The organism is Microbispora rosea (assembly GCF_900156315.1).
Classification (GTDB): Bacteria; Actinomycetota; Actinomycetes; order Streptosporangiales; family Streptosporangiaceae; genus Microbispora; species Microbispora rosea.
In genome coordinates, this window is sequence record NZ_FTNI01000023.1 from 1 (window position 1) to 57,043 (window position 57,043).

The 57,043-nt window shown below is 71.0% G+C and carries 53 protein-coding genes and 2 pseudogenes (1 of these 55 cut by a window edge); 26 read left to right on the forward strand and 29 right to left on the reverse strand.

Annotated elements, in window-relative coordinates:
- Together BXA11_RS44880 and BXA11_RS28015 are read right to left on the reverse strand one after the other, a co-directional pair.
- Positions 1–985 (reverse strand): non-reducing end alpha-L-arabinofuranosidase family hydrolase (locus BXA11_RS44880; RefSeq protein WP_244303594.1); only part of this gene is annotated, 985 nt, incomplete at its 3' end.
- 776 nt (positions 986–1,761) lie between these two features.
- Positions 1,762–2,406 carry a response regulator gene (locus BXA11_RS28015; protein ID WP_076439346.1) on the reverse strand — a complete coding sequence of 215 codons (645 nt, stop codon included), beginning with the start codon at positions 2,404–2,406 and terminating at the stop codon, positions 1,762–1,764.
- Positions 2,407–2,912: 506 nt separating this feature from the next.
- Here BXA11_RS28015 and BXA11_RS28020 point away from each other — a divergent pair.
- The 3 genes from BXA11_RS28020 (at position 2,913) to BXA11_RS28030 (ending at position 6,595) form a co-directional block, all read left to right on the forward strand.
- The gene (locus BXA11_RS28020; RefSeq protein ID WP_076439348.1) at positions 2,913–3,962 is read left to right on the forward strand and encodes a hypothetical protein; all 1,050 of its coding nucleotides are present in this window, start codon (positions 2,913–2,915) and stop codon (positions 3,960–3,962) included.
- Between the two features lie 199 nt (positions 3,963–4,161).
- The gene (locus BXA11_RS28025; protein ID WP_143734560.1) at positions 4,162–5,508 is read left to right on the forward strand and encodes an MATE family efflux transporter; all 1,347 of its coding nucleotides are present in this window, start codon (positions 4,162–4,164) and stop codon (positions 5,506–5,508) included.
- A 103-nt stretch (positions 5,509–5,611) separates the two neighbouring features.
- A complete protein-coding gene (locus BXA11_RS28030; protein WP_076439352.1) occupies positions 5,612–6,595 on the forward strand; it encodes a DUF2804 domain-containing protein in 984 nt (327 codons plus the stop codon).
- Positions 6,596–6,707: 112 nt separating this feature from the next.
- Here the strand turns inward: BXA11_RS28030 and BXA11_RS28035 are convergent, their stop codons facing one another.
- The 8 genes from BXA11_RS28035 to BXA11_RS28070 form a co-directional block, all read right to left on the reverse strand.
- The gene (locus BXA11_RS28035; protein WP_076439354.1) at positions 6,708–7,034 is read right to left on the reverse strand and encodes a hypothetical protein; all 327 of its coding nucleotides are present in this window, start codon (positions 7,032–7,034) and stop codon (positions 6,708–6,710) included.
- Positions 7,035–7,231: 197 nt separating this feature from the next.
- A complete protein-coding gene (locus BXA11_RS28040) occupies positions 7,232–8,776 on the reverse strand; it encodes an extracellular solute-binding protein (protein ID WP_143734561.1) in 1,545 nt (514 codons plus the stop codon).
- Positions 8,776–10,794 (reverse strand): hypothetical protein, encoded by a 2,019-nt coding sequence (locus BXA11_RS28045; protein ID WP_076439358.1) that lies wholly within the window; start codon positions 10,792–10,794, stop codon positions 8,776–8,778. Before BXA11_RS28045 ends, BXA11_RS28040 begins: the two co-directional genes overlap by 1 nt.
- 282 nt (positions 10,795–11,076) lie before the next feature.
- Positions 11,077–11,994, reverse strand: coding sequence for a TIGR03619 family F420-dependent LLM class oxidoreductase (locus tag BXA11_RS28050; RefSeq protein WP_076439360.1), 918 nt, complete (start codon positions 11,992–11,994; stop codon positions 11,077–11,079).
- Between the two features lie 449 nt (positions 11,995–12,443).
- Positions 12,444–12,893, reverse strand: a complete 450-nt coding sequence (locus tag BXA11_RS28055) for an Lsr2 dimerization domain-containing protein (protein WP_239105176.1) — start codon at positions 12,891–12,893, stop codon at positions 12,444–12,446.
- Complete coding sequence (locus tag BXA11_RS28060; protein ID WP_030509092.1) at positions 12,880–13,191, reverse strand: hypothetical protein; 312 nt, start codon at positions 13,189–13,191, stop codon at positions 12,880–12,882. The genes BXA11_RS28055 and BXA11_RS28060 overlap by 14 nt, the downstream gene beginning before the upstream one ends.
- Before the next feature lie 47 nt (positions 13,192–13,238).
- Positions 13,239–13,595 (reverse strand): nuclear transport factor 2 family protein, encoded by a 357-nt coding sequence (locus tag BXA11_RS28065; RefSeq protein ID WP_076439364.1) that lies wholly within the window; start codon positions 13,593–13,595, stop codon positions 13,239–13,241.
- 27 nt (positions 13,596–13,622) lie between these two features.
- Positions 13,623–15,629 (reverse strand): hypothetical protein, encoded by a 2,007-nt coding sequence (locus tag BXA11_RS28070; RefSeq protein WP_076439366.1) that lies wholly within the window; start codon positions 15,627–15,629, stop codon positions 13,623–13,625.
- Positions 15,630–16,002: 373 nt separating this feature from the next.
- Between BXA11_RS28070 and BXA11_RS28075 the strand changes: the two genes are divergently transcribed.
- Complete coding sequence (locus BXA11_RS28075) at positions 16,003–16,782, forward strand: DNA-formamidopyrimidine glycosylase family protein (protein ID WP_076439368.1); 780 nt, start codon at positions 16,003–16,005, stop codon at positions 16,780–16,782.
- Positions 16,783–16,820: 38 nt separating this feature from the next.
- The gene (locus BXA11_RS28080) at positions 16,821–17,888 is read left to right on the forward strand and encodes a spore photoproduct lyase family protein (protein WP_204053906.1); all 1,068 of its coding nucleotides are present in this window, start codon (positions 16,821–16,823) and stop codon (positions 17,886–17,888) included.
- A 35-nt stretch (positions 17,889–17,923) separates the two neighbouring features.
- On the opposite strand, the gene BXA11_RS28085 is transcribed toward BXA11_RS28080, so the two are convergent.
- The gene (locus BXA11_RS28085; protein WP_076439372.1) at positions 17,924–18,724 is read right to left on the reverse strand and encodes a class I SAM-dependent methyltransferase; all 801 of its coding nucleotides are present in this window, start codon (positions 18,722–18,724) and stop codon (positions 17,924–17,926) included.
- 75 nt (positions 18,725–18,799) lie between these two features.
- Between BXA11_RS28085 and BXA11_RS28090 the strand changes: the two genes are divergently transcribed.
- Both BXA11_RS28090 and BXA11_RS28095 read left to right on the forward strand, forming a co-directional pair.
- Positions 18,800–19,399, forward strand: coding sequence for a TetR/AcrR family transcriptional regulator (locus BXA11_RS28090; protein ID WP_076439374.1), 600 nt, complete (start codon positions 18,800–18,802; stop codon positions 19,397–19,399).
- A 104-nt stretch (positions 19,400–19,503) separates the two neighbouring features.
- Complete coding sequence (locus tag BXA11_RS28095) at positions 19,504–20,163, forward strand: HAD family hydrolase (RefSeq protein WP_083744638.1); 660 nt, start codon at positions 19,504–19,506, stop codon at positions 20,161–20,163.
- Positions 20,164–20,261: 98 nt separating this feature from the next.
- Here BXA11_RS28095 and BXA11_RS28100 read toward each other — a convergent pair whose 3' ends face one another.
- A complete protein-coding gene (locus BXA11_RS28100; RefSeq protein ID WP_076439376.1) occupies positions 20,262–20,879 on the reverse strand; it encodes an HAD family hydrolase in 618 nt (205 codons plus the stop codon).
- Between the two features lie 49 nt (positions 20,880–20,928).
- Between BXA11_RS28100 and BXA11_RS28105 the strand changes: the two genes are divergently transcribed.
- Positions 20,929–22,215: a hypothetical protein gene (locus BXA11_RS28105; RefSeq protein ID WP_076439378.1), complete on the forward strand. Its 1,287-nt coding sequence runs from the start codon at positions 20,929–20,931 to the stop codon at positions 22,213–22,215.
- Positions 22,216–22,284: 69 nt separating this feature from the next.
- Here the strand turns inward: BXA11_RS28105 and BXA11_RS28110 are convergent, their stop codons facing one another.
- Positions 22,285–23,238, reverse strand: coding sequence for a Gfo/Idh/MocA family protein (locus tag BXA11_RS28110; RefSeq protein ID WP_076439380.1), 954 nt, complete (start codon positions 23,236–23,238; stop codon positions 22,285–22,287).
- Positions 23,239–23,422: 184 nt separating this feature from the next.
- Here BXA11_RS28110 and BXA11_RS28115 point away from each other — a divergent pair, with 184 nt between their 5' ends.
- Positions 23,423–24,031: an Ohr family peroxiredoxin gene (locus BXA11_RS28115; RefSeq protein WP_204053907.1), complete on the forward strand. Its 609-nt coding sequence runs from the start codon at positions 23,423–23,425 to the stop codon at positions 24,029–24,031.
- 148 nt (positions 24,032–24,179) lie between these two features.
- On the opposite strand, the pseudogene BXA11_RS45940 reads toward BXA11_RS28115, so the two are convergent.
- Positions 24,180–24,305 (reverse strand): annotated as a pseudogene (locus BXA11_RS45940) (carbohydrate-binding protein); the annotation flags it as partial.
- Between the two features lie 132 nt (positions 24,306–24,437).
- Positions 24,438–24,911, reverse strand: a pseudogene (locus BXA11_RS45945) (lytic polysaccharide monooxygenase auxiliary activity family 9 protein); the annotation flags it as partial.
- Positions 24,912–25,130: 219 nt separating this feature from the next.
- On the opposite strand from BXA11_RS45945, the gene BXA11_RS28125 reads away from it, so the two are divergent.
- The 9 genes from BXA11_RS28125 (at position 25,131) to BXA11_RS28165 (ending at position 34,256) form a co-directional block, all read left to right on the forward strand.
- Positions 25,131–26,291 (forward strand): sensor histidine kinase, encoded by a 1,161-nt coding sequence (locus tag BXA11_RS28125; protein ID WP_076439384.1) that lies wholly within the window; start codon positions 25,131–25,133, stop codon positions 26,289–26,291.
- 150 nt (positions 26,292–26,441) lie between these two features.
- The gene (locus tag BXA11_RS28130; RefSeq protein WP_239105177.1) at positions 26,442–26,849 is read left to right on the forward strand and encodes an ArsR/SmtB family transcription factor; all 408 of its coding nucleotides are present in this window, start codon (positions 26,442–26,444) and stop codon (positions 26,847–26,849) included.
- Positions 26,842–28,047, forward strand: coding sequence for a cation diffusion facilitator family transporter (locus BXA11_RS28135; RefSeq protein WP_083744643.1), 1,206 nt, complete (start codon positions 26,842–26,844; stop codon positions 28,045–28,047). Before BXA11_RS28130 ends, BXA11_RS28135 begins: the two co-directional genes overlap by 8 nt.
- Positions 28,048–28,199: 152 nt before the next feature.
- Positions 28,200–29,033, forward strand: a complete 834-nt coding sequence (locus tag BXA11_RS28140) for a glycosyltransferase (protein WP_076439388.1) — start codon at positions 28,200–28,202, stop codon at positions 29,031–29,033.
- Positions 29,021–30,082, forward strand: coding sequence for a glycosyltransferase family 9 protein (locus BXA11_RS28145; protein WP_076439391.1), 1,062 nt, complete (start codon positions 29,021–29,023; stop codon positions 30,080–30,082). Before BXA11_RS28140 ends, BXA11_RS28145 begins: the two co-directional genes overlap by 13 nt.
- Before the next feature lie 100 nt (positions 30,083–30,182).
- Entirely contained in the window at positions 30,183–30,632 is a 450-nt protein-coding gene (locus BXA11_RS28150) for a hypothetical protein (protein ID WP_076439393.1), read from the forward strand.
- Between the two features lie 249 nt (positions 30,633–30,881).
- A complete protein-coding gene (locus BXA11_RS28155; protein ID WP_076439396.1) occupies positions 30,882–31,337 on the forward strand; it encodes a DUF6220 domain-containing protein in 456 nt (151 codons plus the stop codon).
- Positions 31,334–33,385, forward strand: coding sequence for a multicopper oxidase family protein (locus BXA11_RS28160; protein ID WP_076439398.1), 2,052 nt, complete (start codon positions 31,334–31,336; stop codon positions 33,383–33,385). Before BXA11_RS28155 ends, BXA11_RS28160 begins: the two co-directional genes overlap by 4 nt.
- 157 nt (positions 33,386–33,542) lie before the next feature.
- Positions 33,543–34,256, forward strand: coding sequence for an SH3 domain-containing protein (locus BXA11_RS28165; RefSeq protein WP_143734562.1), 714 nt, complete (start codon positions 33,543–33,545; stop codon positions 34,254–34,256).
- A 111-nt stretch (positions 34,257–34,367) separates the two neighbouring features.
- Here BXA11_RS28165 and BXA11_RS28170 read toward each other — a convergent pair whose 3' ends face one another.
- From BXA11_RS28170 to BXA11_RS28220, 11 genes are all read right to left on the reverse strand, one after another.
- Positions 34,368–35,192, reverse strand: coding sequence for a GNAT family N-acetyltransferase (locus BXA11_RS28170; RefSeq protein ID WP_076439403.1), 825 nt, complete (start codon positions 35,190–35,192; stop codon positions 34,368–34,370).
- A gap of 96 nt (positions 35,193–35,288) precedes the next feature.
- Positions 35,289–36,146 carry a carbohydrate ABC transporter permease gene (locus BXA11_RS28175; RefSeq protein ID WP_030509118.1) on the reverse strand — a complete coding sequence of 286 codons (858 nt, stop codon included), beginning with the start codon at positions 36,144–36,146 and terminating at the stop codon, positions 35,289–35,291.
- Positions 36,143–37,069 carry a carbohydrate ABC transporter permease gene (locus BXA11_RS28180; protein ID WP_030509119.1) on the reverse strand — a complete coding sequence of 309 codons (927 nt, stop codon included), beginning with the start codon at positions 37,067–37,069 and terminating at the stop codon, positions 36,143–36,145. The genes BXA11_RS28175 and BXA11_RS28180 overlap by 4 nt, the downstream gene beginning before the upstream one ends.
- Before the next feature lie 7 nt (positions 37,070–37,076).
- On the reverse strand, positions 37,077–38,249 hold the full coding sequence (locus BXA11_RS28185) for an extracellular solute-binding protein (protein ID WP_239105178.1): 1,173 nt from the start codon (positions 38,247–38,249) through the stop codon (positions 37,077–37,079).
- Between the two features lie 475 nt (positions 38,250–38,724).
- A complete protein-coding gene (locus BXA11_RS28190; RefSeq protein WP_030509121.1) occupies positions 38,725–39,324 on the reverse strand; it encodes a GTP-binding protein in 600 nt (199 codons plus the stop codon).
- Entirely contained in the window at positions 39,305–39,679 is a 375-nt protein-coding gene (locus BXA11_RS28195) for a DUF742 domain-containing protein (protein WP_030509122.1), read from the reverse strand. The genes BXA11_RS28190 and BXA11_RS28195 overlap by 20 nt, the downstream gene beginning before the upstream one ends.
- Entirely contained in the window at positions 39,676–40,110 is a 435-nt protein-coding gene (locus tag BXA11_RS28200; RefSeq protein WP_076439407.1) for a roadblock/LC7 domain-containing protein, read from the reverse strand. The genes BXA11_RS28195 and BXA11_RS28200 overlap by 4 nt, the downstream gene beginning before the upstream one ends.
- Positions 40,107–42,410, reverse strand: a complete 2,304-nt coding sequence (locus BXA11_RS28205) for a sensor histidine kinase (RefSeq protein ID WP_076439410.1) — start codon at positions 42,408–42,410, stop codon at positions 40,107–40,109. The genes BXA11_RS28200 and BXA11_RS28205 overlap by 4 nt, the downstream gene beginning before the upstream one ends.
- A 203-nt stretch (positions 42,411–42,613) precedes the next feature.
- Entirely contained in the window at positions 42,614–44,185 is a 1,572-nt protein-coding gene (locus BXA11_RS28210; RefSeq protein WP_167769280.1) for a prenyltransferase/squalene oxidase repeat-containing protein, read from the reverse strand.
- On the reverse strand, positions 44,182–45,078 hold the full coding sequence (locus BXA11_RS44885; protein WP_076439412.1) for a terpene synthase family protein: 897 nt from the start codon (positions 45,076–45,078) through the stop codon (positions 44,182–44,184). Before BXA11_RS44885 ends, BXA11_RS28210 begins: the two co-directional genes overlap by 4 nt.
- Positions 45,075–46,457, reverse strand: a complete 1,383-nt coding sequence (locus BXA11_RS28220) for a cytochrome P450 (RefSeq protein WP_076439533.1) — start codon at positions 46,455–46,457, stop codon at positions 45,075–45,077. The genes BXA11_RS44885 and BXA11_RS28220 overlap by 4 nt, the downstream gene beginning before the upstream one ends.
- Before the next feature lie 638 nt (positions 46,458–47,095).
- Between BXA11_RS28220 and BXA11_RS28225 the strand changes: the two genes are divergently transcribed.
- Positions 47,096–48,199, forward strand: coding sequence for a cellulose binding domain-containing protein (locus tag BXA11_RS28225; RefSeq protein ID WP_076439415.1), 1,104 nt, complete (start codon positions 47,096–47,098; stop codon positions 48,197–48,199).
- A gap of 111 nt (positions 48,200–48,310) precedes the next feature.
- Here BXA11_RS28225 and BXA11_RS28230 read toward each other — a convergent pair whose 3' ends face one another.
- Positions 48,311–49,225 (reverse strand): SDR family oxidoreductase, encoded by a 915-nt coding sequence (locus BXA11_RS28230; protein WP_030509129.1) that lies wholly within the window; start codon positions 49,223–49,225, stop codon positions 48,311–48,313.
- A 118-nt stretch (positions 49,226–49,343) separates the two neighbouring features.
- Between BXA11_RS28230 and BXA11_RS28235 the strand changes: the two genes are divergently transcribed.
- Both BXA11_RS28235 and BXA11_RS28240 read left to right on the forward strand, forming a co-directional pair.
- On the forward strand, positions 49,344–49,556 hold the full coding sequence (locus tag BXA11_RS28235; RefSeq protein WP_143734564.1) for an EF-hand domain-containing protein: 213 nt from the start codon (positions 49,344–49,346) through the stop codon (positions 49,554–49,556).
- A gap of 100 nt (positions 49,557–49,656) precedes the next feature.
- Positions 49,657–50,814 (forward strand): PucR family transcriptional regulator, encoded by a 1,158-nt coding sequence (locus tag BXA11_RS28240; protein WP_076439417.1) that lies wholly within the window; start codon positions 49,657–49,659, stop codon positions 50,812–50,814.
- An 8-nt stretch (positions 50,815–50,822) separates the two neighbouring features.
- Here the strand turns inward: BXA11_RS28240 and BXA11_RS28245 are convergent, their stop codons facing one another.
- A complete protein-coding gene (locus BXA11_RS28245) occupies positions 50,823–51,947 on the reverse strand; it encodes an NAD(P)/FAD-dependent oxidoreductase (protein ID WP_076439419.1) in 1,125 nt (374 codons plus the stop codon).
- Positions 51,948–52,047: 100 nt separating this feature from the next.
- On the opposite strand from BXA11_RS28245, the gene BXA11_RS28250 reads away from it, so the two are divergent.
- The gene (locus BXA11_RS28250; RefSeq protein ID WP_239105179.1) at positions 52,048–52,701 is read left to right on the forward strand and encodes a helix-turn-helix domain-containing protein; all 654 of its coding nucleotides are present in this window, start codon (positions 52,048–52,050) and stop codon (positions 52,699–52,701) included.
- A gap of 348 nt (positions 52,702–53,049) precedes the next feature.
- On the opposite strand, the gene BXA11_RS28255 is transcribed toward BXA11_RS28250, so the two are convergent.
- Positions 53,050–53,343, reverse strand: coding sequence for a hypothetical protein (locus BXA11_RS28255; RefSeq protein WP_143734565.1), 294 nt, complete (start codon positions 53,341–53,343; stop codon positions 53,050–53,052).
- A gap of 330 nt (positions 53,344–53,673) precedes the next feature.
- Here BXA11_RS28255 and BXA11_RS28260 point away from each other — a divergent pair, with 330 nt between their 5' ends.
- From BXA11_RS28260 to BXA11_RS28275, 4 genes are all read left to right on the forward strand, one after another.
- Positions 53,674–54,177 carry a helix-turn-helix domain-containing protein gene (locus BXA11_RS28260; protein WP_076439423.1) on the forward strand — a complete coding sequence of 168 codons (504 nt, stop codon included), beginning with the start codon at positions 53,674–53,676 and terminating at the stop codon, positions 54,175–54,177.
- Between the two features lie 429 nt (positions 54,178–54,606).
- Complete coding sequence (locus tag BXA11_RS28265) at positions 54,607–55,773, forward strand: homogentisate 1,2-dioxygenase (protein ID WP_076439425.1); 1,167 nt, start codon at positions 54,607–54,609, stop codon at positions 55,771–55,773.
- Positions 55,770–56,861: a fumarylacetoacetase gene (gene fahA, locus BXA11_RS28270; RefSeq protein WP_076439537.1), complete on the forward strand. Its 1,092-nt coding sequence runs from the start codon at positions 55,770–55,772 to the stop codon at positions 56,859–56,861. The genes BXA11_RS28265 and fahA overlap by 4 nt, the downstream gene beginning before the upstream one ends.
- A gap of 38 nt (positions 56,862–56,899) precedes the next feature.
- Positions 56,900–57,043, forward strand: the start of a protein-coding gene (locus tag BXA11_RS28275) for a L,D-transpeptidase (protein WP_239105180.1). 1,038 nt of this gene lie beyond the right edge of the window; 144 of the gene's 1,182 nt are visible here — the first part of the coding sequence; its start codon is at positions 56,900–56,902; its stop codon lies beyond the right edge, outside the window.

The following is a 57,043-nucleotide window of genomic DNA, read 5'->3' on the forward strand; positions in this document are numbered from 1 at the left end:
CGTCACCGATGAGGGTCTGGTCGATGGGGCCCGTGCCGGAGCCGGAGATGCTCGCCGTGGACAGGGTCTGCTGCGCCGACCAGCCGTTCGGGTTGCTGGGGTCGCTGGAGGTCCGGTAGGAGAAGGCGGTCCCGCCCCACTGGTAGGCCAGCACCCAGATGTTCTTGGGCGCGAAGTAGAACAGCGTCGGCGCGACGGCGGAGAAGTTCATCGTGTTCTGGCTGGCCGAGGCCATGTCCGACCAGTTCGTGAACAGGCCGAAGTTCATCGAACCCCAGCTCGATCCGTTGTCGTGCGTCGTCGCGTAGACCAGGTGCTTGCCGTTGTAGACGACGTTGGTGAAGTCCTTGAGCGAAACCCATCCGGACTTCGGAGTCGCCAGCGCGCCCGTCGAGCTCCAGCGGTACGACGACGGGAGGTCACACGTGCCGCCGGTCGGCGTCACCGTCGGGGACGGCGTCGTGCTCGGGCCGCCGCCTCCGCGGATCGTCCACTTCTGGTTGTCGCCGCCCCAGCAGCTGTAGAGCTGGACCTGGCTGCCGTTGCTGGTGCCGGCGCCGACGACGTCCAGGCACAGCCCGGACTGGACGCCCGCGATGGTGCCGTCGGCGTTCTGGCGCCACTTCTGGTTGTTCTGGCCGTTGCAGGACCAGATCACGACCTTGGTGCCGTTCGTGGTGCCCATGTTGTAGGCGTCCAGGCACCGGGTGCCGTTGAAGGTACGCAGCTCACCGGAGGAGGTGAACTCGAAGGCCTGGTTCGCCTGCCCGTTGCAGTCCCAGATCTGCAGCGCGGTGCCCAGCGCGTCGGTGTTGCCCGACACGTCCAGGCATCGTCCCGACGCCACGCTCACCAACGGCGCCGCCGCCGCCGACGCCGGCGCCGACCACGCCACAACGGACGCCAGCACGGTCGTCAGCACCGTGGCCAGGACCGCCACGAGGCGCATGCGGCCGCTCGTCACTCGGATGGGGGGTGAATCCATTGTTTCGTTCTCCTTGGGGGTGAAAGCGTGGCGAAGCGGGCCACGCAGGGCAAACCGCAGTGGTCTCGCGGACCCGGGCGGGGTCGGTCAGCCGATCGGGACGGATCCGTGAGCTCTGTGGCCAGGAGGTCGACAGGCTCCCGAACTCCGAGACCGGCACCTGCAGAGGCGCTGGAAGGGTCGATGGTGGCCGCGGCCGGCAGGCCCGCTCCGGGTCTCCCCGGCACGCCGTCGGCACGGATCACACCGCACCGGGGCGAGTGCGTGGTTCCGCGGATCGTCGACTGCACCGCAGCGGCCTCCATCGGACCTGTTAGCGCTAACATTTCATCGGCGAATCCGGGCTCCTCTCGACTGCCTGGAGTGGTGGTGCGCGTACGAGCGGACGAGGGCCCGTTAGGCGTGGGCTTCCTCTCTGTGCCGGCCACACCCGGGACGCTGCGGGGTGGCGCGCAGCTGCGGATCGCCTCCGATCATGGAGACCCCTCCTTCCCCGAGCCGTGGGGCGTGTTAGCGCTCACATATCGTGCGGTGCGAGATGTCGGTCCCGCGGGTGTCGATTACAGCGATATTGGCGGAGCAAACTAGGACTCACCGGGTCACGTCAAGAGGAAGATCGAAAGCTCCGGCGGCACCTCGGCCCCTCGAACGCGTTCACCTGGCAATTCCGGCCCGGGCTCACCGTCTGCCCGGCGGCTCGTGATGAAACATTCAACGGAACGGCCGCGGTGACAGCCGTGGAGCCGCCCGGCGGCGACGCGGCGGACCGCGGCGCTTCAGGAGCCGAGGTAGCGCAGGACGGCCAGGACCCGGCGACTGTAGCCGGTCGTGTGCGACAGGGCGAGCTTGTCGAACAGGGCGTTGACGTGCTTTTCCACCGCACTCTGCGACACGTGCAGGGTGTGGGCGATCGAGGCGTTGGTCAGGCCCTGGGCCATGAGCTCGAGCACCTGGCGCTCGCGGGCGGTGAGCTGGGCCAGCGGGTCGGCGTGGCTGGTGCGCGCGAGAAGCTGGCGCACCACCTCCGGGTCGAACGCCGTGCCGCCCGCGCCCACCCGCTCCAGCGCGTCCAGGAAGTCGCCGACCTGGGCCACGCGGTCCTTGAGAAGGTAGCCGACCCCGTCGATGCTGCCGCTCATCAGCTCGGTGGCGTACTTCTTCTCGACGTACTGCGACAGCACCAGCACCTTGACCTCAGGCCGGCGCCGCCGGATCTCCAGCGCGGCGCGCAGGCCCTCGTCGGTGTGGGTGGGCGGCATCCGTACGTCGACCACCACCGCGTCGGGGCTCTGGCCGTCCATCGCCTCAAGGAGCGCGTCGGCGTCGCCCACCGCGGCCAGGACGTCGTGACCCTCCTCCTTGAGCAGCCGCACCAGGCCCTCGCGCAACAGCGCCGAGTCCTCGGCCAGCATCACACGCACGGCGACCCCGCCTCGATCACGCCCGGTCCTGCGCCGAGGGCATCGGCTCCGCCCATGCCGTCATCCTCCATTCGCACGATGACCATGCTAGGGATGACCGGGGTGGAGCCACCATGAGGCCTGTGGCCGTCCGGGGGTGCGGGAGACCACACCCGCCGCCGATCGCGTGACCGCCACAGATGATGTCCGAATCTCAAATCGGTTCATCCCTTGTGACCTGCCGAAAAACACCCAGGCCGCCTCGTGCCCGCGAATTCGCCCGCATGGATTCGACGGATACGGGGAAGGTCTCCCCAATCCATCGGAAGTGACACGGTTTGGCAACAAATCTGCCGGTTACTTCAGTCGGGTATCGGAGCAACCGCTCCGGCACTACCGCCGTCCCGATCGGCGGAGACCAATGGATCGAACGATACGGAGGACCGGTGATGCCGACCAACCCCCACCGCCTGAAAAAAGGACTGATGTCCGGACCAGGCGGGCCACGCCGGCGCATCTCCCAACCCATGCTCCTCGCGACCGCGTTCGTGCTGACGGCGTCCGGCGGCATCGGAGCGACGGCGGCCTACGCCGCCCCGGTCACGCCGCCGGCCGAGACATCGGATCCCGTCGTCACGGCCACCGTGACGATCACGCCGACGGCCGGCCCGGCCGAGATCCCCAACGACGCCCCAACGGCGACACCCACCCCCGAAGTGCCCATGGTGGGCCCGTTCCTCGGCGCGCTGCACGGTGAGGTGGTCGTGCCGGCCAAGGACGGGTGCGGCACCGTCACGGTGTTCACCCAGACCGGGCAGGCCGTCTCCGTGGCGGACGACTCGGTCACCGTACGCAGCCAGGACGGCTTCGAGCGGTCGTACGCGATCGGCGACGCCACTCGGGTGCTCACCGCCCGCAAGGGCGGCGAGATCCGGCAGAACGCCTGGATCTCGGTGGTCGCAACCATCCAGCCCGGCACACCGACGCCCACCCCGCCCACCCCGCCGCCGGTTCCGCCCACCCCGCCGAGCCCGGCGCCGATTCCGTCCGCACCACCGTCGGCCCCCGAAACCACACCGACGGTTCCCGATGCCTCGCCGGCGGTTCCCGAGGCCTCGCCGACGCTTTCCGAGGGCGCACCGGCGCCCTCCGAGGGCACGCCGACGCCTGGGGACAACACTCCCCTTCCTCCGGCCGAGACCGCGACGGCTCCCACTCCCCCTGGCGAGACGAGCTCCGCTCCCCCGCAGACCGAGGAGACGACACCCGCCGCCCCTCAGGGGGAGACGGCGGCGGCCGCCTACGTCTTCGACCTCTCGCGGCCGAGCAAGCGGCTGTGGTACCTCGGCAAGAGCTCGCCGTACTCGCTGAAGTGGCACTCGGGGAAGCCCGCCTGGCGCACCCCTGAGCCCTGTCCGACGCCGACAACCATCCCCACCGAACCGCCGGCCACGACGCCCGGCCCGGCCACGACCCCCACGGAAACCACGACTCCCACAGAAGCAGCTACTCCCACCGAGACCGCGGCACCCACCTCCGAGCCCACGGACACACCGACCCCCGCTCCCACGTCCTGACCGACGGCGAGGCCGGTCCCCGTCTTCCGGCGGGGGCCGGCCCGTCGCCGTTCCGGGCGTACGGTGACGCGCACGCGGCCCGCCTCGTCACGTCCGGCGACGACATGACCGGCGACGACATGACCGGCGCGGTCGGCCTCATCCCGCCGGGCGCTTGTTTCCCGCCAGGCTCTTGTTGCGAACTATTTGCAATAGCAAGATGATTGCGTTCCTGTCGGCCTTCCCGGAGGAACGCATGCGTGAGCACGTGGGCCCGGCCCCGCTGCGTCAGATACTCGCGCTCGCCACGCCCGCGCTCGGGGTCCTGGCCGCCGAGCCGCTCTATCTGCTCGTCAACACGGCCATGGTCGGTCATCTCGGCGCGGTGCCGCTCGCGGGGCTGTCGGTCGGCGGGATCGTGCTGGCGCAGATCGCCTCGCAGATGACGTTCCTGTCCTTCGGCACGACCGCCCGCGCGGCCCGGCTGCACGGCGCGGGCCGCCGGGCCGACGCCGTGGCCGAGGGGGTGCAGGCGACCTGGCTCGCGGCGGTCGCGGGGCTGGTGATCACCGTGGCGGGGCAGCTGCTCGCCGGGCCGGTCGCCCATCTCCTCACCGGTGACGGCCGGGTCGCCGACGCCGCGGCGAGCTGGCTCAGGATCGCCCTGCTCGGCGCTCCGCTGATCCTTATCACCATGGCCGGGAACGGCTGGATGCGCGGCGTGCAGGACATGCGGCGCCCACTGCGCTACGTGCTCGCGGGCAACCTGATCTCCACCGTGCTGTGCCCGGCGCTGGTGTACGGGCTCGACTGGGGGATCGACGGCTCGGCGGTCGCCAACGTGGCCGGTCAGGCGGTCTCCGCGATCCTGTTCGTGCGGACGCTGCGGGCCGAGGGCGTGCCGCTCGCTCCGGTTCCGGCCGCGATGCGCGCCCAGCTCGGCCTGGCACGCGACCTGGTGCTGCTCGGCCTGGCCTTCCAGGCGTGCTGGGTGTCGGCGACCGCGGTCGCCGCCCACACCTCGGCCGCGACGGCCGGCGCACACCAGGTGGTGTTCCAGCTGTGGATGTTCCTGGCCTTCGTCCTCGACGCGCTGGCCATCGCCGCACAGGCGCTGGTCGGGGCCGCGCTCGGCGCGCGCGACGCGGAGCGGGCGCGCCGCCTGGCCTGGCAGGTCACCGGCTGCGGGCTGGTCTTCGGCACCCTGCTCGGCGTGGTGTTCGCGGCGCTGGCCGGCGTCCTCCCCCACGTGTTCACCACCGACGCGACGGTGCTGGCCGAGATGCCCGGCGCATGGTGGTTCTTCGTCGCGCTGCAGCCGATCGGCGGCGTCGTGTTCACGCTGGACGGCGTGCTGCTCGGCGCCGGGGACGCGGCATACCTGCGCACCGCGACGGCGAGCGGGGCGCTGCTGGGGTTCCTGCCGGTGGTGTGGGCGTCACTGAAATTCGGCTGGGGGCTGGTGGGGATCTGGTCGGGGTTGTCGGCCTTCCTGCTGATTCGAATGATCACGGTGCTGGCCAGGTTGCGGTCCGGCCGGTGGGCGGTGCTCGGCGCCGTACGGTGATCGGTGCGCGAACAGCCGGGTCTCGCGGTGGGCGTGCCAGGGCTGCCTGCCGGGTGCTCCCCGAGGATCTCGTACGCTCGATCCCGGAAAGGCGCGCATTCGCATGACGACGCACGAGCGGGAGATCACCGAGCCGGTCGACCTGTGCCTGCCGGACGGGCGGCTCAACCCCGGCGCGGTGGGCTGGACCCGCCGCCCGCTGCACCGCTCCAACCTGCGCGGCTGGGGCCGGCGCAAGCGCTGGGAGTACTGGGGGATCGTCACCCCTCGCCACATCGTCGGCCTGGTCGCGTCGTCGCTGGACTACGCCGCGGTCAACGGGGTGTACGTGCTCGACCGGGACACCCGCGTGGAGGTCGCCAGAGACGTCGTGGTGCCGCTGGCCCGCGGCGCCGTCTTCCCCGACCGCGGCGGCGCCGGCGTGGCGTCCGTACGCGGCGGCGGTGTGACGATCGACATCGGGCAGGATGCTTCCGGCACCGCGATCCGCGCCGTGGCGCCCGGTGTCGAGCTCGACCTGGAGGTGCCGCTACCGGAGGGCCACGAGTCGCTCGGCGTGGTGGTGCCGTGGGGGCCGAACCGGTTCCAGTACACGGTGAAGGACGTCGGCCGTCCGGTGCGCGGGCGGCTGTGGCTGGAATCGGCCGAGTTCGCCGTCGACGAGGCGGACTCGTTCGCCGTGCTCGACCACGGTCGCGGGAAGTGGCCCTACTCGGTCACCTGGAACTGGGCGGCGGGCAGCGGACCCGGCCGGGCGATCCAGCTCGGCGGCAGGTGGACCGACGGCACCGGTTCGACGGAGAACGCCCTGTTCGTCGGCGGGCGCCTGCACAAGATCGGCGACGAATTGGAGTGGTCGTACGATCGCGCCGACTGGCTGCGCCCGTGGCGGATCACCGGTCCGCGGCTGGAGGTGGAGTTTCACCCGTTCCACGAGAAGGCGGCCCGCACCGAGCTCGGCCTTGTGGGCAACGAGACGCACCAGTGCTTCGGCCACTTCTCCGGACGGGCCAGGGCCGACGACGGCGCCTGGGTGGACCTCGACGGCCTCACCGGCTGGGCCGAGGAGGCCCGCAACCGCTGGTGATCCTCGCCGCCCTCGGGCCGGGGACGACCTGCGCGCCCCTCCACGCACGTCGCACACGCGTACGCGTAGTCGTGGAGGGGCGGGTCGTTCCGCAGGCCGTCAGACCGATCTCCTAATTGTCACAGCCGAACAGCCCGGGGAGGGCGTTCGAGCAGTGGCCGGCGACGCAGACGTCCCAAAGGATGTCGTCGAGGTCCGAACTGGAGCAGTTCCGGGAGCAGCCGTTCGAGAAGGAGTCGGTCAGGAAGGGCGCCGTCTGGAAAGCGCTGTTTTCGAAGGTGTTGTTGAACCCGGCATCGAACTCGTTGGACGGGTTGCTCCAGCCCCAGCCGGTCGGGGCGGTCGTGGCGCTCGCCGCCGTGGCGCCCAGGGCGAGGGCACCACCGCCGAGCGCGGTGGAAAGTGCGAGTCCGGCGATGACCTTCTTGAGCTTGGGCATTTCGTCCCCCTCTAAAGGATCAACTGCCTAATATGTGCGCCATTCCTAAATGAACAGGAATGTCGCCTAATGACCGTTAAGGTGGTCATTGCCCCGCGCCGTCATTGTTTCCGGGCGGAACGAGCCACAAACGGTGATCTACGGTATTTAATGCCTATTGTCCCAGTTAGGGCCTTCGCGGCGCACTTATGCCGCCTTTATCCCCTAATGTCCGATTTCAACGCTGCCTGCGCGGGAGGATGGCAGGCGTCGTCCGACCGCCGTCTGCCGTTCAGAGCGTCCCTGAGGGCGTCGGAGAAGTAGTGGAAGTCGGGAGCCGCGCCGGACGCGGTCGTCGCCACGGGAAGCAGGCAGGATCGGAACACCTGGCTGAACGTGGCGTAGTAGGCGGACTTGGGACGCGGCCTCGCGTGGTCCACCGCCTCGTGGACCTCACCGGCGAACCGCACGAGCTGATCTCCCGTGATCTCGGTGTCCCGCTCGGCGGGGCGGCCCGCGCCGTCCGCCCCGTCAGCCGCGAGATCTCCGCACGTCCGCGCGGTCCCCGATCTCTCGTATCGCTCGTACAGAGCCGCGACCACCGGCGGATAGCCGGCACAGGCGAACAACCTCTCCTGGACGTCCTGGGAGATCAGGTAGTAGATGAGCTCCCTGGCCTCCTCCTTGTGCGGCGAGTCCTTGGCGATGGCGAGGTCGACGCCTCCCAGCACTCCGGTTCCCGGGAACGAGAGCACCTGGAACTTCAGGGACCCGTCGTCGTCGCGCATCAGCGGGTCGGCGGCCAGCCGGTTGAAGGCGAACGGCCAGTTGCGCATGTAGCCCACCAGGCCCGTACGGAAGGCCTGGAGGCTGCTCTCCTCCCGCAGCGCGCTCTCGCCCGGCGGCGGGCGCGTGTCGTCCCTGTTTCCCGCGAACAGGGCCTCGCGCCAGGCCCGCAGCGCGTCCATCACCTTCTCGCCGTTGTCATCCTGGTCGAGGACGACGTCTCCCCTGTCGTCGAAGACGAGGTCGTCGGCCTGTGTCTTCCGATCCTCCGCCTTCTGGCTCCCGGCCGAGAAGATCGCTTCGAGCAGGTTGACGGTGCCGCCCTCGTAATCGTCGAACTGCGCCGCATAGCCGTGTTCCCTGGCCAGTTCGAGGAACTTCTTGGTGTCCTGCGGCGGCGGAGCCGGTGCGTCGGTTCGCCGATACAGGAGCGGAGCGTCGGCGGCGAACGGCACCGCGAACTGCTCTCCGTCGACCCGGCCGGTCTCCAGCGACTTCCGCAGGAAGTATCGCTCCGGGAGGCCGCCCAGCTTCCCGGGATCCAGCTCGAACTTCTCGAGATAGTGGTTCCTGGCGAACTCGGTGATGTAGGCGACGTCGAGGAGGAGCACGTCGTAGGCGCAGCGCTTCGACTGCGCCGCCGCGGCCAGTTCGGAACGCTGCTCGTCGGAGGACTCGGAGATCTCGACCAGCGTCGCCTTCAGCGGCTTCTTCTTGAGTTCGCGCTGTTCGTCGTTCCACGCCTTGATCACGTCGTGCCGTACGCCGCCGGCGCCGATCTCCGCCCCCGTCCCGATGACGAGGTCGTCCGGGCGTCCGGGGCAGGCGGTCTGCGAGGACGGCGACCCGGAATGCTGGCTCACCGCGATCACGAACACCGCGCCCGCCAGGAAGCAGGCCGCCGCGAGCCTGAGGTGGAACCTCGTGAAGCGTTCGTACCATCGGCTCCAGAACGCCCCGGAGGGGCCCGCCGCCATCACGACCACTCCCTGAACTGGAAGATCATGCGTCCGAGCGCTCCCGCGACATCCGTACCGGCCGTGTCGTCGCACACGACGTGTTCGGCGACAGGCCCGGAGGACCCGGGCCTCCCGTCGGACGGCGACGCGGACACCGACGGCCGCACGGAACGAGGGGCCTCCAGCCCGTCAGGGCACCTCCCGCCGAACGTGAGGATGTAGAGGTTCGACACGTCTGCGGCTCTTCGCACTGCGCGCCTGATGGACTGTCCCGCGTTCCCGGGGCCGGGTTCGTCGTTGAACGGGCCTCCGTCGGTGATGACGGCGATCGAGTTCGCCGGATGGCTCAACCCGCCGATCGCCCTGGAGATCGGCTCGTCGAAACCCGACTGCCTGTCGTCCGCGATCCAGCGGAGGACCTCGCCGTAACCTCCCGGGCCTTCTTCGCCGCCCCCGTCGCCCTCCCGCGCCATGGGCGCCTTCGCGGTCCCCCTGTCGTCGGTGAAGAACTTGCCCGCCGAGACCTGGTCGGTGTCCGTCAGGATCTGCCTGACCTCGGCCAGGGCGTCGTGCAGGGCGGAGGCGGACGCGGTGGGAGACCGGGCCATGGATCCCGAGCCGTCGATCATGATCTGGAGATCCACCCGGTGACCCGGCCGGGCGGCGTCCGCGGATATCCGGGCCGCAGACGACGGCTGTGGTCCCTCTCCGGTGGGCTCGAACAGCTTGTTGTCCGCGAGCCACGTGGCGAAGCCGTCCAGCGCCGCCCGGCGGGCCGGATCCTGCGACCAGTCGATCTCCACGAACGGATAGTCGAGCGTGGGCAGATCGACGGAGGAGACCGGGGTCAGCGCCGCTCTTCCCGCGAGCGGATCGTGCGCGCATCCCTCGATGCCCAAGTCGCCACCGCGGTTGTACTCGTCGGCGGTGTGCGACGGAACCAACGCCACCAGCCTCGCCCAGTCCTCGTCCGCTCTCTCCCGGCCGGCGTCTCTCAGATGGCACAGCAGGGCGTTGGCGCTGTTGTCGAAGGTCGCGCGTAGGGCGGCGTCGCCGGGCTGCGGCCCTGCCCCGCTCAGGGTCGTGGCCACGATCGCGCCTGAGGTGGAGAACGCGGGCTGCGGGTAGACGAGCGACATGCCCTTGCTCCGGGCCCGCTGCACGATCTCGGCAAGCGGGTAACCCGCGCTCTCCAGCTCGCCGGTGAGGAGATCGTTCTTCGCGGCGCCGAACACCGCGATCGACATGTGGTCCGTGCCCACCTGCTCGTTCCTCTTGTGCAGGAGGGAACGCAGGCTGCTCGTTTTCTCCGGCGCGTCCCCGTTGTTCGTCTTCTCTCCTCCCTTCTCCGACACGTCCTGAACGACGAGATCGAACTCCGCGGAACTGGTGGGAATCCACGCGTCCGGGGTCAGGCCGAGCATCCGGCGATAGGGTTCGTCATTCTGCAGCGCGTCGTCCCGGAGCCACTCATTGCGGAAGCCGTAGCGCATTTCCTCGATCGTGGGCGCGGCGCCGACCTCTATCCGCACCGGCGCGCACCCGTCTGTCCGCTGCTCCTTCGTATAAGCCTCGGCCCTTTCACGCAGCGCCGTCACGTTCTCGAGAGCGGTGATGACGCGCAGCTCTCGCGGAGGCTCGCACGCGCCGGACGGCGCGACCACCTTGACGACCACCAACCCCACCAGACCGGTGAACGCCCCCAGGCACGCGGCGATGTAGCCGACCGCGAGGGGCACCAGCATCCGGCCCGCCCAGCTGCGCAGCCCCTGGGGCCACTGAATCTGGTGAAAAGGCCACAGGGCCACTGCGGCGACGGCCGCCGCCCATCGGCCCGGCGTCCTGACCTTGCCCCGCCACAACGGATAGCAGCAGATGATCACCAGCGCCCCCACGGACGCGGGAACGGTGATGAGCGGAGTGACCGGCGCCTGCTCGATGAGATTCTGCAGCCTGTTGGAGAAGGGCGTCGCCGCCGCCGTCGCCACCAGCGTCGCCACAGAGGTGACCGCTGCGGTCAGCGCCGTGGTGACCAATCCCGATCGGCTGTTGGAGTGCCGATCCTGTTTGTTTCGATTTTCTTCGTGTATATCCGGACTTTCTCCTGAGGATCGATCCGGACTTTCTCCTGGTGGGGGCACGGGGGCGGACATGAGGAAGAGCCTGTTCGACGGGCTGGATGATCCGGCCTACGCCGGATCACAAAAGATCGACCCCTATTGTGCGCGGCGCTGTCAGGAAATGTAACCCCTTCCTTACAAACAGCCACCGCACCGCCGCTCAGCGTCGTGCGGATCGCCGTTGCAGGGATCGCGGTCTCAGCCCGCGCGCAGCATGGTGACGAGCCCGTGCGCGACGTCGAGGAACTGCTGACGCGAAGAGGTCGTCGTCTGAAGGTCGACGAACGCCTCGTGGGCCCCGGCCTCGGCGAGGGTCAGCAGATAGTCGGCGACCTGCCGTACGGTCCCCGCGTGCGGCACCTGGCCGGCGCGCGCCGGCGACTCGGTGATCTCCGGATTGACCCGCACCACCATGCGCAGAGCGGACGGATCCCGGCCCGCGCGGGACGCGGCCTCCAGCGCCAGGCCCCACAGGGAGGTCAGGTAGGGCATCGGCATGGCCGCGCTCAGCCACCCGTCGGCCCGACGGCCGGCCCTCTCCAGCGCCGGAGGCGTGTAACCGGCGAGCAGGATCGGAGGGCGCGGCCGCTGGCAGGGCTTGAGGTCGATGTGCGACGGCGGCACGGTCCACAGCGCGCCCTTGTGCTCGACCACCTCGCCGGTCCAGACGGCCTCCATCAGGTCGAGCGTCTCCTCCAGCCGGTCTCCCCTCCCCCGCCAGGGCACCCCGGTCGCGACGTACTCGTCCCGAAGCCAGCCGAGACCGATGCCGACGTCCAGCCGTCCGTGACTGAGCAGGTCGAGCGAGGTCAGCGTGCGGGCGAGCAGGACGGGCGGCTGCCACAGCGCGTTGAGCGTGCTGGTCCCCAGCCGGATCTCGCGCGTGCCGACGGCGGCCAGGGTCAGTGCGGTGAGCGGGTCGAAGAAGGTGCCGAAAGCCGGGGGGACCGTCCCGTCTCCTCCGGGGTACGGATCGCTGGGCGTCAGCGGCAGCAGGATGCGGTCGCCCGCCCACAGGCTGTCGTAGCCCATCTCTTCGAGATCCGTGCTCGCCTGCCGGATGAAATCCGGGTCGGCGAACGCGCCGTACTGGGGGACCGTGTATCCGAGCCGCATGAGTGCTTCCTTCGCATCGCACCGGTAGTAGTTCGCCCTGATCGGACGACGGCGGAGACGCTAGGAAAGCCCGCTTGCGGAAAACTTGGACAAGCCGGATTTAGGTCCAGGGGCGCCCCAAAGCTGGGGTTGCCGGTGGACCGTGGCCGAAACCGGCACTACGAAGGTTCCTGCGGGCCGCTCCCCGACTGCGGCACACGTCGTCATCCCCGACTGCGACACACGTCGGCATCCCCGACTCCGAACAGGTCAGTTCTCGGCTGCGGCAGAGGTCAGGGCGGCGACACGCCGGGCGGACGCCCGGTCCGGCTGCGTGTGGCGGCGGCCGGCCGGGCGAATCCCGATCTGGAACGTCGTGTTGAAACGTTGCGTTAGAACGCTGCGTTAGAACGCTGCGTTGAGACGTCGGCTCCGGAGCGTCCGCCGAGACATCGGCTCCGGACGTGCGCTCAGACGCCGACGGCCGCCTCCACACGGGGAGACGCCTTCGCCGAGGATTCCGCCGAGGCTGCCTCTGCGGGCTCCGCGGGGGACTCTCCGGCGTCCTCGGGGGCGGCGTCCTCGGTAGCGGGGTGCGCCGCGACGAACTGCTCGATGACCTCGTCGGCCATCTTCCCGCGCGCGGGCACGTCGAGCCCCTGCTCGCGGGCCCATTCGCGGACGTCCGTCAGGGTGTAGCCGCGTAGCCGCGGGGAGGTGTCCGCGGCCTTCTTGGACCGCGACGCCTGCTTCACCTCGCGGGCGTTCTCCAGCACTTCCTCGATGAACGCGAGAGCCTCGCTCAGCCGCTGCTGGTTCGCGTCGGACAGGTCGATGGCGAAGGTCCGGTTCAGCAGCGGGAACTCCCGTCTCGCCACATCGTCGCCCTCGGAGTGGTCGAGGTCGTCAACCAGTATCACCTTCTGCGCCACGTGCAGCCCTTCCAGGGTGGATCTCCGTCTTTCTGGACCGTGGCATCCTACTGGTGCTCGCGTTACCGGCCCGCGTTTCCGGCCGCCTCGACCCCAGCACGAGCGCCACGGCGGCGACACCGTACGCGGCCGCTCCGGCCAGGTAGGGCGCGAAGGTCATCGGTCCCCCGTCGATGTAGTCGGGCCGGCTGCCCGCACTGATGGTCGCGCCGATCAAATCGGGCGGGAGCATGTCCACGGCGACCACCAGGTCGACGGCCGCCATCGCCCCGAGCGCGACCGCCACGACCGGCGGATCTTGCTCGGACGCCGCCGACGTCCCAGGGACGGGATTCATTCGGGGCCGTGGGTGCCCCACCCGGAGACGATCAGGTCGTCCTCGAAGACCAGCACCTCGTTGGCGAGCGCCCCCGTCTCCTTCCTGAAGTTGATGACGACACAGTCGATGCCCGCGTAGACGCCGACGACCTCGAACCGCAGATCGGGGTTGCGCCGCAGCCCCTCGGCCCAGTAGGCCCGCAGCGCGTCCTTGCCGCGGATCGTGCCGTCCGAGCCCTCGATGAGCCGCGCCGCGATCGGGGAGCGGAACACCACGTCGCCGGCGTAGTGCCGCAGGATGCGGTCGAGATCGTGGGCGTTCCACTCGGCCACCCAGGTCTCGGCGAACGCGTGTGCCCGGTCAAGATCCATGACCTCATCCAAGCACGCCCCGGCGCCTCAGCGTTTGCGCTTCCGTCCGGCGGTGCGGCCCCGGGCACCGGGTCGCGGGCCGGGCACGAATCTGAGCGGATGGGACCGCGCACGCATGGGCTCGGCGACCAGCGTGCGCAGCTCCTCCATGCTCTCCTGGGCGGGGTGGCCGGAGGCGGCCATCGCCTCGACGAGGGCGAGCGCGTTCGGCCCGGCCATGGCACGCAGCTGCTCCTGCACCTTCTCCGGGCCCGCCAGCTCCAGCAGACCGAGCACGCCCTCCGTCGTCACCAGCAGGTTCTCGTCGGCGCCGAGGCGGTCGGAGGCCTGGTCCCCGCGTTGCGCGAGCTCCATCAGGACCATGGGGCCCAGCACCCGATCCGTACGCAGGCTGGGCAGCAGCGACCGCAGGCCCGGATGGATCTCGGCCAGGAGGGAGAGCATGGCGGCCGCCCGGGTGCGGAAGGAACAGGCGCGGACCGCGTCCAGCAGCGGCCCAGGGTCGCCTCCGTGCGCCGCGAGCCAGCCGTCCAGCTCCTGCGCCGCGGCCTTCGGCGGGTAGTGCTCAAGGAGCACGCCCAGCAGCTCGGCCGCCGAGGCGTCCGCCAGCTCGCCGATCAGCGGGGCGTTCCGGCCCTCGGCCAGCATCCGCTCGCGCAGTGCCCTCGCGCCGAGCGGCGTCAGCCGTACGAGGAGGCCCGGCTCGGCGAGACGCCGCAGCAGCCGGTCCCGCGCCTCGGCCGGCAGCGGAAGCCCGTCGTCGGCGGTGCGATCATCGGCGGTGAGATCACCGGCGAGATCGCTGGAGTACAGCGCGTCGGCCACGCCGTGGCTCAGCTCCACGGCGCCGAGCTCGGCCAGCGCCTCCATGGCCAGGGCCAGCTCCCGCCCCACTCGATCGCGCCACGTCTCCTCCGGCACATGGTCGGACGGGATGTAGTCCTGGCAGACCAGCCAGACCGTCTCCTCCAGCCGGGCCACCGGCATCGGGCTCGCCATGCCGTACGCGCTGTTGAGCACGTCGGGCATCAGCTCGTCGAACACCGACCACAGCAGCGACGGCGGCGTCAGCATGTCGCGGCCCAGCTCGAAGTACGCCTCGAACGCCCGCGACCACAGCTTCTCCGGGTCGCGCAGGAGCGGCGCGGCCTTGGCGACGCGGAGCAGGCGGCCCTTGGACACACGGACGATCCTGGCGTGCGTCGCCCAGGCGAGCAGCAGACCGACACCGGGCAGGTCCACGGCGCTGCGCACCTGCAGATCCTGCTCGCCGGTGCCGAGAAGTCCGGCCAGTTCCCTGGCGTCGGCCAGGCGGAGGTGACCGGCCTCGGTGAGCGTCTTCCCCTCGGCGCCCACCCAGTCGGCAAGGGCCGTCAGCCGCCGTACGACGTCGCTGCGCGCCGCCGCCTCGGCGAGTTCGCGTGCGGGCGGCAGGGCCAGCGGAGGCTGTGGGAAGGCCCGCTGCTCGTCGAGGTGCGGGCGGCCGAGCCGGGCCTCGACGACCCTGTCGAGCGCCTCGGCGTCGTACGGCACCCGGCCGGCCTCGACGTCCCGGGGAAGCCTCTCCAGCGCCTTGAGGTCGGTCAGGTCGATGCCGTTGTCGAGCGCGGTCTGCGCCCAGAACTTCGCGATGCCCATACGGGCGGGGTCGTCGAGCGCCGCCGGATAGTCCGCGACGGCGGCCTTCACCGCCTGTTCCAGCTCGGCCAGGGTGGCGCCACGTGGGTCGCGCAGCCCCTTCGCGGCGATGTAGCGCAGCAGGGTCATCAGGCTGCCGGGCGCGGTGTCCAACTCGTCGCGGTGAGCCGTGACGTAGCGCGGGATCCATTCCAGGAGGAACCTGCGCACCTGCGCCTCGTCCCAGTAGGCCAGCCGACCGTCGACGCTGCGGTGGCGGGAGTCCAGGGCCGCCTCCAGCACCAGCGGGTCGGCGGCCATGCCGCGCTCCCCCGCCCACACGAGGCAGCGGCGGACCAGCAGGTCCTTCGCCGCCTCGAACTCCTCGTCCTCATGCGGCTCGAACCAGGTACGCATCAGACACCTCCACCCTCGGCCATGCAGCGGAGGGTATCCGTACGAGGACGGACGGCACCGGGAAACGGCCCCGGCTCCGCAGACAGGGTCCAGGAGACAGGTTCAGGAGACAGAGCTCAGGAGACAGAGCTCAGGAGACAGAGCTCAGGAGACAGAGCTCAGGAGACAGAGCTCAGGAGACAGGTTCAGGAGCCGGTGTGCAGGCGGGGCTGCAGCGCGCGGACCTCGTCACCGGTGCGGGCGCGGGCCCGGCCACCCGCACACGGGGCGCGACCTCGTTCGCCAGTTCCGCGCAGCGGCGGTGCAGGCGTTTCAGAGGTCGTCACTCATGATCGAGACGGTATCTCCGGGCGGGGCGGGTAGGGCGAGGGGCATGCCAGAGGGGCATCTGGTCCATCGCTACGCGGACGAGCAGCACGAGGCGCTCGCCGGGCGCGTGGTCAGGGCCGCGAGCCCGCAGGGCAGGTTCGACGCGCGGCCGTACGACGGCAGGGTCGTCGAGGGTGTGGAGGCGCTCGGCAAGCACCTGCTCTACTGGGTGGAGGACGCTCCGGCCATCCACGTGCACCTCGGCATGCGGGGGCTCTTCCTGCGGTACGACGACCCGGCGGCCGAACCACGCAAGGGCACCCGGCTGCGGCTGGCGACCGGCGAGGCGGCGTTCGACCTGATCGCGCCCGCGCGCTGCGAGCCGATGGACGAGCGGGCGCTGGCGGCGCTGCGAGCCGCGACCGGCCCCGACCCCCTGCGCCCGGACACCGCCCCTGCCACCGCCCGGGACACGGTTCGGGAGGAGGCCGTGCGCCGGCTGCTCGCGGCCCGCACCCCGGTCGGCGCGGCCGTGCTCGACCAGAGCGTGTGGTCGGGGATCGGCAACGCCTGGCGGGCGGAACTGCTCTTCCTCACCGGCCTCGACCCCGGCGCCCGCGACATCGGCGCCGAGGCCGCCGGGCGGCTGTGGGACACCGCGGTGCACTACCTCGCGCTCGGCCGCGACGCCGGGCAGGTGGTCAGCGACCCCGGCGCGCCGGACGAGCGGTGGGTCTACAAACGCGAGCGCTGCCGCCGCTGCGGAGCCGCCGTCCGGACCTGGACACTGGCGTCGAGGACGGCGTACGCGTGCCCGGCCGACCAGCACCTCCAGGCCCTCTGACCTGGGAAGTCATGCCGTTATCGAGTTGTTATATTCAGGTGAACGAAGGCCAGAGACTGCTGGACATCCGCCGCATCTACGTCGAACCCGCCGCGGCCGAGCTGCCCCGCGGCAAGGAGATCCTGGAGCGGTTCCCCGAGGCCGAGCGGATCGAGATCGAGGCCCACCACCGTATCCCCGAACTGTACGGGGACGAGGCGAACGTGGCCCGCTGGGTCAGGATCAAGACCGAGGCGCTGGTCCTCGGCGTCAAGAAGTCGCTCACCGCGCGGCCGAACGGCCGGTCGAGCGACTTCATCGCGCCCTCGACGGCCAACGGCTGCGCGATGGCCTGCGCGTACTGCTACGTGCCGCGCCGCAAGGGCTACAGCAACCCGATCACCGTGTTCGCCAACATCGACAAGATCACGGGCTATCTCGCGAGGCACGCCCGGCGGCAGGGCGCAAAGCCCGAGCCCGACCAGGTGGACCCGCACGCCTGGGTCTACGACATCGGCGAGAACTCCGACTGCTCGGTGGACGCGACCGTCTCCGGCAACGTGCGCGATCTCGTCGATCTCTTCCGCGACCTGCCGAACGCCAAGGCGAGCTTCGCCACCAAATACGTCAACCGCGAGCTGCTCGGCTGGGACCCGCGAGGCCGTACGCGCGTCCGCTTCAGCCTGATGCCGGCCGCCGACGCCAAGTTGCTGGACATCCGCACCTCGCCGGTCGCCGACCGGATCGCGGCCATCGACGACTTCGTCGAGGCGGGATACGAGGTGCACGTCAACTTCAGCCCGGTGGTCGTCCGCGACGGCTGGCTGGAGGACTGGGCCGAGCTGCTCGGGCAGCTCGACGACGCGCTGAGCCCGGCCGCCCGCGCCCAGCTCGCCGCCGAGGTCATCTTCCTCACGCACAACGACCGGCTGCACGAGGTCAACCTCGGCTGGCATCCCAAGGCCGAGGAGGTGCTGTGGCGTCCCGACCTCCAGCAGCCGAAGCGTTCGCAGACGGGCGGCTGGAACGTCCGCTACAAGACCGGCCACAAGGGCCGCTACGTCACCGCGCTCACCGGCCTGATCGCCGAGAAGATCCCGTACTGCCGGGTCCGCTACGCCTTCTGACCGCCGGACATGCGCCGGCATCCCGCCCGCGGCGGTCAGGTACGCGTCGCGGTCACCACCACCGTGACGTAGGACATCGTGAAGCCGCCTCCCATCGCGTCGATGGCGTCCCCGACGCCGGCGAGCACCTCGGGCAGCGCGTCCGGCGGGAGCCGCGTGAGGGCGCCGGACGTCGGCATCTGGTCCAGCCACTCGTCACGGGTGTAGAACCGCTGCCAGTCGTAACGCCACTCCTCGACGTCGCCGAACGCGCCCGCGTCCCTGATTCCGCCGGCGGCCTTGGTGAACAGCGGCCGGTAGCCGTCGAGGGCGGACACCGCAGGCCGGTCCTGCGACGGGAAGCCGGACATCACCCGCCGATAGACCTCGGCGTGGGCCTCCGCCACGACCAGCGGGGGCTCGAACACGTGCCAGAACAGCGCCAGCCGGCCACCGGGACGCAGCACCCCGGCCGCCTTGGCCGCTCCGGCGACCGGGTCGACCCAGTGCCAGGCCGTTCCCGCGACGACCGCGTCGAACGTACGGCCGGCGGGGTCCCATGCTTCGAAGGTCGCCACCTCGACCTCGAGTCCCCTGCGGCGTGCGAAGCCGGCCATCCGCGCGTCGGGTTCGACGCCGAGCACCGTGCAGCCCGCCGCCTGGAACTGCCGGGCCGCTATGCCGGTGCCGCAGCCGACGTCGAGGACGTCAGGCCCGGGGGCGGCGGCGACGATCCGTTCCACCATCGCGTCGGGATAGGGCGGCCGGGTCCGGTCGTAACGCTCGGCGTCCACGCCGAACGACTCCGCCATCTCCCTGGCCTTGTGCGACTCATTCTCGGAAGGTGAAGTGGGCATGCGCCCACTATGAGTGGGCGAGTGCCCACTCGTCAATTCGGATAATCTCGACGGACGGACAGGAGGGATGGAACGGTGCCGACAGGGGTTGCCCTCCGCGACGCGCGGGAGCAGTTGTTCGAGGCCGCGGAGCGCGTCCTGCTCCGCGACGGGCCGAGCGGGCTGACCAGCCGGGCGGTCACCACCGAGGCGGGCTGCGCCAAGGGCGTTCTGCACAGGCACTTCGCCGACTTCGACGCCTTCCTCGCCGAGCTCGTGCTGGACGGCATCGCCAGGATCGACGGTCAGTCCGCCGCCCTTCGCCGGTCGGCCGGAACCGGCACCGTCGCCGGCAACCTCACCGCCGTGCTGACCGACCTGTTCGGGTCGGTCGCCGTGGCGGTCGTCGGCCTGATCATCTCCCGCGACGGCCTGCGCGCCCGGCTGCGGCAGGCCAGGCCGGGCCCTGGCCTGCCACTTCTGACGGAGGCCGCGGCCATGCTCGCCTCCTACCTCGCCGCCGAGCGCGAACTCGGCCGCATCGCGGCGGACGCCGATGTCGACACGCTCGCCCCCACCCTGCTCGGAGCCTCACACCTGCTGTTCGCCGACCGGGACGGCGGCCCGCCCCAGGCAGACGCCGTCCACAAGATGGTCACCACGGTCGTCGCCGGCGTCGTACGGACCGAGCCGTGAGCACCGCGAGCCGCCCCCTTCCACGCCGAGGCCGCCGCGAACCGCTCCGGCGGCGAGAAGCGATCACACGAGCGCCGCGAGCGGGGCGGATAGCGTGATCGGATGTGACGAGACTCGCGCTGTTCGACCTGGACAACACGCTGATCGACCGTGACGCGGCCTTCCGTTCGTGGGCCGAGGAGTTCGTGGACGGCCACGGCCTGGGCGCCGAGGAGGTCGAGCGGCTGGTCACCCTCGACGGGCACGGCTACCTGCCGCGCGAGACGCTCCTGGCGCAGGTGAAGGAGGATTACGGGCTCGACGGCCGCGTCGAGGACCTGTGGGCCGCCTACCGGCGCCGCATACCGGACTTCGTCCACTGCCCGCCGGAGGTGCGTGACGGCCTCGCCCGTCTGCGTACGGCGGGCTGGCGGGTGGCGATTGTGACCAACGGGCATGCGGAGAGCCAGCTCGGCAAGATCCGGCGGACCGGCCTCGACGAGGTCGTCGACGCGTGGGCCGTCTCCGGGGCGGAGGGCGTCCGCAAGCCGGACCGGGGGCTGTTCGAGATCGCCGCGACCCGCGCGGGCGCGAGCCTCGGCGCGGGCGGATGGATGATCGGCGACCACCCCGTGATGGACATGGCGGGAGGACGGGCCATCGGATTCGCCACGATCTGGATCGACCGGGGCGGCTGGACGGGTCAGGAGCCCGCATCGGACCACACCGTCACCGACGTGACCGAGGCGATCGGCATCCTCCTCTCGGAGGTGGAAGGGCGGTAGCGGCGTGGCCGACGGCGACCGCTCACGCCGCGCCTTCATCGAGGACGCCGCCCGCGACGACCGGATGCGGCCCGGCCACCGGAATCGCCCGGCCGGGGTCAGCCGAGCAGCGGCGCGAGCGCCGTCTCCAGGTCGGGCAGGCCGGTGAACAGGACGGCCGTCATGCCGAGCGCCCTGGCCGCCTCGACGTTCTCCTCACGGTCGTCGACGAACAGGCACCGCCCGAGCGGCACACCCGCACGCTCGGCGGCGATCTCGTAGATGCGGGGGTCGGGCTTGGCCACGCCCACCAGTGCGCTGCTGACCACCTCGTCGGCGAAGTGGCTCAGGCCCAGCCAGGCGAGGTCGTCCTCCAGGCTCAGCGTCGCGTTGGTCACCAGCACGACGGGCACGTGCTCCTGGGCCCGGCGCAGCAGGCCGAGCACGTCCTCATCCGCCCGGGCGGGCGCCTTGACGAACGCCGTGACCAGCGCGCGGGCCTGCTCCCGCGGCACCTGGACGGCCAGGGCGGCCTCGGCCGCCTCCATCCACTGCTCGACGGTGATCTGCCCCAGCAGCGCCGGCATGTCCACCTCGGGGGCGAAGACGACCTTCGCAGTGGTGCCCTCGGCCAGGCCCACGGCCCGTTCCAGCTCGGTCAGCTCGGACTGGTCGTAGAAGCGGATGACACCGTCGAAGTCGCACAGCACCGCGTCGTACGGCCGGGGGATCGTCACCGCCCATGCATACCACGCGTGGCCGCACCCCGAATGACATGATCGACGGGTGACGGTCAGACGGCTGCCTCTCCTCGTCCTGCGCGCGGTGCTGTGCGGGATCCTGTGCGCGGCGTCGGCGGCCTGCGGCCTCGTCCACGCCGGAGCCGAGGGCGACGGCATGCTGGGCGCGGCGGACCTGTACGGCGGGCGGCCCACCCAGGTGTCCGGCGCGCATCCGCCGCTCGTGCCCGCGCCCTGCGCGGCCGAACCGTTCCGCAGCGACGACGACCGCCTGGACACACAGGCGATCACGGCGAGCGTGGCTCCCGGGAGCGGCGACCGCCGCTTCCAGGTCTACGAGTACGTGGCCGGCTACCGCCCCGGCGGCGCGCAGGCCTACCTCGACGAGCTGGGCGAGCGGCTCGGGCGCTGCCGGGACGAGGCGGATCATTACTCCCTCGTCGCCACGGACATCGGCGTGCCCGGCACGATGCTGGTGCAGCACGACTATCGGGAGGGCGGCGCCGAGAAGACGGGCGTCTACCTGGTCGGCCGGGCCGGCGACCGTCTCGTCTCCGTCCTGGAGAGCACGGCGGGGGACGCCACACTGGTGAACGAGATCGGCGTCCGGGCGCTGCGCCGCGCGGGCGCTACGGGGGAGGCCACCCCCTCGGTCGTCACGCACGAGGACACCACCCGCTGGGTCACCTTCGCCGTGTCCACGATCAGCGAGGTCCGCGTCTCCGGCGACGGCAGGGTCCTGACGCTCGACGCCCGGGTGCCCGACGGCCCCGACGGCTGCCTGCGCGGGCCGACCGGCAGGCTGGACGGCTTCGAGCCGAAGCTGGTCCGGGTCGACGTCCGCTTCGAGTCCCGGCTCCTGATGGCCGGGAACGGCTGCCCCGGCGAGCGTACGGTGCCGGTGGAGGTGCGGCTGCCCAAGCCGCTCGGCGAGCGCGACGTGGTCGTCAACCTCGATCAGCTCTACACCCTCGACCGGCCGGGCCTGCTGCGCCGCTGCGGCGAGCTCGGCTGTCACCCGGCGCCGACGGGCTGCACCTCCGACTCCTACTTCCAGGCCGCCAGGGACGCGGACGCGCCGCAGCACAGCTATCACCGTGAGCGGGGATGCGACGGGAAGTGGCTCGTCATGGACATCTCGATCAACAGCGGGCCGGTGTGCGAGAGGCCGGGCGACTGCGCGGGCGCGTCCGGGACGACCCGATACTTCTACCGCGCGACGCCCACCGGCTGGCGGGTGATCGCGGCCACGACCAAGCCCGGATGCGACGACGTGCTCGCCGCGGAGCCGCGCTTCCCGCGCGGGCTCTGCGCGACGCTCACCGCACCCTGACCCGGACGCCTTGACGACCCGGACGCCTGGACGACTCGGACGCCTTGGCAACGCCCCGGCCGGGGCGGGTCAGCGCAGCAGGTCGAGGGCGCGGGCGGTGCCGAGGGAGTCGTCGGCCGCCGTGTGCCGGGGCTCGGCCTCGCCGCGCAGCACCTCGTGGATGTGGCGGATTCCCCAGGAGAACGCGGTGCCCTCGCCCGGCTCGTGCCGGGAGACCAGACGCCCCTCGCGCCACACTTCGAGCCCGTCGTGCGGCTCGGGGTGGAACGGGTTGGACAGCCGGATCTCCCCGCCGGTGCCGACCAGGCGGGTGTACGTGGTGAACGGCAGGGCGAAGCTGCAGCTCAGCATCAGCCGGCCGGAGTCGAATTCCAGGACCCCGGCGGTCTCGAGGTCCACCCCCGCCTCGCTCTTGACCGCGACGGCGTGCCCGTCCACGGCGTCACCGCCGAACAGCAGGTGCGCGAGCCGCACGGGATAGCAGCCCACGTCGTAGAGCGCGCCGCCGCCGAGGGCCGGGTCGAGCCTGATGTCCTCGGTGCCCTCCATGGTGAAGTTGAACGACGACCAGATCTCCCGCAGTTCGCCGATCGCGCCTTCGGCGAGCAGCCCGCGCAGCCGGGCCGTCTGCGGGTGGAACGGGAAGACGAACGCCTCCCAGAGCGGCCGGGCCGACCGGCGCGCCACCTCGATGACGTTCCCGGCCTCCTCGGCCGTGAGGCACAGCGGCTTCTCGCACAGGACCGCCTTGCCCGCTTCCAGGGCGGCGACGGTCCACTGCGCGTGCAGGGCGTTCGGCAGCGGGATGTACACCGCGTCGATCGACGGGTCCTCGATGACGGCCTCGTAGCCGCGCACGGCGCGGGCGACGCCGTTCCGCGCGGCGAACTCCTCGGCCCGGGACAGGTCACGGCCCGCCACCACGGCGGCCGTACCCCCGCCTGCCTCGCGCAACGCGGGCAGGAACGCCCGTGCGGCGATGCCCGCCGTTCCAAGGACGCCCCACCGGACAGCGCCACTCATACCGCACCCACTCCTCGCCGCCGTTGCCGACATTTCGCCATTCATTGGGGAATGCCTGCCGGGACCGTAGCACAGCGGTGCTGATGGGAACTTTTGCCTCCAAAGTCCGATATCGAAAGCGCACAGGGGTACGTGACCCGCCGATCCCGACCGGGACGCGACGCGAGCGGACGAGGGATGCGCGATGAGCGAGGAAATACGGCGGTTCACCCATCTGCCGGGCGACCGGGCACCCGGACCCGACTACTCGGGGCCCGGAGTCGAAGCGGAGCTCACCGGGCGGATGCCCGAGGGCCGCCCCGCCGAGCGGCCCGAACGGCCCGAACGGTCCGAACGACGCGGGCGGCCCGGGCGGCCCGGGCGGTTCGAACACAGCGGCGGATCATATGACGATCTCTACACGGCTCGGGCCTCGTCCGCGCTCGGCAAGGTGGCCTCGGACGACGGCATGCTCGACGTCCGCATCAAGGCGCCGGGGGAACTCGGCGGCCCCGGCGGGGCGACCAACCCCGAGCAGCTGCTCGCCGCGGCGTACGCCTCCTGTTTCCACAACTCGCTCACGCTGGTCGCCGGACGACAGGGTGTTCCCACCTCCGACGCCACCGTGGACACGAGCGTCACGCTCCGCAAGCGCGGCACCGCCGACGACTACACGATCGCCACGGACCTGACCGTACGCCTGCCGGGGGTGGAGCCCGAGGCGGCCCGCAGGCTGGTGGAGCAAGCTCACGGAGAGTGCCCGTATTCGCGGGCCTTCATGCAGGGCGCCGAGGTGCACGTCCACCTCGCCTGACCGCCGCCACCCGTCCCGGACCCTGCCGGGACGGGTGCGTCAAGCGGATGCGCGGCCCTTCACGCGCCCGCGCGAAGGGCCGCGCCGGGGACCGGGGGCGGACCCGCGTCACGCACGTCGCGGGCCCGCCCCGGCCGCCTTTTCTGTCTCAGATCTTCTGCCACAGTGCGGGGACGTTCGGCGGTTCCCAGCCCGCGAGCGCCGTGTGGGCCTGGATGCACCGATACGTCGCCCCGCCGTAGGTCACCTGGTCACCCACCTTGTACGCCGTGCCGGCGGCCCAGGTGCCCTTGGGAACGGTCGGCGTGGGCGTCGGGGTGCGCGTCGGCGTGGGAGACGGGGTCGGGGTACGCGTCGGCGTCGGGCTCGGAGTGGGGCTGGGCGTGGGGCTGGGCGTCCCGCCCCCGCCGACTTGGAGGTCGACGCAGGCGTAGAACGCGTTGGTGGTGTCGGCCACGTTCCAGATCGCCAGCACCTTCTGCCGGCCCGTACGTCCACCCAGGTTCACGGTGTGGCTGACGGTGGCCGGGGGCTGCGCCCCGTGATCGTCGAAGACGGCGATCCGGGTGCCTCCGATGTAGTACTCCCACGTGCTGGTCGAGTGGCGGGCGGTCAGCGACCACGTGAAGGTGACGGTGTTGCCGACGCTGGTGGCCGGCCAGGGCTTGCTCTCGTCGTCGAGCTGTGCGAACCGGGCGTTGCCGCCACTGCAGCTGCGCAGCCCCTTCGGTCCCTCCACACTCTGGGGCTCGTAGACGATGTCGCCGCAATTGGGCACGCGACCCTGGGCGCACATCGCCTGGCGGCTCGCGGGCGACGAGATGTATCCGTGCGCCTGGGCCGGTGAGGCGATGAACACGGTGGCGCCGATGCCGGTCATCGCCGTCGCGAGGAAGATCAGCGTTCTTCGCATGTGTGCTCCTCACTGCTGGGGGGTGGCGCAAACGTAAAGGAAAGTTTCCTAACAGTAAAGGCCCAATGACAGCGGCGGTCAGGGGCCGGAACAGGTCGGCCCAGCACGGCGCAGGGGCTCGGCTGGGCCCCCGAGCGGCTTCCCGCAGCACTCTCGTGGTGGACTGAAACCAGGGGGATGTGCGCCATGTCGCAACGTTCGTCGATCACGGCCCGGCCGGCACCGGCCCACAGCGCCGCCGTCGTGCCGCCGAGTCTGGCGGCGTCGATCCGGCTGTCCGCCGGTCACCCACCGGCCGCCGGCCCGGCCTCGCAGGACGACCGGGCGCTGGATGTGCTCGAACCCGTGGCGGCGACCCCCGTGTACGCGCATCCGGCGTTGCTCCTGGTGCTGTTCTGCGGAGCGCTCCTGCTGGCCGGGGCGGTCGTGTATCTCGGCTTCCGCCTGACCGGCGGCAGGGTCCCGCCGGCGCCCGCGCCTCCGGACGAGCAGAAGGACGCCGCGCCGAAGCAGGCCAGGGCGGAGGAGATCACGGCGAAGCGGATGGAGGGCGAGGAGGTGGAGGCGGCCGGCCCGCGCCTGCCTGCCCCGGCGCACACCGAGATCGACGGCCTGGCCCCCGGTCTGAACCGTACGCTCGGGCGGCTGGAGGAGGCGCTGGAGCGGCAGCGCCGTTTCAGTTCCGACGCCTCCCATGAGCTGCGCACCCCGCTGACCGCCATGCGCACCCAGATCGAGGACGCGCTCCAGGCGCCGCAGGAGACCGACGCGGCCACCCTGGCCAGGGCGCTGCTGCCCAGCCTCGATCGGCTGCAGCGGATCGCGACCGACCTGCTGGCGCTCTCGCGGCTGGAGAGCGACGCGCTCCCCGTCCGGCGGCAGCGGGTGGATCTCGGGAAGCTGGCCGAAGGCGAGCTGCGGACGCTGCCGATCACGAAGCGGACGGTCCCCCTGCTGGGCCCGGACGTCGTCGTGATGGGAGACCCCGACTCGCTCGGCAGCCTCATCTGCAACCTCATCGGCAACGCGCAGCGGCACGCCGCCAGCACGGTCACGGTCACGGTGTGGCGCGAACCGCGAGGACCCGGCGGACCACCAGGCGGAACGGCCGTGCTCGAAGTGGCCGACGACGGCCCCGGAATCCCCCGCGAGCAGCGGGAGAAGGTCTTCCAGCGGTTCACGCGGCTCGACTCGGCCCGCAGCAGGGACGCGGGAGGAGCCGGGCTCGGGCTGGCCATCGCCCGCCAGGTCGCCCAGAACCACGGCGGCCGGCTGACCATCGAAGACAGCGCCGAGGGGGCGCGTTTCGTGCTGCAACTGCCGCTCGCCCCCGCCCTCACCCCCTGAGCCACGAGCCCCGGGTCTCGGGTCCCGCGCGCTGTGCGCTGTGCGAGAACCCTGGGTGAGAGCCCCCGCACCAGGGCCCCTGGGGCGGGTTCCACAGAAAAGGACCGGGAACGCGTTGACATGACGCGTCCGCGACCTACACTCACACACGTGAACGATCGTTCAAGTGTTGTGGATCTCGCGACGACCGACTCCTGCGCGCTCCCGGTGGTGGACGCGCACCGGGTGGAGACGGTCAGGGGGTCCATGCCGTCGCAGCAGACGGTGGAGGACCTGGCGCAGGTCTTCGGCCTCCTCGCCGATCCCGGGCGGCTGCGGCTGATCGCGGCGCTGCTTGAGGGCGGCGAGATGTGCGTGTGCGATCTCGCGGCGGCGACCGGCCACAGCATGTCCGCGGCGTCGCACGCCCTGCGCCTGCTCCGCTTCCACAACGTGGTGAAGGTGCGGCGCGCGGGAAGGATGGCCTATTACCGCCTCGCGGACTCGCACGTGCGACTGCTGTTCGACCTGGCGATCACGCACATCGGACATGAGGAGAAGGACCGGAGCGATGGGTGAGACCGGCAGGGGGCACGGGCACCGCACCGGGACGGGTGCCGACCACGAGCACGACCACGAGCACGACCGCGAGTACGACCGTGAGCACGGACACGAGCACGACCGTGAGCACGAGCGCGGACACGAGCGCGGGCACGGTCGCGGTCATGGGCACGGTCATGGGCACGGTCATGGGCACGCGGTCAGCGCCGAGGCCGACCGGCGCCTGCTGACCGGCGCGCTGGCGCTCATCCTCGGCTTCATGGCGGTCGAGGTCGTCATCGGCGTCATCGCGCACTCCCTCGCCCTGATCTCCGACGCCGGGCACATGCTGACCGACGCCATCGCCATCACCTTCGCGATCATCGCGACGCGGATCGCCGCCCGCCCGCCCCAGGGCGGCTTCACCTACGGCCTGAAACGCGCCGAGATCATCAGCGCCCAGATCAACGGCATCACGCTGCTGCTGCTCAGCGTCTACTTCGTCTACGAGGGCGTACGCAGGCTGATCGAGCCGCCCGAGGTCGAAGGCGCGTACGTCGTCGCCACCGGCATCGCCGGTATCGCGGTCAACCTGGCCGCGACCTGGCTGCTGAGCAGGGCCAACCGCGCCAGCCTGAACGTCGAGGGCGCCTTCCAGCACATCCTCAACGACCTGTTCGCCTTCATCGCCACCACCGCCGCCGGCGCGGTGATCTGGCTGACCGGCTGGGGCCGGGCGGACGCCCTGGCCGCGCTGGTCGTGGCCGCGCTGATGCTGAAGGCCGGGTGGGACCTGGTGCGCGAGTCCGGCCGGGTCTTCATGGAGGCCGCCCCCGCCGGGATGAACCCCGCCGAGATCGGCCGCAAGGCCGCCGCCCTGGAACACGTGGTGGAGGTGCACGACCTGCACATCTGGGAGGTCACCAGCGGCTACCCCGCCATGTCGGCGCACATCCTGGTCGTCCCCGGCGCGGACTGCCACGCCGTACGGCAGGCGGCGCAGCGGATGGTCCACGACGAGTACGGCATCGCCCACACCACGCTGCAGGTCGACCACGCCCCGCCGGAGCTTCTCGCGATCGGGGAGACGGCGGCCGAGGCCGTCGAGCCTCACTGCGCGGACGCGCACGGTCCCGCGCACGTCAACGGGCGGACGGCGGCCGGGGACGACCGCCCGTCGCGTGGCTGCGCCGCCCGCCGCTACATCAGGTTCCCCAGCGCCAGACGCCTCTCCTGACGCCCGCCTCCCCTCTCGCCGGAGCGACCTCGGAGCGGCCTCGGAGCGGCCCGCGGGCCGGCGCCCGGACACGGACGGAGGAGCAGGACGCGGCGGGCGTGCGCGGCCGGCGGGCTCCGTTTGCCGTGTGACCTCACGGGTATCAGCCGCGCATGTTCGCCCCGTCTGACCTGGATGTGCTCGTGCCCACCAAGGACCGCCCGGGCGCGCTGGCCGTCACGTTGGCGGGCCTCGCGGCGCAGACCGTGTCCGGTTTCCGCGTCGTGATCTCGGACCAGTCGCACGAGCCGGTGGCCGGCGACCCGCTGGTGGCGGCGCAGCTGCGTATCCTCGGCCACCGCGACAGGCCCACGGCCGTCCACCGCCACCTGCCCCCGCGGGGCATGGCGGAGCAGCGCGCGTTCCTGCTCGGCCGGGCAGACCGGCGGCTGGCGCTCTACATCGACGACGACGTCTGGCTGGAGCCGGAGGCGATCGAGGTCCTGCTTTCCGCGATGAGCGACCTGCGCTGCGGCTTCGTCGGCTACGCCCTGCACGGCCTGTCCTACCGTGACGACGTGCGCCCCGCCGAGCTCGAGCCGTACGAGGAGTGGACGGACGGCGTGCGGCCCGAACGGGTGCGCCGGGAGTCGCCGGCCTGGCAGCGCCACACCCTGCACAACGCCTCGAACCCGCTGCATCTCGCCCGGGAACATCTCGGCTCGCCGGGTCCCCGGGAGTGGCGGCCGTACAAGGTGGTTTGGATCGGCGGCTGCGTGCTGTACGACCGGGAGCGGCTGCTGGAGTGCGGCGGCTTCGACTTCTGGCGGTCGGTGCCGCCCCGGCACGCGGGTGAGGACGTCGTGGCGCAGCTGCGCGTCATGGAGAGACACGGCGGCGCGGGGCTGCTGCCGAGCCGTGCCTACCACCTTGAGCTGCCCACGACGGTCATCGACCGCAGTGCCGAGTGCTACGACTATGTGTTCGAGACGGCATGGGCGCGCTGATCGAGGGCGTGCGCCGCGTCGCGGTGCTGCGGGCCAACGCCCTGGGCGACCTGGTCCTCGCGATGCCCGCCCTGGAGTCGCTCCGCCGGGCCTATCCGCGGGCCCGGCTGACCCTTCTCGGCACGTCCTGGCACGCCCGGTTCCTGGACGGCAGGCCGGGTCCTGTCGACGACGTCATCGCCCTGCCGCCGATTGCCGGGGTGTCGTCGGCGGACGGCGGCCACCGGGCTCCGGAGAGCCTGTTCGAGGAGCTGCGCGAGCACCGGTTCGACCTCGCCGTGCAGATCCACGGCGGCGGGCGCAACTCCAACCCCTTCCTCAAGGCGATCGGGGCCCGGGTGACGGCCGGCCTGTGCACGCCGGACGCCGAACGGCTCGACCGGTGGGTGCCGTACGTCTACTACCAGCACGAGACGCTGCGCTACCTGGAGGTGGCCGCGCTCGTCGGGGGGACGGCCGAGGCGTACGAGCCGGGCATCGCCGTGACCGGCGCCGACCGCGCCGAACTCGCCCGCGTGTACGGCGAGCCGCCGCCCGGCCTGGTCGCCCTGCATCCGGGGGCGAGCGACCCCCGGCGGCGCTGGCCGGCGCGCGCCTTCGCGGAGGCGGCCGACCGGCTCGGCCGCCCGATCGTGATCACCGGCGTCGAAAGCGAGCGGGAGGTGGTCGAAGAGGTCGCGGCGGCGATGCGGCGGCCCGCCGTCACGGCGGTCGGCACGCTCGGCATCGGCGGCCTCGCCGCCCTGTACGAGCGGTGCGACCTGGTCATCTCCAACGACACCGGCCCCCGCCACCTCGCCGCGGCGGTCGGGACGGCCACCGTCGGCATCTTCTGGTGCGGCAATCTCATCAACGCCGGGCCCCTCAGCCGCGCCCTCCACCGGCCGCTGGTCTCCTGGACCGCGCGGTGCCCGGTCTGCGGCGTCAGCGGGCACGATCCGCGGGCGGGACGGTGCCCGCACGACGCGTCGTGGGTGGCCGAGGTCCCGGTCGACGACGTGGTCGAGCAGGCGGAAGATCTGCTTCGCGGCCACAGCGGTACGCCCTGACCACCACACGCCCTGACCACCACACGCCCTGACCACCACACGCCCTGACGACCAGCGGGATGCAAGGCCGCTCCAAGTCGCCCGGCCTACGGTCGGCGGCATGCGAAAGAACCTCGTCATCGGCGGCCTGCTCGCGTTCGTGATCGCCGGGAGCCTGCCGGCCGCCCCGGCCGGGGCCACCACGGCTTCGCTGATCCATTGGGGACCCGTACAGTCCCGGAGCGGGCACCACGGATACGCCAAGGCCGATGTGTGGATCACCCGCTTCACCGCGGAGACCTTCGCCGTCTCGGGCACGCTGTACGACCGCGACGCCCACGGCGGCCACTGCGCCTACGTCCGGGCCCGTTTCCACTACGCCGGCGGCGGCACCGGGTGGGCCCCGCCGAAGACGACCTGCGCCTCCAGGAAGCCGATCCGGCTGTCGTCGGACGGCCGGATCACGCGAGTGGACGTCAAGGTCTGCGTGTACGACCGGCCGCGCCGTACGGCTCTGAACTGCTACGCCGACGCCATCACCCCGGCCGTCATCGCCAACTGGCCGCGGTGACCGTACTCCCCCGGTCGTAGCGGTGTACGCCCCTGATCCGGCGGCGGTAGCACCGGGAGCCTCCCCGCGTGCGACGACGTCGAGGCCCCCCGGCGGCACGATCGAAACACCGCCGAGGGACGGACGCCGGGCAGGCCCCCGTACTCCCCCAGCGGTAGCCGGTGTGTCGCTCGACGAGGGACGACACCGCCGGACGCGTGGGACACGATCCCCGTAACCCGCAATCCGCTGACCGAAGGGAGCAAGAACATGCGAAAGGTATACGTCGTATTAGCGGGGCTGCTACTCGCCGCCGTCGTCGTGCAGATGTACCTCGCGGCCGTCGGCGCGTTCGACAAGCCGCAGGACGACTCCTCGTTCGCCCTGCACAGCATGAACGGCATGATGATCATCCCGGTGCTGTCGCTGGTGGCCACCGCGGCCGCGGCGGCCGCGAAGGCGCCGGGCCGCCAGATCGGGCTGACCATCCTGCCCCTCGGCCTGGTCATCGTGCAGTCGCTGATCGTCGCGCTCGGCGGCCTGTTCGACGACAGCACCGGCAACACGACGCCGATCTCCCTGGCGATCCTCGGCCTGCACGCCCTCAACGGCATGGCGATCATGGGCGTCTGCGGCATGGTGTTCCGCAACGCGCGGCGGCTCGTGTCGGCCGCGCCCGCACCGTCGGAGGCCGCCGCGGAGGGCCGTCCGGTCAGCGCCTCATGACGACCGACCTGCTCATGGCGCTCGACCTGCTCGTCTCGGTCCTGACCGCGGCGGCGTGGGCGGGCGCGGGCGTGATCGCCGCGGCCCGCCGTCCGAGGACGGCCGCGGCCCTGTTCGCGGTCGCCCTGATCGCGTCCCTGGCCCGGGTCTGGTCCGTCCTCGCCCTGGCCGGGGCCGGCTGGTGGTTCGTGCAGGAGAAGATCACCTTCGTCCTGCCGCTTCTCGTCGCGGCGAGCGCCGCGGCCACCGCGCTCGCCGGGCCGCGCGTGCTTCGCGCCGCCCGGCGGGCGGACGCGGCGTCGCGGGACGCCGTCAGAGCGCCCGTGGTCGTGGTCCCGCTGCTCGGCGCGGGGTACGCCGCGGCGGCCGGGATCGTGCAGACCTTCCTGATCGGATACCCGGCGGATCCGGGCACCGCTCTCCTCCTCCTGGCCGTCGCCGCGGGGGCCGTCCTGGGGACCTGGAGAGCGATGAGCACGCGCGTCCCCGGGCTGCGGACGGCGACGGCGGCCACCGCCGTGGCCGCCGTGCTCGGCGCCGCCTTCGTGTTCCTTCCCTCGGCGCCGGCCACGGCGGAGGGCTCCGCCCCCGAAGCAGCCGCCGCCATGGGTGAGATGGGCTCCGCCTCCCACGACCACTCCGCCCCGGGCGGATCCGCCTCCGCCATGGGCGGGGCGACCCGTCCGGTGACCGACCTGCGCGGCCCGGCCACGCCTCCGCCGGGCGGCGCCGTGCGCCGGTTCGAGCTGACGGCGCGCACGGCGACCGTCACGCTGTCCTCGGGCCGGAAGGTGTCGGCCTGGACCTTCAACGGCCAGGTCCCCGGGCCGCCGCTCACCGCCGAACAGGGCGACCTCGTCGAGGTGCGGCTGCGCAACGCGGACATAACGTCGGGGGTGACGCTGCACTGGCACGGCTACGACGTTCCCTCGGGCGAGGACGGCGTGCCCGGCCTCACGCAGGAGGCCGTGCCGCCCGGCGGGGAGTTCGTCTACCGCTTCGTCGCCGCCCAGGTGGGGACGTACTGGTATCACACCCATGAGGTCTCCGACCTCGGCGTCCGCATGGGGCTCTACGGCACGCTCGTCGTCGCGCCGAAGGGAACCGCGGCCACAGGAGTGGACCTCACGCTGCCCGTGCACACCCTCGGAGGCGTGCTGGTGACGGGCGATCGCGACCAGCCCCTGGTCCGGCAGGCCGCGCCCGGCACGCCCGTACGGCTGCGCCTGATCAACACCGACAACACGCCGCACCGGTTCACGCTGGCGGGCACGCCCTACACGCTGGTGGCGGTGGACGGGACGGACCTGAACGCGCCGGGCACGCTCGGCCGGGTCGGCCTGCGGCTCGCGGCGGGCGGCCGGTATGACCTCGCGTTCACGATGCCGTCCGGCTCCGCCGTCCTGCGGATCGACGACCGCACCGACTCCGTACGGCTCGTCCCGGCGAGCGGATCGCCCGGCGAGGCCGCCGCCGCGGACAACGCGAGCACGACGGCGGCAGGCGCGGGCACGACGGCCGACGCCGGCGCTGCCTCCACCGCGGGCGGTGAGACGGCGGACTGGCCGGAGCTCGACCTCACCCGATACGGCGCCCCCGCCCCCACGCCGTTCACGTCCCGCAGCCGCTTCGACCGGGACTTCACGCTCGTCCTCGACCGGGGGCTCGCGCTGACGAACGGGCGGCCGGCGTACGCGCACACGGTGAACGGCTACGCCTTCCCCAACATCCCCACCGAGGTGGTCAGGGAGGGCGACCTGGTCCGGCTCACCGTGGTCAACCGCGGCAGGGACACCCACCCCTGGCACCTCCACGGCCATCGGGTGCTCGTGCTCTCCCGGAACGGCCACTCCGTCACCGGCAGCCCCCTGTGGCTCGACACCTTCGACGTACGGCCCGGCGAGGTGTGGGAGGTGGCCTTCCGCGCCACCAATCCGGGGCTGTGGATGAACCACTGCCACAACCTCAGCCACGCCGACCTGGGCATGATGCTGCACCTGGCGTACAAGGGAGTGACCACGCCCTTCCACGGCGCGCACGGCGGGTGACAGAATCACCCTTTTTCCCGAGGCGTCGAGTAAAAAAACAGAGCGGGAATTCCACCGAGGTGTAAACGCTCGGTAATCAGATCAGAACTTCGGGTGAGCACCACAGGCCCGGGTCCCCCCGGCCGGGCGTGGGCGATGCCGACCGAAGGGAGAGATCGTGACAGTGGCGAAGAGCGTCGTTCCCGCGCTGGCCGCGTGGGCCGCCACGGGGTGGCTCGTCGTGGGCCATCCCACGCCGGCCCTCGCGGGCCAGGCGGGTTCAGGCGCCGGGGGGCGCCTCACGACGGAGATCGCGGCGGAGCAGGCGTCGGGCGTCCAGGGGCATCCCGGCTCGGGAGTCGCGGCGGCCCGGCCTCCCGGCCCCGGTGAGCCAACCACGTCGGGACCTTACGGGCAGGTCGTGCACGAGGCGGCGCAGGGGCCCGGTCTCGTGTGCGCCTACCGGCTCCGGGGTGTGCGCAAGGGGGGCTTCCTCAACGTCCGGAAGGACGCCGGCGTCCGCCACGCCCCCGTCGCCAAGCTCCGGCCGGCCGACGGAGGGTTCTCCGGCGCCTGCACCGCGACCGGCGGCTGGGTCGCGGTGAAGACCGCCGGTGGGGCCTCGGGATTCGCCGCCGCCCGCTACCTCCACAGGCTCGACCTGAGCGGACGGCCCTCGCTCTCGTGCACCTACCGCCTCCGGCATGTGCGCAAGGGCAGCTTCCTCAACGTCCGCGAGGGCGCCGGCATCCACCATGCCCGCGTCGGCAGGCTGCGGCCGGGCGACGGGAACATCCCCGGAGCCTGCGACGCCACCCACGGCTGGGTGGCCGTGGACAGCGCAGGCGGCATTCCCGGATGGGCCGCCGCCCGCTTCCTCCGCAGGGTGTGACGGCCCGGGCCGGAAGGCCCGGGACGCGCCGGCCGGCATGTGCCGGGCACGGCGAAGCCGCGCTGCCCTCGTCCCCGGTGTCCCCCTGGTCGGGGACGGGGGCCGCGGCCTTCAGCCGAGATCTGGGTGTGGGGCGTAGCAGTCGAGCCGCATGAAGTCCTCGCTGGTCAGCAGCGTGTCCATGTCGCCGATGTGCCAGCCCTCGTCCAGCAGCAGGGCGAGCAGCGGATGCGCGCCGGGCACCGCCACGTGGACCGGCCCGGCACCGTGATGGGCGTTCGCCGCCTCCAGCACGACGTCGGCGCAGTCCTGCGGGGTCGCACCCCCGGCCGGCCCGATGACGGCCTTGTCTCCGGACGTCCTGACGAACGCGTAGCCCGACCCGCTGACGTGCAGGGTCACGTCGGGGAGCCCGGCATACCAGGTGAGCGTCGAGGTGCGGTCGCCACCGGAGACGTGGGCGTCCATGGCCGCCGCCGCCTTGACGTCCGCCTCCCCCGGCGCCGCCCGCCCGCTCTCCCGCCGCGCCGCCTGGTCGCCGTACGGCCGCCGCTTCAGGTAGAAGAGCGGGCAGCGGGGGCGCATCCCGTTCCTGACGTAGAGCGCGAGCGCCCTCTTGTCGTCCGACGCGAAGGTGACCCTGGGCGTGTCGCCGGTCAGCAGACGGGACAGGATCGTGCGGCCCACCCCCGACGACTGGTGCTCCGGCAGGACGAACAGGTCTCCGAGGTGCGTGACCGTCCCCCGGCGCAGCGTGCCGCCGAACCCCGCGACCGTGCCGTCCACCTCGCCGACGAGCACCTCGCCGAACTCGCGTTCCGCGTCCACGAAGTCCGGCCGCGCCGGCCACAGGCCAAGGAGGCCGAAGTGGCCGGCGACGGTTCGTACGCCGGCCATGTCGGCGTCTGCGGCGGGGCGGACGATCGGTTCCGCCATCGGTCTCCCCCTGCGATGTCGCCCTGTGTTCCGATCACCTTAGGGCGCGTGCGGCGGGATCGCGACGCTCGGTCACGCCGTACGGCTGCGCGCGGGTCAGCCCTTGATGGCCCCCGCGGTCAGACCGCTGACGAGCTGGCGCTCGGCCACGGCGTAGAAGCCGAGGGCAGGCAGCATCGCGACCACGATGTAGGCCATGACGCGTGCGATGTCCGTCGCATACTGCCCCTGGAACTGCTGGACGCCGAGGGGGATGGTGAACAGGCTGTCGTCGCTGAACACCACGAGCGGCAGCATGAACTGGTTCCAGCTGTTGACGACCGCGAGCACCGAGACCGTGGCGACCGCGGGCTTGGCCATCGGCAGCAGGATCCGCCAGAAGAACCCGAACGGCGTACACCCGTCGAGGATCGCCGCCTCCTCGATCTCCCCGGGGATGGCCCGGAAGAAGCCGCGCAGGATGATGATCGTCATCGGCATGCCGAATGCCGCCTGCGGGAGGATCACGCCGAGTGGGTTGTCGAGCAGCCCGAACATCCGCAGCAGCACGAACAGCGGCAGGATCGCCACCGCGAACGGGAACATGAGCCCGGCGGCGAACATCGTGAACAGCGCCTCACGCCCCCGGAAGGCGAAGCGCGCGAACACGTAGGCCGCCAGCGCGGACACCGCGACGACCACAAGCGTGGTCAGCACCGCGATGTAGGTGCTGTTCCAGAGCATCTGCCAGAACGACGCGGAGCCGAGGACGCTCGTGTAGTTCTCCGGCACCCAGGGGTTGGGCAGGCCAAGCGGGTTGCTCGACAGCTGCCGGGTGGTCTTGAAACCGCCGAGCACGCCGTACAGCAGCGGGATGCCGACGAACAGCGCCGTGATCACGACGATCGCGTGCAGGGACAGGCTGCGCAGCGGACCGCCCGACGTCGGCGACTGCTTGTGACGGTTGGCGCTCATCGCTGGTCCCCTAGCACGGTGCTCGCTCCTTCGAGGTCGCGTCGCATGACGTATCTCTGGTAGAAGACCGCGAACACGAGGCTGATGAGGAACATCACCACGCTGATCGCGCTCGCGTAACCGACCTGGAAGCGTTTGAAGCCGAACTGGAACATCGTGACGGCCATGGTCTCGGAGGAGTGCGAGGGACCTCCGCCAGTGATGATCCACACCAGGTCGAACAGCTGGATCGCACCGATGACCGACAGGAACACGCTGATGCGGATCGTGGGACCGAGCAGCGGCAGCGTGACGTAGCGGAAGACCTTCCACCCCGTCGCGCCGTCGATCTGGGCGGCCTCGGTGAGCTCCCTCGGGATGCCCTGGCGGCCGGCGATGTACAAGATCATGTGGAAGCCGAAGTACTTCCAGGTCATGACGATGAACACCGACATCATGACCGACGACGGGTCGGCGAACCAGTCGAGGGGGTCGACCCCGAACCAGCCGAGGATGTAGTTGGCCAGGCCCTCGGTGGGCGACAGGATCATCATGAACAGGACGGCGGTGATCGCCTCCGACAGCACGTACGGAGCGAAGAACAGCAGGCGGAAGAACGCCCGGCCGCGGATCCTCTGGTTGAGCAGCATGGCGATGCCCAGCGAGAGGGGAAGCTGAATCGCCACCGACAAGATGATCAGCAGCAGCCCGCGCCACAGGTCCCCGAGGAAGACCTCGTCGGCCAGCAGACGGGTGAAGTTCGCCATGCCGATGAAGTCCGTCGGCAGCCCGCGCATGCCGTTCCACTTGAACACGCTCGCGTAGAAGGCGAGCAGGATCGGGGCCACGACGAGCCCGAAGAAGAGCACGAGCGCGGGAAGCAGGAACAGAAGGATCGTGGTGAACCCCCGGAGCCGCAGGCTCCGGGGTCTCGTCGTCTTCACGCGACAGTTACTCCGACTTCGCGGTTTCCGTGATGGCCTGCGCCACCTGCTCGGGCGTCTTGGTCCCGCCGATCAGCTGGGCCACGGAGTCGTTGACCTCCTGGCCGACGGCCGGGGGGAACGCCTGGTCGAGGTAGAGCTGGAACCCGGTGGCACCGGCGAGGTTCTTGGCGACCACGCTCAGGTTCGGGTCGGTGACCGCGTCCTCCTCGCCCTTCAGCACCGGCAGCACGCCGCCGGTCCCGACGGCCTTGCGGTGCTCGGCGCTGTCAGTCAGGAACTTCAGGAACTCGATCGCCTCCGCCGGGGCGTCGGCCCCGATCGCGTAACCGCCGCCGCCGCCGAACGCGTCGGTGACCGCGCCCGCGCCGCCGTCGACCGCCGGGAAGGGGAAGAACCCGAGGTCGTCGCCGAGGCCCTTGCCCGCGTCGTTCTGCACCGCGGGCGCCCACTGGCCCATCAGCTCCATGGCGGCCTTGCCGTCGCCCATCGTGGCGGCCTGACCGCCCGGGTCGCCGTACGTCGCGCCGAGGTAGCCCTTCTGGAACGGCTGGAGATCGGCCAGTTCCTTGAGCTTCTGCCCCGCCTGCACGAAGGCCGGACCCGTGAAGTCCTTGCTGTCGCCGGCCTGCTTGAGGGCGTCGAGGCCGCCGATCCGCATGGCGAGGTACGCCCAGTAGTAGTGGCCCGGCCACTTGTCCTTGCCGGCGAGCGCGATCGGGGTGACCCCGGCGGCCTTCAGCTTCTTGACGTCGTCGATGAGCGCCGACCAGGTCGCCGGAGGTTCGGCGATCCCGGCCTTCTTGAACAGCGCCTTGTTGTACCAGAAGCCCACCATGCCGATGTCTTCCGGCAGGGCGTAGGTCTTGCCGTCCACCTGGTAGGCCGACAGCGCGGCGTCCGTGAAGGTGCCGAGCCAGGAGCCGGCGTCGGAGGTGAGGTCCTTGACCAGGCCGGCGTCGACCTGCTGCTTGAGCACGCCACCGCCCCAGGTCTGGAAGATGTCCGGCGCCTTGCCGGACTGGGTGAGCGTCGTCAGCTTCGCCTTGAACGCCTCGTTCTCGTAGGGAACGCTCTTGATGGTGATGTTCGGGTGCGCGGCCTGGAAATCCTTGATCGCCTGAGCGCCGTAGGTCTTCAGGGGATCGGTGGTCCAGATGTTCCAGAACTCGACGGTCACCTTTCCGCCGGCTGAGCTCTTGCTCTCCCCGGCGTCGTTCCCGGTACTACCACATCCCCCGAGGACCAGTGCCGACGCCGCCAGGAGCGCCGCACTTCGCCGACTCAACTTCACGGTGGTTTCCCTTCTGGATTCCGACCGAAACTTTCGGCAGTCGCCCGATAGTTTCTGCGATGGGCCAGACGTTACAGGGGGGTTAGGTTCATATCAACGGCTGTTGTGCACCTGTTACGCATGGTCGACGGCGAACGAAAGTACGGCCGATCGATGATGCCCAAAAGGGATGAATTGGGAGCAATCAGGCGGCATTAACGGGCGACCGAAACCAGATGGGCGCCCCGTCCGGGCGTGGGTCACATGAGAACCGAGGTACGGAAACGCCACCCGGCTACGAAACGTAAATCGTACGCAAGGGATAAAAAGCCGCGCACGCGAATAAACCCGGACACCTCCGGGTGAGAAACCGGCGAAAGCGTCAGTGGGCGGCGGTGGTCGGCCGCTTGCCGTACGCGTGCTTGACGAGCTCGATCAGGACTTCCTTGCCCGACTCCCGCTTGCGCGCGTCGCACAGCATGATCGGCACGTCCTGGCTGAGGTTGAGCGCGAGCTTGACCTCGTCCAGTTCGAAGACCGGGGCGCCCTCGAAGCAGTTGACCGCGACGACGAAGGGCGTGCCACGGCGCTCGAAGTAGTCGACGGAGGGGAAACAGTCGGCGAGCCTGCGGGTGTCGGCCAGCACGACCGCGCCGAGCGCCCCTCGTGCGAGCTCGTCCCAGACGAACCAGAACCGCTCCTGGCCGGGGGTGCCGAAGAGATAGAGGACGAAGTCCTGCCCGATGCTGATGCGGCCGAAGTCCATGGCGACCGTCGTGGTCGCCTTCGCCTCGACCCCGGACAGGTCGTCCACCCCGACGCTGCGGTCGGTCAGCGTCTCCTCCGTGCGCAGCGGCCGGATCTCCGACACCGCGCCGACCATCGTGGTCTTGCCCACCCCGAAGCCGCCGGCGATCAGCAATTTGATCGCCTTCGGCATCTTCGGCGGGGTCTGCACGGAATCAGAGCGCGCGAAGGCCATCGAGCACCGCCTTGTACATCCGCTCGTCGAGCACGTCCATCTCCGGTTGGGGCTGCTGCACGGCCACGAAGCCCCGGTCGAACAGGTCGCCGAGGAGGACCCGGACGATCCCGGCCGGCAGGTCCAGATGGGCCGCGATCTCCGCGACCGACAGCGGCCTGCGGCACAGCCGCACGATCGCCTGGTGCTCGGGGTCCAATCCGATCTCGGTGCCCGTGGTGGGCCGGACGGTCACCGCGAGCGAGATGAGGTCGAAGCGGTCCTGCGCCTCCGTGCGGCCGCGCGCGATCACGTATGGCCGGATGGTCGGCGCGTCGAGTAAGCGCTCCTCGTCCGGGCCCCACTCGCCGTTCACAGGCGGACCTCTCTCCCTGTGGCCCGGTCGATCGTGGTCCGGGCGGGCGAGGTCAGGTACTGCCCGACGCGCGCGACGAGCATGGCCATCTCGTACGCCACCAGGCCGACGTCGGCGTCTCCCGAGCAGAGCACGGCCAGGCAGGCGCCCTGTCCCGCCACGGTCACGAGCAGGTAGGCCGACTTCATCTCCACGATGGTCTGCCGTACGGACCCGCCCTGGAAGCGCTCGCCGACGCCGCGCGCCAGGCTCTGCAGCCCGGAGGCGACGGCGGACAGGTGCTCGGCGTCCTCCACTTGCAGTCCCTGCGAGCCGGCCAGCAGCAGGCCGTCGGTGGACAACACGATGCCGTGCTCGACCTCGCGGACCCGCGCGACGAGATCATCGAGCAGCCACGCGAGGTCCGCGGAGGCCCCGGTCTTCTGCGTCACAGGTTGTCCTCCTCGTCACCCAGCAGCTTCGCGGCCTCGGATCTGCCGCGCCTCGTCCCCGACTGGAACGAGCCCATGATCTTACGAATGTCGTCCGGCGAGCGGTCCTCCTGGTCCTCCGCCTCGTTCGCGTTCCTCGACTCCTCGGCGAGCGCGGGGGCGAGGTTGGCCTGCGGCACCCGGAAGGGCAGGCCTGACGGCGTGAACCCGGCCGGGGGCGCCGGCCTGTCCGGATCGGCGCCGCCGGGCGGTGGGACGCTCTGCACAGGCCTGGGCGGCTCGGGAGCCCTCGGCACAGGAACCACCTCCTGAACTGGTCCGGGGACCGCCTCGGGCGCGCCGACCAGCGCGATCCTCCGGGAGCCGGGCTCCCGCTGCGGGAGACCGGGACCGGTCGTCTCCTCCTCGGGCAGGACATCCCCGCCCTCGATGACGAGGTCGCGCGGCAGCAGCACGACCGCGGTCGTGCCGCCGTACGGCGACGCCTTGAGCGAGACCTTGATCCCGTGCCGCTCGGCCAGACGGCTGACGACGTACAGGCCGAGCCGGGCGGTGCTCGACAGGTTGAACTCGGGCGGGTCGGCGATCCGCTGGTTGGTCGCCTCCAGGTCCTCGGCGCTCATCCCGAGGCCGCGGTCCTCGATCTCGATCGCGTAGCCGCTGGCCACCACCTGGCCGCCCACCTGCACCATCGTGTACGGCGGGGAGAACGACACCGCGTTCTCGATCAGCTCGGCGAGCAGGTGGATGAGGTCGCCCACCGCGCGTCCGATGAGCGCGGTCTCCCCCATGGGCATCACGGTGACGCGGGTGTAGTCCTCGACCTCGGCCAGCGCGCCGCGTACGACGTCGACCATCAGCACCGAGCGCCGCCAGGCGCGGGCGGGAGACGCTCCGGACAGGACGATGAGGTTCTCGGCGTTGCGCCGCATGCGGGTGGCGAGGTGGTCGATGCGGAACAGGTCCTTCAGCTCCGCCGGGTCCGACTCGCGCCGCTCCATCACGTCGAGCAGCGTGAGCTGGCGGTGCACCAGCGACTGCGTACGCCGGGCGAGGCTGAGCAGGATGTCGCGGATGCTCTGCCGGAGCTGGGCCTCCTCGACGGCGGTGCGGATGGCGGTCTCCTGCACGGTGTTGAACGCCGCGCCCACCTGGCCGATGACGTCGGGTCCGAAGTCGAGCGGCGGCGCCTCGGCCTTGACGTCGACCTTCTCGCCCTGGGCGAGGCGGGCGACCACTCCGGGCAGCCGCTCGTTGGCCAGTTCGAGGGCAGCCTCGCGCAGCTTCTCCAGCTGACGCACCAGGGCCCGGGCCGTGGTGACCGACAGGACGATCGACGCGATGACCGCCACGAGGCCGAGCACACCGGCCAGCAGGAGGCGAGCGATGACCGCGACGGCGACCGGTGTGGTCCGTTCGACCAGACGGTCACCGGCGTCCAGGACCGTCTTCTGCAACTGGGTCAGGGCCGGTTCGATCGCCGATCTCCACTGCTCCGCGCCGATCGGCGGCAGCCCCCCGGGCCGGGTGACCTCCATGACGGTCTCTTCGTACGACCGCAGGCGGACGAAGGTCTGGCTCCGCTCCAGGCGGTCGAAGACGGCACGGTCGGCGTCGGGCAGCGCCTGCACGGCCTCGCTCTGGTGGAATCGCTGCGCACCGACGATCTGGGAGAAGCGGGCGCGTTCCGGCGCCGTCAGCCGTCCCGACGACAGGGCGCCGGCGAGCAGGGCGTCCTCCTCCGAGAGCAGTTCCCGCGCCTGGCTCAGCTCGATGAGCGCCCGCGTGTCCTCGGCGACGCCCTCGTCGTCCAGAGTGGCCAGGGCGTCGTAGGTGCGGTAGACGGAGTCGATGACCGTGGTGTAGCTGTCGAACGACTTGACGCGGTCCATCTGCCCGCCGTCGGCGAGACCGCGGCTCTTGCGCAGGCCGTCCAGCTGGCGGATCATGTCGTCGATGCGCCGCTGGAGCACCTCGTCCGCGGCGAACTGCACGTCACCGCCTTTGGCGAGGCGGCGGAAGTCGGCGGCCGCGGCGTCGGTGCGCGCTCGCTGGGCCGTCAGGGCGGCACGGTTGGTGGACGACGGCTGGGCCAGGATCACAGCGGTGAGCCGCCGCTCCTGCTGCAACTCCACCAGGAGCGTTTCGCTGGGCTGGGCCACCCCTTTGTCGTAGACCGCGACCCAGACGAGGTTCAGACCCTCCCGTAGCGTCACCCACGCGGCGAACGCCCACAGCGCGGCAAGGGACACCAGCAATGCCGTCACCTTGGTCCGCACCCTGGAATTGCGGAAGCGCATGAGACCACCTTGCGAAATCGGCGATACGCGAGGTTTTCGCGACGATTAACACGCGCACGACGTCATGGGTCGCAAGAGCTGCTCACCCCACACCCGCGCAATATCCCGGCCACCTTAGCAAAGGGGCCGAAAAGCCCTCAAGTCGGAAATATAGTGGCGAAAATGTCCACTTTTCCGAATTAGGCGGATTTCCCGTGCCGAGATCATACTTGACTGATGGGCCTCACACCAAGTGATCGGGACTGTGCGAGGTGGATCGCGGCGAGGACGGCCGCGCGGACGACCGCCAGCGGCCGGTAGAGGTCCTTGTCGTGCCACAGCGGCGGCCCTTCGGCGACGTCCGCGACCCGAAGCAGGTAGGCGTACCCGCGCGCCGCCGCGTCCCGTACGCGTTCCTCGCCTCCGGCGAACAGCAGGAGCTGCAGGGCGTAGGCCGTCTCCTCCGCCGTGCCTGTCCACCGGCCCCACGATCCGTCCTCGCTCTGGGTGTCCAGCACCCATTCCACCGCGGCACGCACCGCCGGCACCGCGGCGGGACCGCCGAACTCGTGCAGCGCGAGGGAGCAGGAGACAGTCGCGTAGTAGGGCGAAGCATGCCAGCGGTCGTCCCAGCTTCCGTCCTCCCGCTGCCGCTCGAGCAGCCAGCCCCGCAGCTTGCCGATCGCGGGGGCATACCGCGCCGCCTCGGCCGGCCGTACCGCGGCGTACTGGCCGAAGGCGTCGAGCACGTGAGCGTTCACACTGACGGAGGAGCCCTCCTCCCCCTGCCAGGTGCAGAAATGGGTCGGCGTCTCGAAGGCCCACAGGCTGTCCGGCCTGCGCGGCACGCCGAGCAGGGCCAGCGCGTACAACGCGACGGACGTGGTGTCGGCGTCGGGCGGCAGACCCGCTCCCGCGGGGGTGCCCGCGGGTCCGATGGCCGCTCTCAAGTCCGCCAGCATCTCGGGAGGGACCTCGAACGGAATCCCTGCGCGGGCCAGCCAGCTCAGCACCCACCCGCGTTCGAACACGGTGATCGGCAGGCCCACCGGCACGGGACCGCCGTGCCTGCGCACGATGGCCTCCAGATGCCAGCGGACGGGATGCCCCGGCTCGCTCGGCCCTCTGTCCCCCAGCCACGCCGCGCTCGCCGCCGGCGAGGCGCCGATCGTGCCGATATCGGTCACGTGGGCCACGGCCGCCCCGTTGGCCGCGTCGCCGGCGATCTCCAGCGCATGCAGGAGTTTCTGCGGGATCTCCGCCTCCGACGCCACCCAGGCGCGCACCGCCTCCAGCGGAGCGGCGCTCATTCCCACGGGCAGCGTCAGGGGGACGCTCATCCCGTTCTCCTCGAGGTGCTCGTTGATGAGCATGACCAGGGACGGGACGATCAGTTCGATGGCCGGCATGTCGGGCAGCGACAGCCCCGCGCCGCTGAGGCATCGCGACAGGAGCCGCAGCCCACGCGCCGCCGCCTCCCGCAAGGTCTCCGCACCGACGCCGGTGTCGTCGCCCCGGCGCAGCACCGACAGGAGCGCCTCGGTCGCACTGAGGCTGGGCACCAGCCCGTAGCCCTCCGGGGCTCCCCAGCCGCCGTCGCTCCGCTGGGTGTCGATCAGCCACCGCACCCGCTCGCCATGCCCGGTGAGCCAGGGAGCCAGTGTCACCAGACGGCCGGTCTCGTAGACCGACGGGGACACCTGCCCCCAGGGCATGGACATCAGTCCGAGCACCAACTCCTGGGCCGCACGGCCTGCGTCGGCCGCCACCTTCAGGGCAATGTCGTTCGCGCTCACAGTTCGCCCCAGTAGTCCGCGAGCCCGTAGAAGCCCGTGCTGTAACCGATCTGTCGTTCGAGGTAGGCCGACTCGTCCGGGCGGATCGACCGCAGCGGCTCGAGCGCGGCGCGGCATTCGCCGGTGAGGGCCGCGACGCGCGCGAGCACCTCGTCCCGGGACACGCCGAGCATGAGGGCATTCAGATCCCCCCAGCCGACGTCGCGTTCGTAGGTCGCGAGGTCGTTGAGCAGACGCAGCACCTGCTGGACGACGCCGCTCGCCCGGAGAAGTTCGTCCAGGTGGGGGATGAGGAGCGGATCGCCGGAGTGGATCCAGTGCCCCACGTTCACCAGGGTCGAGCCGAAGTTGTCGGCGTTGCCGAGATACTCCTCGAACGTCGGCAGCGCGGCCTCGCCGCCCTGCTTCCACTGCCACTCCCGGGCCATGGCGCCGAGCATGCGTTCGAGTTCGGCGCGCCAGGCCGTGTGGAGGCTCGGGAACAGCGGGGACGCGGCGAGGTCGTCGCGGATGGCGGCGAGAAACCGGGTGAGCGGCGTATGCGAGACGGGCTCCCTGGCGTACGCCACCGCGAGGCAGCCGCGTACGATCTCGTCGATCTCTTCCTGCGAGGTGGCCTCGTGGTCGATCAGCCAGTCGACCGCGAAGATCCACAAGGACGTGCGATTGGCGATCCTGAGCTGCTTCGCGGTCGCCCAAGGAGAGCCGAACGCGTTGGCGAGAGACACCGTGGCGAAAAGCGTCGCGTCGAACGGGCCGGCGGCGAACAGCTCGGGGAAGTTCCGCGCGCATTCCTGCAGGTCTCGCTGACAGCGCGCCGCGAGGGCGCTGGTCCTGCCACTTGCGGCCGCCGCCGTCAGGTGCGCGGCTTCGCGGCTTCGTGCCAAGGTCATGCCGCGGCGCCCCCGCCGACGGGAACCAGGCGCACCTCGACGAGCTCCTTCGGACGCAGCGACGCGGCCGGGAACGGCGTGAGCGGACGGGGAGCGCGCACCTCCGGGCGGAAGCGGGCAAGGATGCCCGCCACCATCAGCGGCGCCTCCGCGAAGAAGAGGTGCTGGCCGATGCAGACGTGCGGGCCCCCGCCGAACGGGAAGTGGGCGTACCGGTGGCGGCGTTCCTGGTCGCCGTCCTCGGCGAACCGCTCCGGGTCGAACTCCTCAGGACGGTCCCAGAACTCTTCAAGGCGATGGGTGGCGAAGGGGCTGATCAACAGCGTGGAACCGGCCTCGATCGGCACATCACCGAGCCGGCTCGGTTTCGCCGCCCGCCGAGGCAGGATCCAGCCCGGCGGGTACAGTCGCAGCAGCTCGTTGAACACCGCCTTCATGTACGTGAGCCGGGGCAGACACTCCGCGTCCACCGGCCCGCGTCCGACCACGGTCTCCACTTCCTCGTACAGCCGGGCCGCGACCTCGGGATGGTCGTCGAGGATCGGCCACAGCCAGGTCAGCGCCACCGCCGTCGTCTCCACCGACGCACCGTAGATGCTGACGAGGTCGTCCCTGATCCGCCGTTCCGCCGTCGTGGCCTCCTCGCCGCGGCGGGCGCGGGCTAACGCCGAGATGATGTCGTTGCCGTCCCCCGGCTCCCTGATCGCGTTCCTGACCAGCGGCATCACGACCTCGTCGATCGTCTTCACCGCTCGCATGAAGGCCCGGTCTCCCGGCAGCGGGATCCAGTCCGGCGCGAACGGCAGCAGCAGCCGGGAGGCGAACGAGGTCGCGGCGACCCCGTAGGCGGGGCCAAGCCGCTCGGCGTCCGCGACTGAGATCTTGCTGCCGAACAGGACGCGGATGACGGTCTTGCTCACGAGGCGGCTCATCTCCTCGTAGATGTCGATCCACCGCCCCGCCCGCGCGTACGGCTCCCACGCCGTGATGCCCTCGTCGATCGTCTCGGCCATGTCCCGGGTCAGGCTCGCGACGTATCTGGTGGTGAAGAGAGGCTGCATGATCCGCCGGGCGGACTCCCAGTCGGGGCCGTCGCTGATGATGCTTCTGCCGGCGAGCCGTTCCACCGGCTTCCACAACATCCCCTCGCGCGGATGATTCTCCCAGTCACGGCGCAGAACGTGCTGGACATGGTCCGGGTGGCTCACCAGGTAGGGACGGAACGGCCCGAGGCCTAATCGGACGACCTGACCGCGAGCCTGCCTCGCGAAACCGCCGAGCGCGTTCACCGGATCGCGGAGCAGCGGACGAAGGGTGCGGCGTAGTGGCAGGGCGGGTGGCCTTGCGATCCGATGGATGTTGAGCGCCTCGGAGCTCACGGCCGTCACCCTCTCGCGGTACGCGTGTGTCCGGACGCCCCTCGCCTGGGCCTCGTCCGGCGATCACACCGAACATCACTCGCGGAGTATCACATGATCCGGTCGAAATGATCAACATTCCTGCCTAGTGATACTTTTGTAGTCGTTAGTCACCAGTTGAGACATCAGTGGCGTTTGGTTCCTGCCGCAGGTGGGCCGCCACACCGCGAGGAGCGAAACAAAAAAGGCCGGGCCTTGCGGCCCGGCCTCTCACGACGCGTCGTCAGGCGTGGCTGGTCACCAGCAGCGCGATGCCCACAAGGATGACGATGGGGATCAGCCACACCACGACCTCGCCGAGGAACTCCTTGTACATGGGGACCGAATCCTCTCGGTGACGTGCGGAAAGTGAATCCCGAGCAGCATATTCGCTCGTGCCGGGCGGTGGAACAGGGCACCGTCCCCGGGCGGCGTACGGCAGAGGCCGCTGCGCCGGGAGAGACCCTACGAGCCGGAGGCGACGCCCGCCGGCACCGGCGACACATCGGGTGAAACGTACATATATCCCCGCTGGTCACGGCTTCTGCCGCGCCCCGTCCCTGGGCCGGGCGACCGAGCGCTCCTTACCATCGCGCCGGACGGCACGAGGGAGAGACGCGATGTCGAAGACAAGTGCGGTGCTGGCGGCCCTGCTCGTGGTCCTCGGGCTGCTCGTCGCCCGGCCCGCCGAGGCGGCCGCGGTGCGGATCATGCCCCTGGGCGACTCGATCACCGGGTCGCCCGGCTGCTGGCGGGCCCTGTTGTGGAACAAGCTGCAGAACGGCGGCTTCACCAACATCGACATGGTCGGGACACTGCCCGCCCAGGGGTGCGGGGTGCCGTACGACGGTGACAACGAGGGCCACGGCGGCTTCCTCGTCACGAACGTCGCCGACCAGAACCAGCTCCCCGGCTGGCTCTCGGCGACCCGTCCCGACATCGTGATGATGCACTTCGGCACCAACGACGTGTGGAGCAACAGGCCCACCGACACGATCCTCGCGGCCTACAGCAAGCTCGTGGACCAGATGCGGGCGAGCAACCCGAACATGAAGATCCTGGTGGCCCAGATCATCCCGATGAACCCGAGCACCTGCCCCGAGTGCGCCCAGCGCGCCGTCGCCCTGAACAGCGCGATCCCGGGCTGGGCGGCCGCGAAGACCACCGCGGCCTCCCCGATCGTGGTCGTCGACCAGTGGACCGGGTTCAGCACGAGCACGGACACCTACGACGGCGTGCACCCCAACGACAGCGGCAACCAGAAGATGTCGGACAAGTGGTATCCCGCGCTGTCGGCGCTGCTCGGCGGCGCCCAGCCGTCCCCCAGCCCGAGCCCGAGTCGCAGCCCCAGCGCCAGCCCCAGCCCCTCGCCGACCCGGTCGCCCTCTCCGTCGCCGTCCCCCTCTCCCTCGTCCGGGCCCTCGGGCTGCAGCGCGACATACAAGGTCACCAACCAGTGGGGCGGCGGCTTCCAGGGCGAGGTCACGGTCAAGAACACCGGCGCCTCTTCCGTCAGTGGCTGGACCGTGACCTGGACCTTCGCCAACGGTCAGCAGGTCACCCAGGCGTGGGGCGGCAAGGCCGTGCAGAGCGGGGCGAGCGTGACCGTGCAGAACGAGAGCTGGAACGGCTCGCTCGGCGCCGGCGCGAGCACCACCTTCGGCTTCATCGCCTCCTGGAACGCCGCCAACCCGGCCCCCACGCCCGCCTGCGCGGCCGCCTGACCTCGATCGGACCGGGCCGTCCGCCGCACGGCGGCCCGGCCGGCAGGCACGCGCCCCCACGTGCCCCGGCGTCCCGATGCCCGATGTCCCCCGGCGCCCGGACCGGCTCTGTCACCGGTAGCCGGTGACGTCGGCGGGGCGGCCGGGGTCCTGGACCTCCACCATGTATCGCCAGCAGTCGGGACGGCTGCCGTCCACGTCGGTGAAGCCGTACACCTGGGCCAGTTGCCCGCTGGACAGCGACTGACCGTTCCAGCGGCTCACCTCCGGATCGGCGGCCAGGGCCGTCACCGCGCGTCCGACGAAGGCCGGGGTCTCGGAGATGGCGAAGTGCGGCACTGTGGCAAGCGCGTCGCGCCAGTTGGCCTCTGTCACGCCGAAGTGCTCCAGCATGAGCTCCGAGCGCAGCCAGCCCGGCGTGAGCGACACCGCGGTCGCGCCGTGCGGCGCCAGCTCCTTGGCCTGGGCGAACGCCATCCGGTTGACGGACGTCTTCGCGAGGTCGTAGAAGAACGAGACGCGATAGTTGGCCGCGTTGTACTCCGCCGTGCCGTCGGTGACCTCGACCACCAGACCGCCCGGCCTGCGGATCAGCAGCGGCAGCGCGTAGTGGCTGGTGATGATGTGCGTGTCGATCGCCAGCCGCAGGATGCGCAGGCCGTCGTCGAGCGAGTGCTCCCAGAGCCGGTCGTTCCAGCTGAACAGCAGCTCGCCGCCCCAGATGTCGTTGACCAGCACGTCGAGCCCGCCCTGCTCGGCGTCGATCCGCTCCACGAGGGCCCGCACCTGCTCGCGGTCGAGGTGGTCGACCGGCACGGCGATCCCCCGCCCACCGGCGGCGGTCACCAGCTCCGCCGTCTCCTCGATCGTCTCCGGCCGGTTCATCTCGGAACGCCGCTCGCGGGTGCTGCGGCCGGTCACGTAGACCGTCGCCCCCGCCGCGCCCAGCTCGACCGCGATGCCGCGCCCCGCGCCCCGGGTCGCCCCGGCCACCAAGGCGACCTTCCCCTCCAGGCTGCTCGTCATGAGACGACATGCTGGCACCCGCCACCGACAAAAACACGTCCCGCGGCTTGGCCGCGATCCCTGGGGGCAGCACGTGCTTTCAGCTAGGGTGCTGATCGCAATCCCGGAGGAGGACGGCATGAGCGAATATGCGGCGACTTTTCAACTTATCGACACCGACGGGGACGGGCGGATCTCCGCCGAGGAACTCGTACGCCTGATGGAGGTGCTTGGCCGGCCGCTCACGCCGCAGGGGGCGCAGGGCGCGATCGACAGGGTCGACGCCGACCGCGACGGCCTGATCGACCTGGAGGAGTTCGGCGCCTGGCTGAGCAGCGCCGAGCAGCATTGAGCGGTCGTTGAACGGTAGTTGAGCGGTCGTTGAGCAGGCGGGCGTCGAGCGCGCGGGCGTTGAGCGGGCGCTGAAAGGCGACGACGAGTTCTGGGGCGCGGTGCCTGCGGGTGTCGCGAGGCTGCTGCGTCCCCGCGTCGGCGACGTCGCGGACCGGGTGATCGCCGAGATCCAGCGGCGAGTGCCCGAGTACGCCCGCCCGGAGGACGGGGTCTACATCAAGGTCCTGCGGCTGGCGGTCAACCAGGCGCTGCACGGATTCCTCGAACGCATCGAGAACCCGCGGGCGGCGTGGGACCCCGAGGTCTTCCGGACGATCGGCAGGGGCGAGGCCGCCGAGGGGCGCGGCCTCGAGCCCTTCCAGACCGCCATGCGGCTGGGCGCGCGGGTCGCGTGGCGGCGGCTCACCGAGCAGTCCGAACAGCTCGGCCTCGATCCGCGGACGCTGTACGACCTGGGCGAGGCCATCTTCGTCTACCTCGACCAGCTCGCCGACGCGGCCGCGGCCGGCTTCGCCGAGGCGCGGGCGCACGCGGCAGGAGAGATGGTGCGCCGCCGCCGGCGGCTGCTCGACCTGCTGCTCACCCGTCCCGCGGCCTCGCCGGAGGCGGTCGCCGACCTGGCCAGGGCGGCCGGCTGGCGGCCCCCCCGCATGGTCGCCGGGGTGGCCCTGGAGGAACGCGACGGCGGTTCTCCCCTGCCGGTGCTGCCGCCCGACGTGCTGACCGGGCTCGACCGCAACGTCCCGTGTCTCGTGGTGCCGGACCCCGGCGGCCCCGGGCGCGTGCAGGCGCTGGAGAACGCCCTGCGCGGCTGGCGGGCCGCCATCGGCCCCGCCGTGCCGCTCGCCGCCGTCGCGAACTCGCTCGGCTGGGCCAGGGAGGCCCTCGACCTCGGCACCCGCGGCATCCTGCCCCGGCGGAGGCTGCTGCGCTGCGCCGACCACATGGCCACACTGGTCGTCTTCAAGGACGAGGACCTCGTGGCCGCCCTGGCGGAGGTGCGTCTCGCGCCGCTCGCCCACCTGCGCCAGAACCAGCAGGACCGCCTGGCCGAGACCCTGCTCGCCTGGCTGCGTCACGGCCGGGGCGTCGCGGAGGTCGCCGCGGCGCTCCACGTCCACCCGCAGACTGTGCGCTACCGCCTGCGCCAGATCGAGCAGCTGTACGGCGAGGCGCTCGCCGACCCCGACGTCCGGTTCGAGCTGGAGATCGTCCTGCGCGCCCGTCAGGCCCGCCGGAAGCCGCCCGACGCCTAGGAAGACGCCTAGGAGAGGGTGCCGCCGCTGGTGCGCAGGCCCCGGGCCGTCCGCCGCTCGTGCAGGCCGAACCGGGCCTCCGGCTCCCGCGCGCCGTCGAGGATCTCCGCGACGTATCCGGCCAGGGCCGGGGCGTGCTTGAACCCGTGCCCGGACTCGCCGCCGAGCAGCCAGACGCCGTCGTCGATCTCGGCGACGATCCATTCGGCGTCCCTGGTCAGCGCGTACTGGCAGACCTGGCTGAACACCACCGGCGCGCCCACCAGCGAAGGGAAGCGCCTGGCCAGGTAGGCGCGCGCCTGCTCCTCGGTGTGCCGCAGCACCCGCCTGCCGCCGCTCTCCGGGTCGTACGGCTCGCCCTCGGCGTCGCCGGTGACCTTCATCCCCATGCCGTCCAGGTCGCCGTGCCCGTACGCCGCCAGGTCGTAGTCGCAGAACGCGGGCAGCGGCGGCGTGGTCCAGTCCCTGGGCACCCCGAAGTGGAAGGTGTCCTGCCGCGTCACCTCGACGTGTCCCGCCTCATGCGGGAACAGCCGCGGCAGCCACGCGCCGCACGCCCACACCACGCGGTCCGCCGTCAGCACCTCGCCGTCCGCCACCACCCCGGCCCCCCGTCCGTACGGCACGGCCCGGGCGCGGACCTGCCTGACGCCGGCCGCGCCGGCCAGGCGCGCGATCACCTGCGTCGCCCGCCGGGCCCGCAGCACGCCGGCGTTCGGCTCCCACAGCACGAAGGCGAGGTCGTCGCCGCGCAGGCCGGGGAACCGCCGCGCCGCCTCGGCCGGGTCGAGCAGCTCGCAGGGGATGTGCAGCCGCTCCAGCACCCGGGCGCTGCGCGCCTCCCAGCCGTCCGGGTCGCGGGCGAACCACATCAGCCCCGACTCGACGTACAGCTCCTCGCCGGTCCGCTGCTCCAGCTTGCGCCAGGCGTCGCGGGCCTGCCAGGCCAAGCGGGGATACCAGTCGTCGGAGCCGTGGGCGCAGCGCAGCAGGCGGGTCTCCCCCGCGCTGGCCTGACGAATGTGACCCGGCGCGTACTGCTCGACGAGCGTCACCGTCCAGCCCTCGTCGGCCAGCCGCAGCGCCAGCGACGCCCCCCAGATCCCCGCCCCCACGACGATCGCCGACTTCATCCACCGCTCCTTGATCGCGGACCGACACCAGCATCCGACGTAGGCTACGTCGGATGCGGGTTCCGCCTACAGACGCACCGATGCGGCGATAATCAGAGTCATGATGGCGGCCGAATCGGCGCAGACGCTCGAACGGGGTTTACGGCTGTTACGGCTGCTCGCGGACGCGAACCGGGGCCGCACGCCGACCGAGCTCGCCCAGGAGCTGGGCCTGAGCCGGCCGATCGTCTACCGGCTGCTGACGACCCTGCAGGCCGAGGGCTTCGCCCGGCGGGACGCGCACGGCCGTGTGCATCTGGGGTTCGGGGTGCTCGCGCTGGCCCAGGCCGTGCATCCGCTGCTGCGGGCGACGGCGCTGCCGGCGCTGCGTGCGCTCGCGGAGCAGGCCGGGGCGACCGCGCACCTGACCGTGGCCGAGGGCGACGAGGGCCTCGCGGTCGCGGTGGTCGAACCGTCGTGGACCGACTTCCACGTCGCCTACCGGGAGGGCTCCCGCCATCCGCTGACGCGCGGCGCGGCCGGGCTGGCGCTGCTCGCGCTGCGCGAGGGCCGCACGGAGCCGGCGCTGCACACGAGCAGCGGACACCTCCAGGAGGGCGCCCAGGGCATCGCCGCGCCGGTTTCGGGCCTGCCGTGGCTGGAGGCGTCCGTCGGCGTGGTCAGCTTCGCCGACCTCGACGCGGACAAGGTGGGCCCCCTGGTCCTGGAGGCCGCCTGCCGCCTCGCCTCCGCCCTGTCCGAGCCCCCGCGCTGACGGTCACCACCCCCTTCGATAAGCGGTCGCCTGGTGGTGCGGCGATTGGACGTCACCTGCTGCATCTGCTTGAAGTCCTGGTCATCGTGCGGCCGTTCTCGTGAGCGGCCAAGCCAGGGTGAAACCGCCTCATGCGGCAAACGTGACCCGTATGCTCGCCTACGGCGAGCGCCGCGCCTTGCCCTGATCACGCTCGCGACCAATGCCGGAACCGGCCTTATTCATGGACCGCCCAGGTCTTTTCCCGGCAGACCGGCGGATCGTACGTATACGTCTTTCCCGGCTCCGTACGTGCGACCAGTCCGTCGTTCACCAGCCCTGGCTAGGACCACTACTACACGTACATGCTCACTGTTTACCTATCAGCCAGGATGTCCCCCTGCAGATCCGCGGGCCGTAGGTGTAGATCTTTCCAGTCTCACTCGTCGCGATCAGGATCGCGTCCGGCTCTGGATTGGTGCAATCGCTGTCCGCGACGCCGTAGGGATATCCTTCCCCAGGGTCAAGGGTCAGGAAAGACCCACCGTTCGACTTCCACCCCACCGTGACGGTTTCCTGACTGTAGTTGATGATGTGAAACATCGCCTCGGCACGAGGTTGACAGGCACTCGAGGCCAGAGCGCCCACGATCACCAGCCCCACGGTCAACACCCGAGCTCTGGAGGTCGCGCAGGCTCCATCCGTATTTCGCATAATCATGCAGTCGCTCCGTACCCGCTCGATCTCTGGCCCTCCCAGCGTACGCGCGGGAAACGCCGATCTCAGGGGACCGGCCCTGGTATGCTCGCTCGTTCTCCGATCCGGCCGGCCTGCCAAGTCCGGCCGGATCGGAGAATCCGCATTTCTCGCGCCGCCCCGACTTATGGAAGCTTGGTGGCGACGAATTGACTCAGCGGAACGTCAACGAAGCGGGGGACCTGGTTGTCGGGGAACGAGTAGCCGCGCGTCCAGCAGCTCAGATTCACGGCGCTCGTGCTGACCGTATACGAGACGACTACCTTGCTAGGGTCCGAGAGCAGGCCCGGCTGCACCCTCGCGGAAGCGCTGACCGCTATTAGCCTCGAACTGATTGCGACCGCCTGCGCCCACCAACTCGAGGCCAGCGCTTCTCTGTCACCCGAGTCGCGGCGCCAGGCTCTACTGTCGCTGATCCACGACTTCATTCGGCAGCGGCTTAGCGACCCGGATCTGACGCCGGATACCATCGCCGCAACACACCATATCTCCGTCCGACACTTGTACAAGATTTTTCAGGAACAGGGCACCACCGTAGCGGCATGGATTCGCCGGTGCCGTATAGAGCAGTGTCACCGCGATCTCGCCGACATCCGCAAGCGTTCTCTTCCCATCCAGACCATCGCCGCCCGCTGGGGCTTCACCGATGCCGCGCACTTTAGCCGCACTTTCCGCGCCACCTATGGTGTATCGCCGCGGGAGCACCGCATATCGGCGGCAGCCATTGGGTCTGATCTTTAATTCAGTACGTCACAGACGCAGGCGGACGGCCTCGCCTTCAGATGCTTGGCTTGTTGTCCAACCTGCCTGCCGACGGCGTTCACGCAACATGCCGGCGGGTGTGACGGTTTTGCCGACGTCAGGATGGTGAGCCGAGGTCCGGTTTCTCGACCCGGCGGTGGTCCGAGACCAGCCACGCCGTGGCGGGCAGGACGAAACTTGGGCGGAGATTGCGAAACCCCCTGGGGACCTGAAGGACGCTGCTCGTCCTTGGTAGCCACTATGTGGTCGGTTCTTGTGGAGTGCTTGCCGGTTCTTCCTGCACCCGCTCGTTGAGCGGCCCCCCTACACCTTGACATCCGGCCACACATGGCGAATCGTCGTACATATATAGGACACTGACGTCCGATAAACGGACGACAAATCCAAGGGACCGGCAGAGGAGGCGTCATGCCGTACTACCGCGTGGTCGGGCTGGTGCCGCGCAAGCGCCACGTGCAGTTCCGCGCGCCCGGCGGCGGGCTGTACAAGGAGGAGCTCATGGGAGAGGAGGGCTTCTCCTCCGACTCCTCGCTGCTCTACCACCGCCACGCGCCGACGGCCATCGTCAAGGCCGAGGCCGTGGACGCGGGAGCGCCCGGGCTGACCCCCAACATGCCGCTGTCCCCCCGCCATTTCCGCACCCGGGATCTGACGCCCGACGGCGACCTGGTCTCCGGGCGCATGCTGCTCGCGGGCAACTCCGACGTCCGCATCTCGTACGCCGCGACGGACGCGCCCAGCGAGCTGTACCGCGACTCGATGGGCGACGAGTGCGTCTACATCGCGAGCGGCCGGGCCCGGTTCGAGTCGGCGTACGGCGCGCTCGACGTGGCCGAGGGCGACTACGTGGTGATCCCGACGGGGACGATCCACCGGTGGGTGCCCGAGGGCCCGGTGACGGCGCTGGTGGTGGAGGCGGCCGGGCACATCAGGCCGCCGAAGCGCTACCTGTCCCAGTTCGGCCAGTTCCTGGAGCACGCGCCGTACTGCGAGCGCGACCTGCGCGCGCCGGCCGAGCCGCTACTCGTCGACGGCGAGGAGGTCCCGGTCCTGGTCAGGACGCGGGGCGGGCTCACCAGGCTGACCTACGCCCACCATCCCTTCGACGTGGTGGGCTGGGACGGCTGCCTCTACCCGTACGCGTTCAACATCCAGGACTTCGAGCCGATCGTGAAGCGCACCCACGCGCCGCCGCCGGTCCACCAGACCTTCGAGGGCCCGGGCTTCGTCGTCTGCTCGTTCTGCCCCCGGCCGCTGGACTTCCACCCGGAGGCCGTGCCGATCCCGTACAACCACCACAACGTGGACTCCGACGAGTTCATGTTCTACGTGGGCGGCGACTACACGGCCAGGAAGGGGTCCGGCATCGACGTCGGCTCGATCTCGCTGCACCCGGCCGGCTTCACGCACGGTCCGCAGCCGGGCGCGGTGGAGGCGGCGGTCGAGGCCGTGCGCCGGGGACACACCGAGACGACCGAGATGGCCGTGATGATCGACACGTTCCGCCCGCTCGACCTCGGCCAGGCCGCCCTCGCGTGCGAGGACACCGACTACGCGTGGACGTGGGCGCGATGAGCTTCGGGCTCGACAACCTGCCGTACGGGGTGTTCTCCCGGCCCGGCGAGCCCCGCAGGGTCGGCGTCCGGGTCGGGGACCAGGTCCTCGACCTGGCGGCGGCCCTCGGCGGGGACGTCTACGCGGCGCCCAGCCTCAACCCGCTGCTGGCCCTGGGCCGTGCGGCCTGGCAGGAGACGCGGGCGCGGGCACGCGAGGCGGCGGCCACGGGCGACCACCTGGTCCCGCTGGCGGAGGTGACCCTGCACCTGCCGGTCGAGGTGGCCGACTACGTGGACTTCTACGCCTCGCTGGAGCACGCGTCGAACCTCGGGCGGATCCTCCGCCCGGACGACGAGCCGCTGAAGCCGAACTGGCGGCACCTGCCCGTCGGCTACCACGGGCGGGCGGGCACCGTCGTCGTCTCGGGGACGCCGATCAGGCGGCCGTGCGGGCAGCGGCCGTCGTTCGGCCCCTCGCAGCGGCTCGACATCGAGGCGGAGGTCGGCTTCGTCGTCGGGACGCCGACGCGGCTCGGCGAGCGCGCCGGCGCGTTCGACGACCACGTGTTCGGGGTGACGCTCGTCAACGACTGGAGCGCGCGCGACATCCAGGCGTGGGAGTACGTCCCGCTCGGGCCGTTCCTGGGCAAGTCGTTCGCCACCTCGATGTCCGCGTGGATCACGCCCCTCGAAGCGCTGGAGGGGGCCAGGGTCGAGGGCCGGTCGCAGGAGCCCGAGCCGCCCGCCTACCTTCGCCGGCAGGCGCCCTGGGGGCTCGACCTCACCCTCCACGTCGAGCTGAACGGCGAGGCGGTCTCGACGCCGTCGTTCCGCGACATGTACTGGACGCCCGACCAGATGCTCGCCCACATGACCGTGAACGGCGCCTCGCTGCGCACGGGCGACCTGTTCGCGAGCGGGACGGTGTCGTCGGTCGGGCAGCCCGGCTCGCTCATCGAACTGACCTGGAACGGCGCGGACCCGCTCAAGCTGCCCGGCGAGACCCGGACCTTCCTGGAGGACGGCGACACCGTGACGATCACCGCCTGGACCTCGCACGGGATCAGCCTCGGCGAGGTCTCGGGGAAGGTCCTTCCGGCGACTTAGCGTATTTCTGTCGTCACCCCTCGCTATCTTGGGTGCCCGTGAAGCCACGCACCCTGCCTCCCGCCGCCCGCGCCCTGCTCGCGGTGCTGCTCGTGGCCTGTCCCGCGCTCGCCGCGGGCTGCGCCGTACGCGTGCCGCCCGCGCCGCGCATCACGATGAGCCCGGCCTCCGGCGCGGCGGCG

Bases quoted from the DNA above. Each gene is read 5' to 3' on its own strand.
- BXA11_RS28115 (WP_204053907.1), top strand. From the start codon at position 23,423: ATGAGCGAGGAAATACGGCGGTTCACCCATCTGCCGGGCGACCGGGCA.
- BXA11_RS28070 (WP_076439366.1), bottom strand. From the start codon at position 15,629: ATGCGTACCTGGTTCGAGCCGCATGAGGACGAGGAGTTCGAGGCGGCG.
- BXA11_RS28245 (WP_076439419.1), bottom strand. From the start codon at position 51,947: ATGAAGTCGGCGATCGTCGTGGGGGCGGGGATCTGGGGGGCGTCGCTG.
- BXA11_RS28225 (WP_076439415.1), top strand. From the start codon at position 47,096: ATGTCGAAGACAAGTGCGGTGCTGGCGGCCCTGCTCGTGGTCCTCGGG.
- BXA11_RS28170 (WP_076439403.1), bottom strand. From the start codon at position 35,192: ATGGCGGAACCGATCGTCCGCCCCGCCGCAGACGCCGACATGGCCGGC.
- BXA11_RS28235 (WP_143734564.1), top strand. From the start codon at position 49,344: ATGAGCGAATATGCGGCGACTTTTCAACTTATCGACACCGACGGGGAC.
- BXA11_RS28250 (WP_239105179.1), top strand. From the start codon at position 52,048: ATGATGGCGGCCGAATCGGCGCAGACGCTCGAACGGGGTTTACGGCTG.
- BXA11_RS28075 (WP_076439368.1), top strand. From the start codon at position 16,003: ATGCCAGAGGGGCATCTGGTCCATCGCTACGCGGACGAGCAGCACGAG.
- BXA11_RS28030 (WP_076439352.1), top strand. From the start codon at position 5,612: ATGACGACGCACGAGCGGGAGATCACCGAGCCGGTCGACCTGTGCCTG.
- BXA11_RS28125 (WP_076439384.1), top strand. From the start codon at position 25,131: ATGTCGCAACGTTCGTCGATCACGGCCCGGCCGGCACCGGCCCACAGC.
- BXA11_RS28205 (WP_076439410.1), bottom strand. From the start codon at position 42,410: ATGCGCTTCCGCAATTCCAGGGTGCGGACCAAGGTGACGGCATTGCTG.
- BXA11_RS28150 (WP_076439393.1), top strand. From the start codon at position 30,183: ATGCGAAAGAACCTCGTCATCGGCGGCCTGCTCGCGTTCGTGATCGCC.
- BXA11_RS28065 (WP_076439364.1), bottom strand. From the start codon at position 13,595: ATGGATCTTGACCGGGCACACGCGTTCGCCGAGACCTGGGTGGCCGAG.
- fahA (WP_076439537.1), top strand. From the start codon at position 55,770: ATGAGCTTCGGGCTCGACAACCTGCCGTACGGGGTGTTCTCCCGGCCC.
- BXA11_RS28145 (WP_076439391.1), top strand. From the start codon at position 29,021: ATGGGCGCGCTGATCGAGGGCGTGCGCCGCGTCGCGGTGCTGCGGGCC.
- BXA11_RS28040 (WP_143734561.1), bottom strand. From the start codon at position 8,776: ATGGCGGCGGGCCCCTCCGGGGCGTTCTGGAGCCGATGGTACGAACGC.
- BXA11_RS44885 (WP_076439412.1), bottom strand. From the start codon at position 45,078: ATGACCTTGGCACGAAGCCGCGAAGCCGCGCACCTGACGGCGGCGGCC.
- BXA11_RS28175 (WP_030509118.1), bottom strand. From the start codon at position 36,146: ATGAGCGCCAACCGTCACAAGCAGTCGCCGACGTCGGGCGGTCCGCTG.
- BXA11_RS28025 (WP_143734560.1), top strand. From the start codon at position 4,162: ATGATTGCGTTCCTGTCGGCCTTCCCGGAGGAACGCATGCGTGAGCAC.
- BXA11_RS28265 (WP_076439425.1), top strand. From the start codon at position 54,607: ATGCCGTACTACCGCGTGGTCGGGCTGGTGCCGCGCAAGCGCCACGTG.
- BXA11_RS28160 (WP_076439398.1), top strand. From the start codon at position 31,334: ATGACGACCGACCTGCTCATGGCGCTCGACCTGCTCGTCTCGGTCCTG.
- BXA11_RS28110 (WP_076439380.1), bottom strand. From the start codon at position 23,238: ATGAGTGGCGCTGTCCGGTGGGGCGTCCTTGGAACGGCGGGCATCGCC.
- BXA11_RS28035 (WP_076439354.1), bottom strand. From the start codon at position 7,034: ATGCCCAAGCTCAAGAAGGTCATCGCCGGACTCGCACTTTCCACCGCG.
- BXA11_RS28050 (WP_076439360.1), bottom strand. From the start codon at position 11,994: ATGCGGCTCGGATACACGGTCCCCCAGTACGGCGCGTTCGCCGACCCG.
- BXA11_RS28190 (WP_030509121.1), bottom strand. From the start codon at position 39,324: ATGGCCTTCGCGCGCTCTGATTCCGTGCAGACCCCGCCGAAGATGCCG.
- BXA11_RS28140 (WP_076439388.1), top strand. From the start codon at position 28,200: ATGTTCGCCCCGTCTGACCTGGATGTGCTCGTGCCCACCAAGGACCGC.
- BXA11_RS28085 (WP_076439372.1), bottom strand. From the start codon at position 18,724: ATGCCCACTTCACCTTCCGAGAATGAGTCGCACAAGGCCAGGGAGATG.
- BXA11_RS28020 (WP_076439348.1), top strand. From the start codon at position 2,913: ATGCTCCTCGCGACCGCGTTCGTGCTGACGGCGTCCGGCGGCATCGGA.
- BXA11_RS28135 (WP_083744643.1), top strand. From the start codon at position 26,842: ATGGGTGAGACCGGCAGGGGGCACGGGCACCGCACCGGGACGGGTGCC.
- BXA11_RS28230 (WP_030509129.1), bottom strand. From the start codon at position 49,225: ATGACGAGCAGCCTGGAGGGGAAGGTCGCCTTGGTGGCCGGGGCGACC.
- BXA11_RS28155 (WP_076439396.1), top strand. From the start codon at position 30,882: ATGCGAAAGGTATACGTCGTATTAGCGGGGCTGCTACTCGCCGCCGTC.